At 67.5% G+C, this 55,495-nt stretch carries 54 protein-coding genes and 1 pseudogene; 26 read left to right on the forward strand and 29 right to left on the reverse strand.

What is annotated here, in order from left to right; translation table 11 throughout:
- Positions 1-401: 401 nt before the first annotated feature.
- Genes rpsN through rpmB form a run of 3 tightly spaced genes read right to left on the reverse strand, consistent with a single transcriptional unit; the run spans position 402 to position 1,115 of the window.
- Positions 402-707, reverse strand: a complete 306-nt coding sequence (gene rpsN / locus AC1DEM_RS02280; protein ID WP_026266887.1) for a 30S ribosomal protein S14 — start codon at positions 705-707, stop codon at positions 402-404.
- A 4-nt stretch (positions 708-711) separates the two neighbouring features.
- The gene (rpmG, locus tag AC1DEM_RS02285; protein WP_003798558.1) at positions 712-879 is read right to left on the reverse strand and encodes a 50S ribosomal protein L33; all 168 of its coding nucleotides are present in this window, start codon (positions 877-879) and stop codon (positions 712-714) included.
- On the reverse strand, positions 879-1,115 hold the full coding sequence (rpmB, locus tag AC1DEM_RS02290) for a 50S ribosomal protein L28 (protein ID WP_011693744.1): 237 nt from the start codon (positions 1,113-1,115) through the stop codon (positions 879-881). The genes rpmG and rpmB overlap by 1 nt, the downstream gene beginning before the upstream one ends.
- Before the next feature lie 502 nt (positions 1,116-1,617).
- Between rpmB and AC1DEM_RS02295 the strand changes: the two genes are divergently transcribed.
- The 3 genes from AC1DEM_RS02295 to AC1DEM_RS02305 are packed head-to-tail and all read left to right on the forward strand — an operon-like array spanning position 1,618 to position 4,344.
- Positions 1,618-3,060 carry a ferredoxin reductase family protein gene (locus AC1DEM_RS02295; RefSeq protein ID WP_476882922.1) on the forward strand — a complete coding sequence of 481 codons (1,443 nt, stop codon included), beginning with the start codon at positions 1,618-1,620 and terminating at the stop codon, positions 3,058-3,060.
- Positions 3,057-3,551 carry an FMN-binding protein gene (locus tag AC1DEM_RS02300; protein WP_476882923.1) on the forward strand — a complete coding sequence of 165 codons (495 nt, stop codon included), beginning with the start codon at positions 3,057-3,059 and terminating at the stop codon, positions 3,549-3,551. Before AC1DEM_RS02295 ends, AC1DEM_RS02300 begins: the two co-directional genes overlap by 4 nt.
- A gap of 40 nt (positions 3,552-3,591) precedes the next feature.
- Entirely contained in the window at positions 3,592-4,344 is a 753-nt protein-coding gene (locus AC1DEM_RS02305; protein WP_476883230.1) for an FAD:protein FMN transferase, read from the forward strand.
- Positions 4,345-4,353: 9 nt separating this feature from the next.
- Here the strand turns inward: AC1DEM_RS02305 and AC1DEM_RS02310 are convergent, their stop codons facing one another.
- Both AC1DEM_RS02310 and AC1DEM_RS02315 read right to left on the reverse strand, forming a co-directional pair.
- A complete protein-coding gene (locus AC1DEM_RS02310; RefSeq protein ID WP_476882924.1) occupies positions 4,354-5,115 on the reverse strand; it encodes an SGNH/GDSL hydrolase family protein in 762 nt (253 codons plus the stop codon).
- A gap of 74 nt (positions 5,116-5,189) precedes the next feature.
- Entirely contained in the window at positions 5,190-5,669 is a 480-nt protein-coding gene (locus AC1DEM_RS02315) for a MarR family winged helix-turn-helix transcriptional regulator (RefSeq protein WP_476882925.1), read from the reverse strand.
- A gap of 103 nt (positions 5,670-5,772) precedes the next feature.
- Here AC1DEM_RS02315 and AC1DEM_RS02320 point away from each other — a divergent pair, with 103 nt between their 5' ends.
- Complete coding sequence (locus AC1DEM_RS02320) at positions 5,773-6,060, forward strand: YciI family protein (protein WP_476882926.1); 288 nt, start codon at positions 5,773-5,775, stop codon at positions 6,058-6,060.
- A gap of 11 nt (positions 6,061-6,071) precedes the next feature.
- Here AC1DEM_RS02320 and AC1DEM_RS02325 read toward each other — a convergent pair whose 3' ends face one another.
- The 9 genes from AC1DEM_RS02325 to AC1DEM_RS02365 all read right to left on the reverse strand — a co-directional run bounded on the left by AC1DEM_RS02325 (position 6,072) and on the right by AC1DEM_RS02365 (position 18,349).
- Positions 6,072-6,926 carry an SGNH/GDSL hydrolase family protein gene (locus tag AC1DEM_RS02325; protein ID WP_476882927.1) on the reverse strand — a complete coding sequence of 285 codons (855 nt, stop codon included), beginning with the start codon at positions 6,924-6,926 and terminating at the stop codon, positions 6,072-6,074.
- Between the two features lie 136 nt (positions 6,927-7,062).
- Complete coding sequence (locus tag AC1DEM_RS02330) at positions 7,063-8,106, reverse strand: siderophore-interacting protein (RefSeq protein WP_476882928.1); 1,044 nt, start codon at positions 8,104-8,106, stop codon at positions 7,063-7,065.
- A complete protein-coding gene (locus AC1DEM_RS02335) occupies positions 8,103-8,933 on the reverse strand; it encodes an ABC transporter ATP-binding protein (protein ID WP_476882929.1) in 831 nt (276 codons plus the stop codon). Before AC1DEM_RS02335 ends, AC1DEM_RS02330 begins: the two co-directional genes overlap by 4 nt.
- A gap of 1 nt (position 8,934) precedes the next feature.
- Positions 8,935-9,957, reverse strand: coding sequence for a FecCD family ABC transporter permease (locus tag AC1DEM_RS02340; RefSeq protein ID WP_476883231.1), 1,023 nt, complete (start codon positions 9,955-9,957; stop codon positions 8,935-8,937).
- 83 nt (positions 9,958-10,040) lie between these two features.
- Positions 10,041-11,108 (reverse strand): FecCD family ABC transporter permease, encoded by a 1,068-nt coding sequence (locus tag AC1DEM_RS02345; protein WP_476882930.1) that lies wholly within the window; start codon positions 11,106-11,108, stop codon positions 10,041-10,043.
- Between the two features lie 9 nt (positions 11,109-11,117).
- Complete coding sequence (locus AC1DEM_RS02350) at positions 11,118-12,224, reverse strand: iron-siderophore ABC transporter substrate-binding protein (protein ID WP_476882931.1); 1,107 nt, start codon at positions 12,222-12,224, stop codon at positions 11,118-11,120.
- A 178-nt stretch (positions 12,225-12,402) separates the two neighbouring features.
- Positions 12,403-15,918, reverse strand: a complete 3,516-nt coding sequence (locus AC1DEM_RS02355) for an ATP-binding protein (protein ID WP_476882932.1) — start codon at positions 15,916-15,918, stop codon at positions 12,403-12,405.
- Positions 15,915-16,874: a DUF4194 domain-containing protein gene (locus tag AC1DEM_RS02360; RefSeq protein ID WP_476882933.1), complete on the reverse strand. Its 960-nt coding sequence runs from the start codon at positions 16,872-16,874 to the stop codon at positions 15,915-15,917. Before AC1DEM_RS02360 ends, AC1DEM_RS02355 begins: the two co-directional genes overlap by 4 nt.
- A gap of 2 nt (positions 16,875-16,876) precedes the next feature.
- Positions 16,877-18,349, reverse strand: a complete 1,473-nt coding sequence (locus AC1DEM_RS02365) for a DUF3375 family protein (RefSeq protein WP_476882934.1) — start codon at positions 18,347-18,349, stop codon at positions 16,877-16,879.
- 183 nt (positions 18,350-18,532) lie between these two features.
- Here AC1DEM_RS02365 and AC1DEM_RS02370 point away from each other — a divergent pair, with 183 nt between their 5' ends.
- The 4 genes from AC1DEM_RS02370 (at position 18,533) to AC1DEM_RS02385 (ending at position 22,482) form a co-directional block, all read left to right on the forward strand.
- Positions 18,533-18,916 carry a PepSY domain-containing protein gene (locus AC1DEM_RS02370; RefSeq protein WP_476882935.1) on the forward strand — a complete coding sequence of 128 codons (384 nt, stop codon included), beginning with the start codon at positions 18,533-18,535 and terminating at the stop codon, positions 18,914-18,916.
- A gap of 205 nt (positions 18,917-19,121) precedes the next feature.
- Positions 19,122-19,460: a hypothetical protein gene (locus AC1DEM_RS02375; RefSeq protein WP_476882936.1), complete on the forward strand. Its 339-nt coding sequence runs from the start codon at positions 19,122-19,124 to the stop codon at positions 19,458-19,460.
- A 63-nt stretch (positions 19,461-19,523) separates the two neighbouring features.
- On the forward strand, positions 19,524-21,560 hold the full coding sequence (locus tag AC1DEM_RS02380; protein ID WP_476882937.1) for an acyl-CoA dehydrogenase family protein: 2,037 nt from the start codon (positions 19,524-19,526) through the stop codon (positions 21,558-21,560).
- A gap of 112 nt (positions 21,561-21,672) precedes the next feature.
- The gene (locus AC1DEM_RS02385) at positions 21,673-22,482 is read left to right on the forward strand and encodes a hypothetical protein (protein ID WP_476882938.1); all 810 of its coding nucleotides are present in this window, start codon (positions 21,673-21,675) and stop codon (positions 22,480-22,482) included.
- 25 nt (positions 22,483-22,507) lie between these two features.
- Here the strand turns inward: AC1DEM_RS02385 and AC1DEM_RS02390 are convergent, their stop codons facing one another.
- Entirely contained in the window at positions 22,508-22,870 is a 363-nt protein-coding gene (locus AC1DEM_RS02390; RefSeq protein WP_476883232.1) for a YchJ family protein, read from the reverse strand.
- Positions 22,871-23,192: 322 nt separating this feature from the next.
- On the opposite strand from AC1DEM_RS02390, the gene AC1DEM_RS02395 reads away from it, so the two are divergent.
- The 4 genes from AC1DEM_RS02395 to AC1DEM_RS02410 all read left to right on the forward strand — a co-directional run bounded on the left by AC1DEM_RS02395 (position 23,193) and on the right by AC1DEM_RS02410 (position 27,017).
- The gene (locus tag AC1DEM_RS02395) at positions 23,193-23,828 is read left to right on the forward strand and encodes a hypothetical protein (protein WP_476882939.1); all 636 of its coding nucleotides are present in this window, start codon (positions 23,193-23,195) and stop codon (positions 23,826-23,828) included.
- Positions 23,829-23,868: 40 nt separating this feature from the next.
- Positions 23,869-24,873 (forward strand): aldo/keto reductase family protein, encoded by a 1,005-nt coding sequence (locus tag AC1DEM_RS02400; RefSeq protein ID WP_476882940.1) that lies wholly within the window; start codon positions 23,869-23,871, stop codon positions 24,871-24,873.
- 4 nt (positions 24,874-24,877) lie between these two features.
- Positions 24,878-25,732 (forward strand): SDR family oxidoreductase, encoded by an 855-nt coding sequence (locus AC1DEM_RS02405; protein WP_476882941.1) that lies wholly within the window; start codon positions 24,878-24,880, stop codon positions 25,730-25,732.
- Positions 25,733-25,883: 151 nt separating this feature from the next.
- Positions 25,884-27,017, forward strand: a complete 1,134-nt coding sequence (locus tag AC1DEM_RS02410; protein ID WP_476882942.1) for a sulfite oxidase — start codon at positions 25,884-25,886, stop codon at positions 27,015-27,017.
- Between the two features lie 46 nt (positions 27,018-27,063).
- Here the strand turns inward: AC1DEM_RS02410 and AC1DEM_RS02415 are convergent, their stop codons facing one another.
- Both AC1DEM_RS02415 and AC1DEM_RS02420 read right to left on the reverse strand, forming a co-directional pair.
- Positions 27,064-27,945 (reverse strand): cytochrome c oxidase assembly protein, encoded by an 882-nt coding sequence (locus AC1DEM_RS02415; protein ID WP_476882943.1) that lies wholly within the window; start codon positions 27,943-27,945, stop codon positions 27,064-27,066.
- A gap of 168 nt (positions 27,946-28,113) precedes the next feature.
- The gene (locus tag AC1DEM_RS02420) at positions 28,114-28,893 is read right to left on the reverse strand and encodes an SDR family NAD(P)-dependent oxidoreductase (RefSeq protein WP_476882944.1); all 780 of its coding nucleotides are present in this window, start codon (positions 28,891-28,893) and stop codon (positions 28,114-28,116) included.
- A gap of 338 nt (positions 28,894-29,231) precedes the next feature.
- Here AC1DEM_RS02420 and AC1DEM_RS02425 point away from each other — a divergent pair, with 338 nt between their 5' ends.
- The 3 genes from AC1DEM_RS02425 (at position 29,232) to AC1DEM_RS02435 (ending at position 31,253) form a co-directional block, all read left to right on the forward strand.
- On the forward strand, positions 29,232-29,708 hold the full coding sequence (locus AC1DEM_RS02425; RefSeq protein ID WP_476882945.1) for a hypothetical protein: 477 nt from the start codon (positions 29,232-29,234) through the stop codon (positions 29,706-29,708).
- A 115-nt stretch (positions 29,709-29,823) separates the two neighbouring features.
- Positions 29,824-30,306: a M78 family metallopeptidase domain-containing protein gene (locus AC1DEM_RS02430; RefSeq protein WP_476882946.1), complete on the forward strand. Its 483-nt coding sequence runs from the start codon at positions 29,824-29,826 to the stop codon at positions 30,304-30,306.
- A complete protein-coding gene (locus AC1DEM_RS02435; RefSeq protein ID WP_476882947.1) occupies positions 30,303-31,253 on the forward strand; it encodes a hypothetical protein in 951 nt (316 codons plus the stop codon). The genes AC1DEM_RS02430 and AC1DEM_RS02435 overlap by 4 nt, the downstream gene beginning before the upstream one ends.
- Positions 31,254-31,304: 51 nt before the next feature.
- Here the strand turns inward: AC1DEM_RS02435 and AC1DEM_RS02440 are convergent, their stop codons facing one another.
- From AC1DEM_RS02440 to AC1DEM_RS02455, 4 genes are all read right to left on the reverse strand, one after another.
- Positions 31,305-32,987, reverse strand: a complete 1,683-nt coding sequence (locus AC1DEM_RS02440; protein WP_476882948.1) for a DUF4389 domain-containing protein — start codon at positions 32,985-32,987, stop codon at positions 31,305-31,307.
- 75 nt (positions 32,988-33,062) lie between these two features.
- Positions 33,063-33,257, reverse strand: a complete 195-nt coding sequence (locus AC1DEM_RS02445) for a hypothetical protein (RefSeq protein WP_476882949.1) — start codon at positions 33,255-33,257, stop codon at positions 33,063-33,065.
- The gene (locus AC1DEM_RS02450; RefSeq protein WP_476882950.1) at positions 33,254-34,309 is read right to left on the reverse strand and encodes a zinc-dependent alcohol dehydrogenase family protein; all 1,056 of its coding nucleotides are present in this window, start codon (positions 34,307-34,309) and stop codon (positions 33,254-33,256) included. The genes AC1DEM_RS02445 and AC1DEM_RS02450 overlap by 4 nt, the downstream gene beginning before the upstream one ends.
- The gene (locus AC1DEM_RS02455; RefSeq protein ID WP_476882951.1) at positions 34,306-34,641 is read right to left on the reverse strand and encodes a hypothetical protein; all 336 of its coding nucleotides are present in this window, start codon (positions 34,639-34,641) and stop codon (positions 34,306-34,308) included. The genes AC1DEM_RS02450 and AC1DEM_RS02455 overlap by 4 nt, the downstream gene beginning before the upstream one ends.
- Before the next feature lie 238 nt (positions 34,642-34,879).
- Between AC1DEM_RS02455 and AC1DEM_RS02460 the strand changes: the two genes are divergently transcribed.
- Entirely contained in the window at positions 34,880-36,439 is a 1,560-nt protein-coding gene (locus AC1DEM_RS02460) for an amidohydrolase (protein WP_476882952.1), read from the forward strand.
- 63 nt (positions 36,440-36,502) lie between these two features.
- Here AC1DEM_RS02460 and AC1DEM_RS02465 read toward each other — a convergent pair whose 3' ends face one another.
- The 3 genes from AC1DEM_RS02465 to AC1DEM_RS02475 are packed head-to-tail and all read right to left on the reverse strand — an operon-like array spanning position 36,503 to position 38,782.
- Complete coding sequence (locus AC1DEM_RS02465) at positions 36,503-37,012, reverse strand: hypothetical protein (RefSeq protein ID WP_476882953.1); 510 nt, start codon at positions 37,010-37,012, stop codon at positions 36,503-36,505.
- Positions 37,013-37,068: 56 nt separating this feature from the next.
- Positions 37,069-38,493 (reverse strand): serine hydrolase, encoded by a 1,425-nt coding sequence (locus tag AC1DEM_RS02470; protein WP_476882954.1) that lies wholly within the window; start codon positions 38,491-38,493, stop codon positions 37,069-37,071.
- Positions 38,494-38,548: 55 nt separating this feature from the next.
- Positions 38,549-38,782 carry a hypothetical protein gene (locus AC1DEM_RS02475; protein WP_476882955.1) on the reverse strand — a complete coding sequence of 78 codons (234 nt, stop codon included), beginning with the start codon at positions 38,780-38,782 and terminating at the stop codon, positions 38,549-38,551.
- Positions 38,783-39,494: 712 nt separating this feature from the next.
- Here AC1DEM_RS02475 and AC1DEM_RS02480 point away from each other — a divergent pair.
- Together AC1DEM_RS02480 and AC1DEM_RS02485 are read left to right on the forward strand one after the other, a co-directional pair.
- Entirely contained in the window at positions 39,495-41,192 is a 1,698-nt protein-coding gene (locus tag AC1DEM_RS02480; protein ID WP_476882956.1) for an HNH endonuclease, read from the forward strand.
- A 564-nt stretch (positions 41,193-41,756) separates the two neighbouring features.
- The gene (locus AC1DEM_RS02485; protein ID WP_091564911.1) at positions 41,757-42,374 is read left to right on the forward strand and encodes a uracil-DNA glycosylase family protein; all 618 of its coding nucleotides are present in this window, start codon (positions 41,757-41,759) and stop codon (positions 42,372-42,374) included.
- Positions 42,375-42,453: 79 nt separating this feature from the next.
- Here the strand turns inward: AC1DEM_RS02485 and AC1DEM_RS02490 are convergent, their stop codons facing one another.
- Together AC1DEM_RS02490 and AC1DEM_RS02495 are read right to left on the reverse strand one after the other, a co-directional pair.
- The gene (locus AC1DEM_RS02490; RefSeq protein WP_476882957.1) at positions 42,454-43,722 is read right to left on the reverse strand and encodes a type II toxin-antitoxin system HipA family toxin; all 1,269 of its coding nucleotides are present in this window, start codon (positions 43,720-43,722) and stop codon (positions 42,454-42,456) included.
- Complete coding sequence (locus AC1DEM_RS02495; RefSeq protein ID WP_476882958.1) at positions 43,719-44,039, reverse strand: type II toxin-antitoxin system Y4mF family antitoxin; 321 nt, start codon at positions 44,037-44,039, stop codon at positions 43,719-43,721. Before AC1DEM_RS02495 ends, AC1DEM_RS02490 begins: the two co-directional genes overlap by 4 nt.
- 337 nt (positions 44,040-44,376) lie before the next feature.
- Here AC1DEM_RS02495 and AC1DEM_RS02500 point away from each other — a divergent pair, with 337 nt between their 5' ends.
- The 8 genes from AC1DEM_RS02500 (at position 44,377) to AC1DEM_RS02535 (ending at position 53,055) form a co-directional block, all read left to right on the forward strand.
- A complete protein-coding gene (locus AC1DEM_RS02500; protein ID WP_476882959.1) occupies positions 44,377-44,988 on the forward strand; it encodes a hypothetical protein in 612 nt (203 codons plus the stop codon).
- Between the two features lie 115 nt (positions 44,989-45,103).
- The gene (locus AC1DEM_RS02505; RefSeq protein ID WP_476882960.1) at positions 45,104-45,871 is read left to right on the forward strand and encodes a YcnI family copper-binding membrane protein; all 768 of its coding nucleotides are present in this window, start codon (positions 45,104-45,106) and stop codon (positions 45,869-45,871) included.
- Between the two features lie 125 nt (positions 45,872-45,996).
- Positions 45,997-46,692 (forward strand): FadR/GntR family transcriptional regulator, encoded by a 696-nt coding sequence (locus tag AC1DEM_RS02510; RefSeq protein WP_476882961.1) that lies wholly within the window; start codon positions 45,997-45,999, stop codon positions 46,690-46,692.
- 121 nt (positions 46,693-46,813) lie between these two features.
- Positions 46,814-47,854 (forward strand): asparaginase, encoded by a 1,041-nt coding sequence (locus AC1DEM_RS02515; RefSeq protein ID WP_476882962.1) that lies wholly within the window; start codon positions 46,814-46,816, stop codon positions 47,852-47,854.
- Positions 47,855-47,862: 8 nt separating this feature from the next.
- On the forward strand, positions 47,863-49,278 hold the full coding sequence (locus AC1DEM_RS02520) for an aspartate ammonia-lyase (RefSeq protein ID WP_476882963.1): 1,416 nt from the start codon (positions 47,863-47,865) through the stop codon (positions 49,276-49,278).
- 27 nt (positions 49,279-49,305) lie between these two features.
- A complete protein-coding gene (locus AC1DEM_RS02525; protein ID WP_476882964.1) occupies positions 49,306-50,901 on the forward strand; it encodes an amino acid permease in 1,596 nt (531 codons plus the stop codon).
- Between the two features lie 120 nt (positions 50,902-51,021).
- Complete coding sequence (locus tag AC1DEM_RS02530; RefSeq protein ID WP_476882965.1) at positions 51,022-52,338, forward strand: ATP-binding protein; 1,317 nt, start codon at positions 51,022-51,024, stop codon at positions 52,336-52,338.
- A 96-nt stretch (positions 52,339-52,434) separates the two neighbouring features.
- The gene (locus AC1DEM_RS02535) at positions 52,435-53,055 is read left to right on the forward strand and encodes a transmembrane-type terpene cyclase (RefSeq protein ID WP_476882966.1); all 621 of its coding nucleotides are present in this window, start codon (positions 52,435-52,437) and stop codon (positions 53,053-53,055) included.
- Here the strand turns inward: AC1DEM_RS02535 and AC1DEM_RS02540 are convergent.
- The 3 genes and pseudogenes from AC1DEM_RS02540 to gluQRS all read right to left on the reverse strand — a co-directional run.
- Positions 53,045-53,377 (reverse strand): annotated as a pseudogene (locus tag AC1DEM_RS02540) (zinc-binding dehydrogenase); the annotation flags it as partial. The gene AC1DEM_RS02535 and the pseudogene AC1DEM_RS02540 overlap by 11 nt on opposite strands.
- Before the next feature lie 101 nt (positions 53,378-53,478).
- Positions 53,479-54,174 (reverse strand): HD domain-containing protein, encoded by a 696-nt coding sequence (locus tag AC1DEM_RS02545; RefSeq protein WP_476882967.1) that lies wholly within the window; start codon positions 54,172-54,174, stop codon positions 53,479-53,481.
- 9 nt (positions 54,175-54,183) lie between these two features.
- Positions 54,184-55,122 (reverse strand): tRNA glutamyl-Q(34) synthetase GluQRS, encoded by a 939-nt coding sequence (gene gluQRS / locus AC1DEM_RS02550; RefSeq protein WP_476882968.1) that lies wholly within the window; start codon positions 55,120-55,122, stop codon positions 54,184-54,186.
- Positions 55,123-55,495 lie beyond the last annotated feature (373 nt).

Here is a 55,495-nt window from a genome sequence, read left to right on the forward strand (position 1 = left end):
CTTCTCGCTGGTCTCCCTCTCGGCGACTTAGAAAACAATACACCCACCCACGCCCCACCGCAACTCCACCCCCGGCCACGGCCCCACCACCCCGCAACCCCGGAAATCCGCGGCAGAACACCGCTCCCGACCCCCAAACGGCACCCCGGCACCACAACCACCAACTATGCCGTGCATCACCACAACCAGCACGCAGTCAACCAACACCGCCGGCCCCCACCAACACCGCAGGCACGAAACAAAGGAACAACCCCGCCGCAGCCGGCGACGCAGCACCGCGGCGGACCTCGGACCACCCAGAGCGCCCCAGGCACCCGCAATCGGTGCCTTAAACACAAAAAGGGCCGGCAACCAAACGGTTGCCGGCCCTCCTTCAAGCCACTGGCTTCAGGACTACTGAATTACCAGGAAGACTTCGTGATACCCGGGAGCTCACCGCGGTGAGCCATGTCGCGGAAGCGAACACGGGAGATGCCGAACTTCTGGAAGGTACCGCGGGGACGGCCATCGATGATGTCGCGGTTACGCAGACGTACCGGTGAGGCGTTGCGGGGCAGCTTCTGCAGGCCGAGGCGAGCAGCTTCACGTACTTCGTCGGTTGAGTTGGGATCAACCAGGGCCTTCTTCAGTTCGAGGCGCTTTGCAGCGTAACGCTCGACGATGACTTTACGCTGTTCGTTCTTAGCGATCATTGACTTCTTAGCCATGTGTTTAGCGCTCCTCTCGGAATTCGACGTGCTGGCGGATTTTGGGGTCGTACTTCTTCAGAACCAGTCGGTCCGGGTCGTTACGACGGTTCTTGCGCGTCACGTAGGTGTAACCCGTGCCCGCGGTCGACTTCAGCTTGATGATCGGACGTACGTCCTTATCCTTTGCCATTAGAGCTTCACTCCTCGTGCCAGGATGGCGGCGACGACTACGTCAATGCCGCGTACGTCGATGGTCTTGATGCCACGAGCAGAGACCTGCAGCGTGACGTTGCGGCGCAGGGACGGAACCCAGTAGCGCTTCTTCTGGATATTCGGGTCGAACCGGCGCTTGTTGCGACGGTGCGAGTGCGAAATGCTGTGTCCAAAGCCCGGCTCGGCTCCGGTCACCTGGCAGTGTGCTGCCATGACGACTCTCCTCAAAAATATATGAAACGGCTAACGGAGTTCCCGCTGACCGTGCGTTAGGCGGCGTCCGCATCCGGCTCCCGCCCCCAATCACCGATTCCGCGGGATTGAAGCAGACGGCACAAACCGTCTGGTTCCTCACTGCGGCGAAGATTGTGGGCCACGGGCACCTGACGGTGACGGTCCTTGGACAGCCATTGCGAAGTGCCGGGATGCTGGGCGAATACAGGAATGCGCGCAACTTGAGCCCCTAACTACCGGCCTGCAGGACCGTCGATTTCTCAGACGAGTCCTGCCAACCGGAGCAATTGCGCACGCTCCGCGCCACCTAGCGCCTACCAAGTCTACGAGTTCGGCGATTTAAAGACCAATCCGTCAATGAATGGTGTATGGGGCAGCGGCCGTCAGCCCGTCCGGGCAGACGGGCGGGGTGCGCCGAGGTCATATGCCTGACGAAGCATTTTCACAGCCAAATGATAGGCAGAGAGACGATTCTGGATGCATGAACACACAACTTCTGACGAGCCGTCCCGGGGTTCGCCGCCGCTCCGGTGGCGCTGCGAACCCCTTCAGGGGACAGCACCGGCGGCGGTTGCTGAGAACGGACCTGCTGACGGTCCTTTTCTGGGCGTCCCTGGCGGGCGCCGTCGCTTTGTGGCTGGCCGATGGCGGCATTGCCGGCTTCTCGACGGCGGCCGGCTCCTTCACCGCGTTGGGGATTGTGGCCGGCCTCGCAGGCATGGATCTGGTGCTTCTCATGCTGCTCCTGGCAGCCCGCATTCCGGTCATCGACCACACCGTCGGCCACGACCGCGCGCTTGAGTTTCACCGCAAGCTGGGCAAGCCTGCCCTGTACCTCCTGCTCGCCCACGGGATCCTCATCGCGATCGGCTACGGCATGGCCGAAGGGCTGGACCCTGTCAGTGAGTCGGTTGCGCTGTGGGTCCTGGTACCGGACATGTGGCTGGCCTATATCTCCATGCTCCTGTTCATCGCCGTCGTCGTGACCTCCCTCGTGGCCGTCCGACGTCGGTTCCCTTATGAATTCTGGTACGCCGTCCACCTCCTGACGTACGCGGCGGTCCTGACCGCGATCCCCCACCAGTTCAGTGTGGGCGGTCTCTTTGCCGAGGGCACCTGGCAGCGCTGGTACTGGCTGGCACTGTGCATCGCCACCGGCGCCGCCCTGCTCTACTACCGCGTGGCCCAGCCCCTGGTGGCAACGTTCAGGCACCAGTTGACCGTTAAGCGGGTGGTACGGGTGGCGCCTGGGGTGGTGAGCATCGAGATGTCCGGCCTTGGCCTGGACCAGCTGGCAGGCAGCGGCGGCCGGTTCTTCATCTGGCGGTTCCTGGCTCCCGGCCTGTGGTGGCATCCGCACCCGTTCAGTCTGTCCGCCGAACCCGTGCACTTCGACGCCGCCGGCCAGGGCACGCTGCGGATCACCGTCCGCAACCTGGGCCGGGGTTCGGCTCAGCTGGCCGCGCTGAGGCCGGGCACCAAGGTGGCGCTGGAGGGTCCTTACGGGCTGTTCAGCACGGCCGCGCGGAGCCGAAACCACGTGGTGATAGTCGGTGCCGGGATTGGCATCACCCCGATCCGCGCCCTGCTGGAAAGCACGCCCTTCCAGCCCGGGAACGCCACTGTCATCCTCCGCGGGCACAGCGAATCCGGGCTTTACCTGGGCGAGGAAATCCTCGCCCTCTGCCAGCAGCGCGGAGCCACGCTCTTCCACCTGACCGGCTCCCGCCCGGCCGGTGTCCGGACCTGGCTGCCGGAGGGCTCCGCGCGTGCCGGCCACCGGCTGGCCAGTTTTGACCCGAACGTCGCCGAGGCTGACGTGTACGTCTGCGGCCCCGCCGCCTGGGCGCAAAGCGTGCTTGAGGACGCCCGCGACGCCGGCGTCCGGGAAGACCAACTCCACTACGAAAGGTTCGACTGGTGAGAACCCGCGCCGCGGTTTCAGCAGCCCTGGCCTCCGCCGGCATCCTCATTGCAGGCTGGCAGTCGGGCGTCCACATAGCCGATACCAGCAGCTCCGTCGCGAGCGCGGCCACCGGCGCCAAAGCGTTGGGCACGGGCGGCTCATCAGCTTCGTCCGGCTCGTCTGGCGCGGGCTCCACGGGGGCCTCGGGCGCCACGGGGGCCTCGGCGAAGGCCGTGGGGACGTACGCCGGCTCGGTGGTCCAGACCAGGTTCGGCTCCGTCCAGGTCCAGATCACGGTTCAGGCCGGAAAGATCACTGATGTCACGGCACTGCAGCTGACCGACGCTGAACGCAGGTCGGTGCAGATCAGCAACGAGGCAGCCCCGCTCCTGCGCGACGAGGTGCTCCAAGCGCAGTCCGCGAACGTGCAGACCATCAGCGGTGCCACGGTGACTTCCGACGCGTACTTGAACTCCCTTCAGGCGGCCCTCGATGCAGCCAACCTCTGAGCTGGGCGGCTCCGCTCTGAAGGCCCGGACCTTCGGCTCCATGGGCACCGTCATCAGCCTGACAGTTCCGTCCGGGGCCATCCCGGTAACAGCGGGCGACGGTGGTGCTGAGCTCGACACCGCAGCCACCGCCGTCGAACGGGTGTTTGCCCGCGCGGATGAGACCTTCAGCCTCTACCGTCCCGATTCCGAGGCCAGCCGGCTGGCGCGCGGGGAGCTTTCCCTGCGGGGCGCATCCGCCGGGATGCGGGACCGCTACGCGGATGCACTCAGCTGGCGGCTCATGACGGAGGGCGCGTTCTCCCCGGAGCGGCCCGACGGCGTGCTGGATCTTTCCGGGATCATCAAGGGCTACGCGATCGGGCAGGCCGGTGCCGCGCTGCGGAGCCGGGGGATCACCGACTGGTGCCTGAATGCCGGCGGCGACGTGCTGGTGATGGGCTCGCCCGTGCCGGGCAGCGGAGCCGCGTGGGCGGCCGGGGTGGTTGACCCGCTGGACCGCTCGGCACTGCTTTCCGCCTACGGGCTGGGCGGGCCTGGCACCCGGTGCGCCCTCGCGACGTCGGGCTCGGCGGAGCGGGGGGACCACATCTGGACTGCGGGCTCCCGCGGCGTCGAGTTCGCCCAGGTCTCCGTGGCCGCAGCAGACATTGTCACGGCCGATGTGCTGGCCACGGCGATCGTTGCGGGCGGGACGGCAATGCTGCACCGGGCCACAGACGGCTGGGACATCGATGTGCTCGCCGTGCGCCGCACCGGGGAACTGCTCGCGACGCCGGGATTCCGTGGCTAGGTTGCCGTTCTAGAGGTGGGTCAGCTGGCCGTACTTCGGTTCCAGTCCGTCGCCGGAGGACTTGCCGGTGACGCGCCGGACAACCCACGGCCCGGCGAATTCGCGGACCCATCGGGCATTCGCACGGAGGGCGTCCACTCGGCTCAACTCAGGGACCGGAGTCATGGGCGGGACGTCTATCGAGTGCTCGTGGGCCAGGACCGTAAGGACGCGCTTGGCCATGTTCGCGTGGCCGGCGGCGGACATGTGCATCCGGTCGGTGGCCCACATGCCCCAGTCGTAATACTCGCTGAAACGCCAGTAGTCGACCAGCAGGGCACCGTTGTCTCCGGCGATGCCACGAACCAGTTCGTTGTAGATGGCCGTGCGGCCGCGCATGGTGCCGAAAATCTTGGAGCCCCTCGCGTCGAAGCCGGTGAACATCACCACAGTGGCGCCGGTGGCCGTGAGCTTGCGGATCCCGGCGTCGTAGTCGGCCAGCAGGTCATCGATGTCGACCTTGGGCCGGAGGATGTCGTTGGCGCCGGCGTAGATGCTGACCACGGTGGGTTTGAGTGCGACGGCGGCATCCACCTGTTCGGCCATGATCTGGCGGAGCTTCCTGCCGCGGATGGCAAGGTTCGCGTACCCGAAGTCCGGGTCGGCGGCGCCGAGCCCCTCTGCCACGCGGTCCGCCCAGCCCCGGACGCCATTGGGCCGGGTGGGGTCGTCGTCGCCGACGCCTTCCGTAAAGGAGTCTCCAAGGGCTACGTAGCGGGACGTGAAATCCATGGGTCAAGTCTGCCAGCAGTTGCCGCGAGCAACAAAGACGGGATGCCCGACGGCGGCGCATTCAGCATTGGTGCTTAGATGTCCCGCAGAATCCAGTGGTCGTCGTCGAGGCGGGCCACGATTTTTTCGCCGATCCGGGCCAGGTCCGCGACGTCCTGCGGGCCCAAGGCGTCGAGGAACAGTGACCGGACCGCCTCCACATGGCCCGGGGCAAGCTTCACGATCGTCTCCATGCCAACATCGGTCAGGTGCGCCGTAGTGACGCGGGCGTCGCCGGGGTGCGGCCGCCGCTCAAGCCAGCCGCGGTTCTGCAGCTTGGTGACAACGTGGGAGAGCCGGGACAGGGAGGCGCTGGTGCGCGCGGCGAGCTCACTCATGGGCAGGAAACGCCCCTCGGTCTCCGAAAGCATCGCCAGCACGTTGTAGTCGAACAGGGAAAGCTTGCCCGCGGCATGGAGCTGGGTGTCCAGGGCTGCCGGCAGCATGGTGTTGATGCTGAGCTGGGCAAGCCAGGCCCGGCGTTCGTCGGCGTTGAGCCAGCGGGGTTCGGTCATGGCTACATTCTAGGAGACTGGAAGCTTGACGATTCAACTTCAGGCTGGGGAATTCCAGAAAAGTTCCCGCCTGCCCGCAGCCGGGTACCGGTAGGCTGGCCGCATGTACGTAGTCTCCCTGACATACAAGGTCCCCGACGACATCGTGGAGTTCCATCTTGCGGCGCATGTCACGTGGCTGCAGGCGGCCTTCGACGAGGGCGTCTTCATGGTCGCGGGGCGCAAAATCCCCCGCACCGGTGGCCTGTTGCTCTCCAACGCGGACCGGGCCAGCCTGGATGCCGCCCTGGCCAAGGACCCGTTCTACGTCAATGGTGTGGCTGATTTCGAGGTCATGGAGTTCCATGCCAACAGGGTGGCTCCGGGCTACGAAAACCTGCTGGACAGCTGAGTCCCTGGCGGCTACCCGGCGCTGGCCTGGTTCCCGGCGCGTTGATTCTTTAGTAGCTTCTTCAGGCCGCCCTTGCGGGGGACCCTCACGGGTTCGGGCCAGCGCGGCCGGAGCTGGTCGCCGAGGGTGACGCCGCGCAGTTTGCGTCCGAACAGGGGCAGCACCCAGTCGTGGACCCAGCGGCGCTGCCGGCGTTCCCACTCCCGCAGGCCCGGTTTCACCGGCGGCTCCAACTCCTTGGGCTTGATCTTGTGGGGCACGCCGAGGTGGTCCAGGACCTGTGAGGCGAGGTATTTGTGGCCTGCCTTGGACATATGCAGCCGGTCCGAATCCCACATCCGTGGGTCATGGAATGCGTCGAAGCGCCAGTAGTCCACCAGCACCGCGCCGTAGCGGCCGGCGATCTCGCGGACCCGCCGGTTGTAGAAGGCGTTGCGCTTCTTCAGCGGCTCCAGCAGCGCGGAGACCTTGACGTCGAAGCCGGTGAACAGCACCAGCGTGGCCCCCGTGCCGGCGAGCGCAGCCACGACGGACTCGTAGTCCTCCATGAGGGTGCCGATGTCCGTGCCGAAATCCAGGATGTCGTTGCCGCCCGCGTACAGGGTGACGAGCGTCGGCTCCATGGCCAAAGCAGGACCGAGTTGCTCACCGATGATGTGGCGCAGCCGCTTGCTGCGGATGGCCAGATTGGCGTACTCCCACCCCGGCTGCGCTTTGGCCAGCTTCTCCGCGACCCGGTCCGCCCAGCCCCGCACGCCGTTCGGGAACCGGGGATCGTAGTCCCCCACACCCTCGGTGAAGGAGTCCCCCAAGGCAACAAAGACGCGCCGCCCACCCCGATCCGGAAGCAAAGGAAATGAAGCCACCCCAAAACCCTAACCACCTCAAAAAACGGGCAGGGAAAGAGCAAGTTAACCCAAGGTGACCGCCCCGAGACCCGCATGGCAAAGCAACGGTCCGGGGCGGAAGCCCGGTAGAACAGGCGGACGGCACCGCCGAAAACTACAGCTCGGCTCTCCCCTGCCGCCAGTACCCCATGAACGCCACCTGCTTCCGGTCGATCCCCACGTAGCGCACAAGGTACCGGCGCAGCTCCTTGACGGTGGCCGCTTCGCCGGCGATCCAGGCGTAGAACGGCAGGGCCCCGGCGGGCTTGCCCGGGTTTTTGCTGGCTCCGATCGCCGCGGAGTCCATCCGGGCGGGGGTTTCCCAGAGGATGTCCTGGTCCACGTTGACGTCATCGGGTTCGGGGCCGGCTCCACCGGCCGCGGCCTTGAAGCCCACCCAGCCCGGCTCGGGAACAGCGGCGCGGACCGCCTCCTGCAGCAGTTCGCCGTGCGGACGTGAGCGGCCAATCGAGGCGCCGCGTGCCAGCCAGGTGATTTCGACGTCGGCGTCCGACTCAAGCTCCAGGAAGTCGCCGGCCTCGGGGACTTCAAGGAACGCGTGCCCGCTCATGTAGGACGGGAGGCTTTCCAGGATGGCGCTGATGGCCGGAACAGCGGTCTCGTCGCCGGCAAGGAGTACCCGCTGGGCCATGCCGGGCCGCCATTCGATGCCGGAGTAGGTCTCCGCCGTGACACAGTGCGCGGCCCGGTTGTTGGGTCCGATGATGGTGAGGGCGTCGCCGGGCTTGGCGTTCAGGGCCCAGTTGGCGGCGGGTCCGCCGTTGCCGGCGGCATCGAAGTGCAGCACGAAGTCGACGTCGATCTCCGGGTAGACGGCGTCGAGGCGTCCCTGCCGCACGGTGTAGGTGCGCATGGAGCCGCGGGTCGCCGGATCCATGGCCAGCCATTCCTGGTACCAGCCGGACTGCTCCATCTGGAACACCGGCAGCGGCAGCTGGGTGCCGTCCTCGGCGAGGGACGGGATCATCAGCTTCACGCGCAGGTCCAGGGTTTCGCCGTGGACGCCGAAGTCACGCAGGGAGTACCCGCCGAAGGTGATGCGGCGGAAATTGGGGCTGAGCTGCTGCACCGCGGCCACCGTCACGCCGAGCGCCAAAGTCATCGGTTGGGTGGTTGCGCTGCTGTTAACTGCCCTCATGGGACCAACTCCAGGGTTGCTGATTCGGCTTTTGGGAAATGGGTGTGGTGCCGGCCAAGCGGAATGATCAGCGGCGTGCCGGATATGGGATCGGGCAGCACCCGCGAGTCCAGGCCGAAGACGTCACGGACCAAGTCCTCGGTGACGACGTCGGTGGCGGTGCCCTCTGCCACGATTTTGCCGCCCTTCATGGCAATCACATGGTCCGCGTACCGGGCCGCCAGGTTCAGGTCGTGCAGGACGATAGCCACGGTGGTGCCGCGGTGCCGGTTCAGGTCGGTGATCAGGTCCAGGACCTCCACCTGGTGGGCCAGGTCCAGGTAGGTGGTGGGCTCGTCGAGCAGGAGCACCTCGGTTTCCTGGGCAAGCGCCATCGCGATCCACACGCGCTGGCGCTGCCCGCCCGAGAGTTCGTCGACATTGCGCTCGGCAAGCTCCAGCGTTTCGGTTGCTTCGAGCGCGCGCTGCACGGCTAGATCATCGGCCGCGCTCCAGCTGCGGAAGAAACCTTGGTGTGGGTAGCGGCCGCGGCCCACGAGGTCGCGGACCAGGATGCCGTCGGGGGCGGCGGGGTGCTGCGGGAGCAGGCCGAGGATGCGGGCGAGTTCCTTGGCTGGACGGGAATGGATGTCCTTGCCGTCGAGCGTCACGGTACCGCCGGCCGGCTTCAGCAGCCTGGACAGGCCGCGGAGGAGCGTGGACTTTCCGCAGGCGTTGGCGCCCACGATCATTGTCACCTTGCCCTCGGGGAGCTCCGCCGTGAGGTCTTCCACCACCCGGCGCTGATCGTACTGCAGCGTCAGGTCCTTGGCGTTGAGAACTGCCATGTCAGGCGTCCTTTCGGTTGGCTGTGACCAGGAGCCACAGCAGGAACGGGGCTCCCAGCGCGCCGGTGACCACGCCGACGGGCAGGACGGTGCCGTCCAGCAGCAGGGGGGCGATGTTGGCGGCGAAGTAATCCGCTGCGAGGACAATTAGGGCCCCGACGAACGCGGCGGCCGGGAGGCTGGACGTGCCGGTGAAGCGGCGCGCGATGGGGCCGGCCAGGAAGGCCACGAACGCCACAGGCCCGGCGGCGGCCGTGGCGACGGCGGCCAGGGCGACGGCGGCGGCCACCACGCCCAGCCGGGTGATGCCTACCCGGATGCCGAGTCCGGCGGCGGCGTCGTCTCCCAGTTCCAGGATCCGGAGCGGTCCGGCGAGGACGGCGACGGCGGGCACGAGGACCAGCAGCGCCAGTGCCAGCACGCCGGCGCGGTCCCAGCTGGCGGAGTTCAGGGACCCGTTCAGCCAGATCAGGGCCTCGGACGCGGTGCGGATGTCCGCCCGTGTCATGAGGAAGTTGACCACGGCGTTCAGTGCCGCGGCGATGCCGATGCCGGCCAGGATGAGCCGGCTCCCGGCCGCGTTGCCACGGTTGCCGCCGCCTGATCCGAGGGAACCGCTCCGGGAGATCGTGTAGATCAAGACCGCTACGGCCATGGCCCCGCACAGCGCCGCGCCGGAAACGGCCGCTCCGGAGGCCCCGAAAACGACGATGGCGGTGACGGCGGCCGCGCTTGCCCCGTAGCTGATGCCGATGACGTCGGGACTGGCCAGCGGGTTGCGCAGCATGGTCTGGAACAGGATGCCCGAGAGCCCGAAGGCAATCCCGATCATGGTGCCGATGACTGCCCGCGGGAGCTTGTTCTCCATCACGATGAAGCTGGCGCCGGGGATTTTCTCGCCGCCGGTGAGGTGGGCCGTGAGGATCCTGAAGAAGTCCGGGATGGTGACGGTGTAGCTGCCCAGCAGGATGTTGACAGCGAGGAGCACCACGACGGCGAAGGCCAGGAGGGCCGTCCGGCTCATGAACCGGGCATTGCCGGCCGGTTGGTGCTCTGCGGGGGCGCTGCCACCGAGCTCGTGCCTGACGTTGGCGAGGTCTGCCTGGCTCACAGCCCTGCCCCTTTCCCGCGGCGGACCAGCCACACGAAGACGGGCGCACCCACCAGGGCCGTCATGATGCCCGCGGGGACTTCGCCGGGGAGCAGGATGACACGGCCCACCACGTCCGAGAGCAGGAGCAGCACGGGTGCCAGGACCAGCGAGAAGGGCAGGATCCAGCGGTAGTCCGGGCCGGTCAGGAAGCGGACGGCGTGCGGAACCACCAGGCCGACGAATCCGATTGGCCCGGCCAGTGCCGTGGCGGAGCCGCAGAGCAGCACAATGCCCAGCGCGGTGACGCCGCGGGCCAGGCCGACGCGCTGGCCCAGGCCTCGGGCGATGTCGTCCCCGAGGGCGAGGCTGTTCAGGATCCGCCCGGTGAACAGGACGATCAGTGCCCCGGCAGCCAGGAACGGCAGCCCGGGCAGCACCACCGACCAGTCCCGGCCGGCGATCCCGCCGACCTGCCAGAAACGGAACCGGTCCAGGGTGTCCTGGCTGGAGACCAGGACGACGTTCATCAGCGAATACAGCCCTGCGCTCAGGGCCGCGCCGGCGAGTGCCAGTTTGACCGGCGTCGCCCCGTCACGTCCCATGGAGGCGATCAGATAGACGGCGACGGCGGCTGCTGCGGAGCCGATGAACGCGAACCAGATGTAGCCGGTCAGGGTCGAAACGCCGAAGACGTAGATCCCGGTGACGACGGCGAGGGCGGCGCCGGCGTTGACGCCGATGATGCCGGGGTCGGCGAGGGGGTTGCGGGCCACCCCCTGCATGGCCGCGCCCGCCAGCCCGAGGGCGCCGCCGGCCAGCAGGCCCAGCACGGTGCGCGGGATGCGGGCGTGGATGACGGCGTGGTTGCCGTCGGTGGGGTCGAACTGCGTCAGCGCCTGCCAGACGGTGCCGAGGGGAACCCCGCGGGCGCCGACGGTCAGGGACGCTGCACAGACCAGAACAAGTACGACGACGGCGGCCAGCAGCCAGGCGGCCTGCGTTGCGGGGGCTTTCCTCCCGGTGGGGGCCTGGGGTGCGCCGGCCGCGCTGGCGGCGGGCGCCGTCGTCGTACTGTTCGTCATGGGAGGGTGTTACTTCGCTGCGGTGACTTTGTCCGCTGCGGTGGCCAGCTGCGGCAGGAACGTGTCCAGTGACCAGGGCAGGCTCAGCGGTGAGGAAGCGGAGATGGACAGCGTCAGCGTGTTGTTCGAATCGGCAACCAGGGCGCCGCTCTTGATGGCGGGGATCTGGCCCAGGAGCGGGTCGGCCTTGATGGAGCCGGTGGTGGCCGCATCCGGCACCCAGGTCACGAAGATGTCCGAGGTGAGCTCGTTGGCCTTTTCGGCGGACCAGGGGATGAAGAATTCCTTGGAGCCCTTGGAGTTCTCCTCCACGACGGATGCGAGCTTCATGCCGATCTCGCTGAGGAAGCGCGGACGGTTGTCGTTGGCCGTGTAGACGTTGACGCCGTCGCTCTTGTCCGGCTCCAGGTTGCCGTAGATGAAGGTTTTTCCGGTGATCTGCGGGTACTTGGAGACCTTGTCCTTGATGGTGGCCTCGGTGTCAGAGACCAGTTTGTCGGCTTCGGCTTCCTTGCCGAGGGCCTTGCCGATGATGGTGGCGGAGTCCTGCCAGGACGTGCCGTAGGCGATCTCCGGCTGGGCCACGACGGGTGCGATTTCGCTGAGCTTCTTGTAGTCCTCCGCCGTCAGGCCGGAGTAGGCGCCAAGGATGACGTCCGGATTGAGCTTGGCGATCTCGGTGAAGTTGATGCCGTCGGCCTCGGAGAACTGGACGGGGGCCTTCGCCGAGCCGAAGCCCGCGCCGAGCTTCTCCAGCGCGGCGTCCTTCCACGGTGTGGAGCCCTTGTCATTACCGCCCCATTCGTTCTTGGGGACGCCCACGGGAACCACTCCGAGGGCAATGGCGACATCGTCGTTGACCCAGGAAACGGTCACAATGCGCTTGGGTTGTTCCTTGATGGTGGTCTCGCCGAAGAGGTGCTTGATGGTGACCGGGAAAGCGATGCTGACCGGCTGGCTGGGGGCGTCCGTCGCCGTCGAGGTTGCCGGGCCGGTGGAGCAAGCGGTCAGGGTAAGCGCGACGGCGGCCAGAAGAGCTGCGGGCCGCCCTGCGGTCTTGCGGAGGCTGCGGCCGGCTGGGCGGCCGGCGGAACGGGGGAAGACGGCGGAAGCCACGGAACTCCTTAGGTAAGTGATCCAAACCTAAGTAAGGCTAGCCTATCCTTTGAATAATTAAGAAAGGTTTGAGTAACGTAATTGTCTCAATGCAAACAACGCGGGGTCACTTATAGCCCATAACGGTGGCGTTTATGGGCTATAAGTGACCCCGCGTTGCCTTGGAGTGGAGTGGTGGTCAGCGCAGGACGATGTCCACAGGGTTCGCCTCGGACCGCCAGATGCCCTCGGTCCCCGCACGCGGGGCAATCACCGGCGCCGTCAGGACGCCGGAGCGGTTAGTGCGTTTGTCCCGCAGGATCTCCGTCACCGATCCCAGGTGCCGGGAGAGGTCGATCACGTTCTCCGGCGCGGCCAGCAGCAGCTGAAAGCCGAACTCGTGCAGGGCCTTGATGCCCGCCCCGGCGAACTCCTCCGAGGCGAGCACGAAGGCCTCGTCCATCATGACGGTGCCGTAGGTGGTGAACCCCTGCTCGGCGATGCCCAGCTGGTAGCTCAGCGCCGCCGCCATGATGAACGCGGTGAAGCGCTGCCGCTCGCCGCCGGACATGGAGCCGGTGTCCGCGTGCATGTAGACCTCGGTTTTCTTCTGGCCCTTCCCCGCCCCCTTGGGGCCGGCACTGTGGGCACCGGTACTCTGCACTTCGCGGTGCTCCTTGCACTGGATGAACAGGTGGCCGCGGACGTCCAGCACCTCGGCGCGCCAGCGCCGGTCCTCCGGAGTCTGCGAACCGAGCCGCTTCACGAGCGTTTCGAGCGACTTGTAGCGCGTGGTGAGCTCGGCGTCGTCGTCCGTCGCCGCCCCGGACGCCGCAGTGACCGTCTTGCCCGGCCGGGTATGCCGGACCTTGAGCGCGTTCTGGATGGCGTCCTTGAACTGCTTAGCCGTCGCGGGCAGCGTCTGTTTGATATCGAGTTCCAGGAAGCTGCCCTCGTGGAAGTTGACCTCGGACAAGATTCCGTTCAGCGGCAGGATGCGGCTGGTGATGGCGCGGCGCTCCTCGTCCAGCAGGTGCAACAGGGTGCTGAAGGATTCGTGGGTCCGCTGGTTGAAGAACTGCCGGAATTCAGCCTCCTGGGCGGGCAGCCCGTCGCTGACAATCGCGTGGTAACGGGATTCGAACTCCCCCGCGGCGCCGATCGAGGTGCCGTGGTCCGCGGAAATCGCCGTGCCCCATTCACGGACGAAGCCCTCGAAAATGCGGGTGAGACGCTCTGAAGTGGCCTGCCCGCGGGATTCGGCCCCATGCAGTTCCGCAAGGAGCCGCGTGCGGACCTGGTTGGCCAGATTGTCGAGTTCGTGCATCTCCAGGACGTCGCCGAAGCCGGCGAAGTACGGTTCCAGCGCGGCAACGCCGGCGTCCGACGGCGGCGCCTGGGCCAGCCGGCTGCGGGCGGCGTCGAGCAGCGAATCAGCGGCGGTCATGCGCGCATCGAGGGCTTTGTACTCGCTCTGCAGCACGGCCGCGGCCTCGGTGCTGGACTGGTGCCTGTGCCGCGCGGCTTCGATGCTGGCACGCAGCGGTTCGAGGTCCGCCTGCGCGGCAAGGGCGTCCTTGAGGCGCTGCTCGATCCGGGCGAGCTCCTCCGCGGCCACCGCGGCCGAGACCTGCTCCCAGGTCCGGTGGTCATCGGCCACGCGGCGCAGGGCATCGAGCTGGCGGGTCATGCCTTGGTGTGACTCTTCCCTGGTTTGCGCCAGTTCGGCGGCCTTGGCCAGCGCCTGTTGCAGGTCCTCAACCTGGGCCGCCACAAGTTCGAGCTTGGCGGCGTTGTCGAACCCGAGGACGTAGTCCTGCCGGGACGTGAAGCGATCGTCCTTTTCCACCGTGTGGCGGTTGCGCTTGACCACGCCGCCCAGGCTCAGGCCCTTGTCCAGGCCGGCGAGCTGGTCCGGGTCTTCCACGCACGGGTAGGCGAAGTCGAGGGCAATCCGTTCGCGCAGCCACGCGCTGGCCTGCCCAAGGGCATCGGCGTGAGCGCCTGCGGCCAGGCCGGCGTCGGTGAGGAAACGGAGCTTGGTCAGCAGATCGCCGTCGGCCACGTCCTCGACAGCCAGCGCGCCGCCGGCCAGGGGCCGGGAGACGTCTACGGCGCGCAGCGCCCCGCGCACGGAGTGATCGTTGAGGTACCGGGTGACTGCCGCGAAGTGCTCGCCCGGGACCAGCAGCGTGGTGGCCAGGCTCCGCAGCGCGCGCTCGGCGGCCGGGCGCCACTGTTCCTGGCCCTCGGCGAGGTCGATCAGCTCGCCGCCGAAGGGCATCTGTTCCTCGGGCACGCCCGTGGCGGCCGCAATGGCGCTGCGGTTTTCAATGCTCGACGGCGGCAGCAGCGACTTTCGCGTCTTCAGCGAGACGAGCTCCTGCTGGGCCGCGGCGAGTTCGCGCTTCCGGGTGGCGTGGCCGTCAAAGGCCTCGAAGCGCAGTTCCTTGAGTGCCTCGGAATCGTCCTGGAGCTCGGCCGAGCGTGCCGCGGCGTGCTCGTGGGCCCGTTCCCAGCCGGCGGCCGACCACTGGAGTTCCAGCCCGGCGTCGGTCAGCGCCTTGCGGGTCGATTCCTCCACCTCCTGCCGGAGCTTGAGCCCCACCCGGGCGTTCTCCAGGGACTGCTCTATCGCGGAAATCGCGTTGCCGCCCTGGTTGTTGTACTCCCCCTCCAGCTGGCGCAGCTCCTTGGCGAAGCCGTCGCGGACAGCGCGTTCGGCGGCGAGGTCACTGGCCTTGGCCTGGGCGAGCTCCTTCAACCGGGCCAGGGTCTTCTCATGGACCGTGACAGCGAGCTGCTGCTTGTAGGCCTCGAATTCCTCACCTGTTAGGTCCCGCAGCCGGTTCGCGTCCAGCAGCGCCTGCGCGTATTCCTTGTTCAGCCCGGGGACGGGCGCCAGCTGGTCGCGCTGCTGCCGGACGTCCTCGAGGCGCTGCCGGATGGACATGAGGTTGCTGAATTCCTCGACGACGTCGTCCGCCGCCGCAAGTGTGGCGGGGGCATCGAGGACCTGGTCGCGGAAGAAGGTGTTGACGCTGCCGCCGAGTCCCTTGCCGGCCTGGATGACGCGCAGCAGCGGGAGGGCCTGATCCGAGTTGATGCCGAGGAGGCGGCGGAAGCGTTCGGCGAAGGCCTTGTGAACGTCGAAGATCTGGGCGTCCGGGAAGATCGCGTCCAGCGCGGACTTGGTGAAGCGCTTCTCCGCGATGCCCTCGATCGCCGCGAGGTCCAGGGGCTTGTTGTCGATCATGTAGTACCGGCCGACGCTGGATTCCGTGCCGTTCTTGGGCAGGTCGAACAGCGCCGATACCGTCACCCGGGTGCCGGCGGCGTTGTCAAAGGTGAGCGCGACGGCGGACCAGGTGGCGCCGGGGCGCTGGAACGCACTCGCGGAGCCCTCGCCCACCGCCTTGTCGCCCACCTTGCCGCGCATGTACGTGAACGTGGTGCGCTTGTCCTCTACAGCGCCGCCGGCCCGCTGCGCGGCGGCTTCGTTGGAGCGGGGACGGGCGTCGAAGACCCGAAGCATGGCATCGAACAGCGTGGACTTGCCGACGCCCGAGTTGCCGGTCAGCAGGGTGCCGTTGCGGTCCACGTGCATGGTGTGGGCGCCATGGAACGTGCCCCAGTTGACCACCTGGACGAGGGCCAGGCGCATCTGGCCGGGGTTGGTGAGCTCGCCCATGGGCAGCATGGTTGCGAGGCTCACTGGGCTGCCTCGTTCGTTTCCGTGGTTGCGTCAGGCGTGGCCGGTGATGCCGCTTTGGGGGACGACGACGGTGATGCCGCCCCCGGGGCGGCATCACCGTCGTCGTCCGGGTCGTCATCCGTGCTTGCCGGTGTATCTGCATCGAGCTCCAGGAGTGGCTCGGTGCCTGACTGGTCTGTGCTGGCCGCGATGAGGGCTTCGATTTGGGCCGGGATGTCGCCGATGTTTTCGAACGGGAGGGCCAGGGGGAGGGCGTTGGAGATGGTGTAGACCTCGTCCAGGCCCGTGGCGAGGAGGAGCTGGCGGGCCAGGAGCTTGGTAATGGCGCGATTGACGACGTCGGCATCGCGCAGGGCATCCTGCTGGCCGGTGGGCTGGTAGTGGGCCACGAGTTCGGCGATTTCCTCGCGCGTGATCGTGGGGTCTGTCTGGGCGGTGACGTGGCGGTCCAGGAGCAGGCGCAGGCGGAGCAGGACGATGGTTTCGACCCGGCTCAGGGCACGTTGCTGGCGCAGGATGCTGGAACGGGTGCTGCCGCCGATCGCCTCGGGGTCCACGGGGCGCAGGACGGCCACCTTGCGTTCGTGGTCCAGCTGCAGCGTGAGGAAAAGTTCGGAGAGGCGGCTGCGGAGGATCAGCTGGTTGTCCAGGAGCGTGGTCCACAGTTTTTCGTCGCGCCCGCCGTCGATGTATGGGCCCTTGAGCAGCTTCACGAGCGCCTGCCGGACTTTCATCGGGAGCACGCCGGTATCGCCCGGGAAGAGGGCGGCGCCGTCGACGAACGTGTCCCGGGGAGTGACGGTAAAGGGGTCGCTCCGGACGTGGCCGCCGTCGTTGTCGGCGGGCACAGGGGGCAGATCGGCTGTCGCAGTCTCTGTCGCAGTCGAAGTCGCAGTCGCAGTCTCAGTCTCAGTCTCAGTCTCAGTCTCAGTCTCAGTCTCAGTCTCTTCAGTCATGGTCAATCCTTTGCGAGCGTGACGACGGGCAGGTAGGCGGTGCGGGTGGTGCCGTCGATTTGTTCGAATTCGATGGGGCCCCAGGCGCCGCGGTCGAAGCCGGCGCCGTCGTGGAGGGTCTGCGACAGCAGGGCCCGGATGGAGTTGATGTGGCGTTCCCCGGCTGGCAGTTGCGCCCAGGCCTCGGTCAGGGTGGTGGCCCCCACGAGCGCGGCGCGGATGGCTTCCGGCTTGGCCTTGGCGGACCGGGGCGAGCGCGCCCGGTCCGAGTCGGAGAACGCGATGGGGTCAGCCAGTTTGGGCGGGGCGGCGAATTCGTCCGGGTCGAAGAGCTTGACCATGGCCAGGGATTCGAAGCCGGCGCTGAACAACACCGGCCCGCGGACCAGGCCGGGCCGTTCGCGCTCGTAGGGGAGGGAGCGGATCGCCTGCTCGGCCTCCCGCAGGACCCTGCGGAGCCGGACCGACTGCCGGAAGTCGTCACTTTGGACGTAGGTGTTGAGGCTCTCGCTGAGCTTGCCGTAGATCCTCTGGATCTGGCTGTGCTGGCTGCGGAGTTCGGCCACGAGGTTCTTGAGGGTCTCGCGTTCGTCCTGGCTGAGCTCATCCGCGAATTGCCGGCTCAGCACTTCCCCGATCGCCGATCGGAACCTCAGCTGCTGTTGCGGGTCCTCCAGGAACGCGGTGAAGGACCGGAACGTCCGGCCTTCGGGGCTCTGCCGCAGCCGCTTGTCGGCCTCGAGTACCTGCGCCATGGTGGCGCCCTTGCTGAGGGATTCCTCGATGATCTGGTTGCGCAGCTCCCCCACGAGCTCTTCAATCCGGTCACGCATCTTCTTGTAGTCCGCGGGCAGGCTGGCGGCGAGATCGAGGATGTTGCCGGCAGCCTCCACGGCCTCGTCGTCATCGAGCAGTCCGTCGAAGTCCCCGGAGCTGATGTCCTCCATCAGCTGGCGGCGCTCGTCGATCTCCTCTTCAAGGGATTCAATCCGTGCAGTCTGGTCGGGGTTGGTCTCGTTGGCGAGCTTTTCCACATCGCCGAGGAGTGTGCCGAGCCGGGAGCCGTTCAGCGTGGACCGCTCGCTGGACAGGCTGTCCAGAAAGGCCAGGACGCGGGCAGCAGGCTCGGTGACTTCGTAGACGATCTGGCCAGACTGGTTCCGGCGCGTCAGGAAGTTCTTGCGGGTCCATTCGTCCGCATATTTTTTTCCTGAGAGCGCGCCGCCGGCCGAACCGCCCTGCTGCTCTCCGGTGCCGGGCTCCTGCCGGCGGAGCTGCTCGAGGAAGGCGTCGACGTCGGCGTGGAACTGTTCCAGCGGCAGCTGGGCGCGGGTGCGGGTGAAGGAGGCCTGGAGCACGGCGATCACCCACGGCGCCGAGCGCGTCAGCGCCCAGGCAGGTCCTTTGGTGAGGAGCTCGAGGTCCCGGAGCCGGGCGCTGATGGCGTCGGCTGATGACACGGCGGAGCGGGACACGCACTCTCCTTCGGCTGCCAGGGGATGGTTGGGGGTGGTGCTGCGGGGCGGCGGAATCGAAAAACTGCCAGCTACAAGGTTAACGCAGGGCCCCGGCCGTTAACGCAGGCCCGGGCAGCATTCTTCGTTGTGCGCTCCCCCGCGTCGGAGCAAACTGGAATGACCAGCTGAAGGGAGACGATCATGCGGAAGAGAACGATGTGGATCGCGGGGGCGGCCTCTGCAGCAGTGATGCTGGGGGGAGCTTCGATTGCGGCCGGGGCAATCCGACAAGACCGGGATCTTCCCTCCCTGAGCCCGGACGACCTGACAGCCAGCATCGGAAAGCTTGCCCTGGATGGCGATTCCGACGGACCGGCGCTCACCGACGCCGACCGCGCCAGGGCAACCAGCGCCGCCCTGGCGAAAGTTGGCCAGGGCAGCGTCACCGAAGTGGAGCGCGACGACGACTCCGGCGCGGCCTATGAGGTCGAGGTACGCCTCAACGACGGAACCCAGGTGGACGTGGCCCTCGGAGCGGACTTCCAAGTGGTGAGCCAGAGCGCCCCCGGACCCGACGAGGACTGACGCAGGGAAGCATTCATGGCATTGACGTCCGGTGTGTCACCTGTGATTGGTGAGGCTGCCGCAACCGTGCCGTGACCTACGCCTCGGTAGCATTTCGATCCCGTATCAAGAGGCCGCGATCGTCCATGGGGCCCTAGTTCAGCACGTCTCCTGCACCCTACGCTCGGGCTACTGATTCAACCGAAGCGATGGTGCAGGGGGAAGAATGCAGTTCGACCTAAGCGCAGTGGAAACGGGCACGATGGTGGTGATTGGAACCCTCGTGTTCGCCTTGGTGATCGGCGCCTTCATGATGGTGTCCGCGTTCGCGGCCATGGTTCTGGTCGGCGTGGGCCGGCTCGCCTGGTACCTCGTAGCCGGCGCGGTGGTTGGCCTGGTTCACGGCATCAACTACGGTTGGGACCGGCTGGTCCACCACGCCTCAACCGTGGAATTGCCCGCCGATTTCCAGGTCGACTTCGGCGCGGACTTCCGGCCCGACCATCCGGGTCAGGCTTCCCCTAGCACAGGCACTTACCCGCGAGTAGTATTGCGGGACAGCTGAAGGGTCCTCCACCCGCGGCGGATCCAGGGCTCGAGCCGGCCACCCGGTTAGAGGAGATGCCCAATGAGCTCCGCCATCGAAGACCCCGCCACCGCACCCGACTCTCCAACACCCGACTCTCTGACACCAGGCACCGCGACGCCGGAGACCGCCGGGGCGCCGGACCACATCGGCCCCGACGCGTCGGCCGCCGACGCCCGGGCCATCGCCGAGGCCGCCCGCGAGACCAGCTGGACACAGCCCAGCTTCGCGAAGGGCCTCTACCTTGGCAGCTTCGACTTGAGCCTGATCCACCCGTGGCCCGAGGCCCCCGCCGACGACGTCGAACGCGGCGAGGCCTTCATGGCCCGGTTGACCGACTATTGCCGGACGATGTCGGGGCGCGCCATCGAACGGGACGACCGGATCCCGGACGACTATCTCAAGGGGCTCGCCGAGCTCGGCGCCTTCGGCATGAAGATTCCCCGCGAATACGGCGGACTGGGCCTGACCCTCGTGTACTACGGCCGCGCGCTGGCCGTGCTTGGCTCGGTGCACCCGAGCCTTGGCGCGCTGCTGTCCGCGCACCAGTCAATCGGCGTCCCGGAACCGGTCAAAGAATTCGGCACTGCTGCCCAGAAGCGGGAATACCTGCCCCGCTGCGCCGCCGGAGCCATCACTGCCTTCCTGCTGACCGAGCCCGACGTCGGCAGCGATCCCGCCCGGATGGGCAGCACGGCCGTCCTCTCCGACGACGGTGAGTCCTATGTCTTGGACGGCGTCAAATTGTGGACCACGAACGGCGTCATCGCCGAGCTGGTTGTGGTGATGGCCCTCGTCCCGCCGCACACCGATGCCGACGGGACCGCCCACAAAGGCGGCATCAGCGCGTTCGTGGTGGAAATGGACTCCCCCGGTATCACTGTGGAAAACCGCAACACCTTTATGGGGCTCCGCGGGATCGAAAACGGCGTCACCCGTTTCCACCAGGTCCGGGTCCCCGCCACCAACCGGCTGGGCCGGGAAGGCCAGGGCCTGAAGATCGCGCTCACCACACTGAACACGGGCCGGCTCTCGATCCCCGCACTGTGCGTCGCCACGGGCCGGTGGAGCCTGAAGATCGCCCGCGAATGGTCCAACGCCCGCACCCAGTGGGGTCGGCCGATCGGCCAGCATGAGGCCGTGGGCAAGAAGATCGCGTTCATCGCGGCCAGCACCTTCGCCTTGGACGCCGTGTTTGAACTCTCCGCGGAAATGGCGGACGCCGGCCAGAAGGACATCCGGATCGAGGCGGCCCTGGCCAAGCTGTGGTCCACGGAGATCAGCTGCCTCATCGCGGACGAGCTCGTGCAAATCCGCGGAGGCCGGGGCTTTGAAACGGCGGACTCGCTCGAGGCCCGCGGCGAGCGCGCCGTCGCCGCGGAACAGCAGCTCCGCGACATGAGGATCAACCGGATCTTCGAGGGGTCCTCGGAAATCATGAAATTGCTGATCGCCCGCGAAGCCGTGGACGCGCACCTGGCGGCCGCGGGAGACCTCGCCTCGGAGGACGCCCGGCTGTCGGACAAGGCGAGGGCCGCCGTAGGCGCCTCCGGCTTCTACGCGAAGTGGCTGCCCAAGCTCGTGGCGGGCGCGGGCATGGATCCGCGGTCCTACAGCGACTTCGGCAGGCTCGCCAAACAGCTCCGCTACGTGGAGCGCTCCTCCCGGCGCCTCGCACGGCAGACCTTCTACGGAATGGGCCGCTGGCAGGCGAAGCTTGAGCACAAGCAGGCGTTCCTGGGCCGGATCGTAGACATCGGCGCGGAGCTATTTGCCATGGCGGCCTGCTGCTCCCGGGCCGAGATGCTGCTGCGGACGCAGCCCGAAAGAGGCGCCTCCGCCTACGAACTCGCCGAGGCGTACTGCGAACAGTCCCGTGTTCGGGTCGACGAATATTTCGACCGTCTGTGGCGGAACACCGACGACGCCGACCACGCCCTGTCCCGCAAGACCCTGGCCGGCGACTACGCCTGGTTGGAGGCCGGGGTCCTTGACCAGTCAGAAGGGACCGGGCCGTGGATCGCGGCCGCCGGACCGCGCGCCTCGGTCCGGGAAGACCTGCACCGCAAGTACCGCTGACGGCGCCGCACGAATGGTAAGCATCCTTGCTAACCGGATACCGCCGTGGTTAGGTGGACGCCAGACTGTCACCCCTACGGTGCCTGTCATTCAGCGAAAGTGAACAACCCTCATGAGCAGCACAGCAGGCCCCGACGACAAGACGACACGCCTCACGACGCAGGAAGGGGACACGACCGGGCCGGTTACGGCAGTCCGCCACGACGAGTCCGTCCGTGATGCGCCCCGTCACGACGCACCCCGCCGCGAGGCTGTTGCCGAGACTGTCGTGGAAGGGATCCCCACGCGCCAAACGGTGGTGGCCCGCGAGAAGGAGCAGTTCGGCGGCATCCAAGTCGGCTCGGCATTCTTCGGCTGGCTGGCGGCCACGGGTACGGCCGTGCTGCTCACCGCACTGGTTGCGGCAGGCGGCACCGCCGTCGGGCTGGCCACCAACACCGATGTGAACGACGCCGTCGACCAGGCCTCCAACAACCAGACGGTCGGGCTGGCCGGCATCATCGTGCTGCTGGTGATCCTTCTGATTTCCTACTACTGCGGCGGGTATGTGGCCGGGCGGATGGCCCGCTTCAACGGCGTCAGGCAGGGCTTCATGGTCTGGATCTGGGCCCTGATCGCGGCGATCGTGGTTGCCGTGCTGGGTCTGGTTGCCGGGCAGCGCTTCAACATCCTGGCCAACCTGAACAGCTTCCCGCGCATCCCGATCAACGAGGGCCAGCTGAACACCCTGAGCATCATCGCGGCGATTGTCGTGGCCCTGGTGGCCTTGGTGGGCGCGGTGCTGGGCGGCCTCGCGGGGATGCATTTCCACCGCAAGGTGGATCGGGCCGGCTTCAGCCCGGCAGCAGTCGAGGAGACCCCCGTCGGGGACTCCTCAGCCGGGGACACCTCATTCGGGGACACCGCACCCTCACGCCGCTAGCCCGGGCACCGCTGGCTCGGAGGCGTCAGCCGGACACGACGCCGGACAAGTAGTACCAGCGCCGGTCCACCCGGACAAAGCGGCTCGTTTCGCGCTGGACACCGCGTTCGCCCTCGTGCCGGTAGTGCGCGGCGAATTCCACCACGCCGTCACTGTCCAGCGGGCCGCCCCGGCTGGTGGAAAGAATGTCCAGGCGACGCCACTGCATGCCGGCATCGAACTCCAGCTCCGCGGGCCGCGTGTCCGGGTGCCAGGTCCGGAGCAAGTAGTCCGCGTCCCGGACCACGAACGCGCTGTACCGGGAGCGCATGAGCTGCTCCGCCGTCGGCGCCTCGGCATCTCCGCGGTGGAACCGCCCGCAGCAGTGGACATACGCCTCGCCGGACAGGCACGGGCAGTTCCCCTCATACGGTACGGCCGAGCTGCTCGGGGACCAGTCCGCGCCGGCGGGCTCGGAATCGGCTGCTGCGGCGTGCGTCACAAGGTGTCCTTCCGGCGGGCCGGACGACGCCGGCGGGGCTGACTTTGACTATAGACGCCGGGGCGGAGGGGCCGGGCCCCGCTCGCGGATAACGGCTTCGACACATCTTCGCCGCGACCGCCCGGGGCGGCACGCGGCCAAGGAAAAGTACGTATTGTTAAGGGGGCTCCTGCCCGCCACGTGCTTGCGGCAGGGATCACGCTGCAGCAGTCTGACCAGGAGAGGTGACATGGAAGATCCAACAACCATTGCGCTGAACCTTACGTTTTTCGGGACCCTCGGCGTGGCGTTCTTCATGTTCCTCGGTCTCTTTATGGTCTTCGCCGCCACTCTCGTGCTCGCAGGGATCGGCCGGCTGGCGGCAGTCGTTGTCCTGGCCGCCGCCGGACTCCTCCGCGAGGGTCCCGGCATGCGGGAAGATCGGGCCCGGGAAGATTGGCCCCTGATCGAGCCGGTCAAGGCCGCAAAGCCCGCGCGCCCGGCCGTGACCAAGAAGCCTCGCCCCCCTGCCCGGAATGCAGGCAAGAAGGAGCCGGCGTTGTCGCCGGAGTGGGCGGCCGCCGTGGCCCGGGCAGATGCCCGCGCTGCCGCAAGGGCCAGGGCCGAAGCCGGCCGGGCCGTCCGGGTCACCGTCCGGGACCTGCCCAACCCCATGGCACCGGCACATGACATCAAGGAAGTCTCAGCCCTCGTGCAGTCGGCAACGGACACCAACGGAACACTCGGCGTCGTCCCGCGGGCGTTCCAAAAGCCGCCCATGCCCGCGGCAAAATCCCTGCTGGACACCGGCTCCCTCGTGTCACTGCGCGGCAGCCTGCCGGCCGGGAAGGCCAAACAGCCGGCCCAGGAGCGCAAGGCCGGCTGAGCCCTTACCCCGGGCCGGCAAGTCCGCTACGTTGGAACCCATGGAATTCAGATACCTCGGGAACAGCGGCTTCAAGATTTCAGAAATCACGTTTGGCAACTGGCTGACCCATGGCTCCCAGGTGGAGAACGACGTCGCCACCCAGTGCGTCCGGGCGGCGCTCGACGCCGGTATCAGCACCTTCGACACGGCGGACGTCTACGCCAACACCGCGGCGGAGACGGTCCTCGGCGCAGCCTTGAAGGACGAACGCCGGGAGTCGCTGGAAGTCTTCACCAAGGTCTTCGGCCCCACCGGGCCCAAGGGCCACAACGATCTTGGCCTGTCCCGCAAGCACATCATGGAATCCATCAACGGCTCCCTCAGGCGGCTGCAGACGGACTACGTGGACCTCTACCAGGCCCACCGCTACGATTACGAGACGCCGCTGGAAGAGACCATGCAGGCCTTCGCGGACGTCGTGCGGCAGGGCAAGGCCCTGTATATCGGGGTCAGCGAATGGACGGCCAACCAGATCCGCGATGGCCATGCCCTCGCCAGGGAACTGGGCTTCCAGCTGATCTCCAACCAGCCGCAGTACTCCATGCTGTGGCGGGTGATCGAGGCTGAGGTGATTCCGGCGTCTGAAGAGCTGGGCCTGTCCCAGATCGTCTGGTCTCCGATCGCGCAGGGCGTGCTGAGCGGCAAATACCACCCCGGCAAGCCGGCCCCCGAGGGCAGCCGGGCCACAGATTCCAAGGGTGGTTCGCGGATGATCGAGCGCTGGATGTCCAACGAGGTCCTCACCGGCGTCCAGCAGCTCAAGCCGATCGCGGAGGAGGCCGGGCTGACCATGGCGCAGCTCAGCATCGCCTGGGTGCTGCAGAACAAGAACGTGGCCTCGGCGATCATGGGTGCGTCCCGGCCGGAGCAGATTGAGAAGAACGTGGCGGCCGCCGGCGTGAAGCTGGACGCGGTGATCATGGACAAAATCGACGCCGCCATCGGCTCGCTGGCCGAACGCGACCCCGCGCAGACCAAATCACCCGCCTCCCGCGAGGCCTAGGCCCATGCCCATCGCGCCCGAGCTCGCCGTCACCGGATCCACCGGCCACCTGGGCGGCCTGGTGGCCAGGCTGCTGGCAGCGGCCGGAAGCGAGCAACGGCTCCTGGTGCGGGACGCCGCCCGGGCACCTGAGCTCGAAGGTGCCGTCTCCTTCGTGACCACCTACGCCGATCAGGACCGGACAAAGGCGGCGCTGGTCGGCGCGAAAACGGTGTTCATGGTCTCCGCCGCCGAGGCGGAGGACCGTCTGCAGCAGCACTACGCCTTCGTCGACGCGGCGGCCGCGGCGGGCGTCCAGCACATCGTCTACACCTCGTTCTTCGGCGCGGCGCCGGACTCCACGTTCACCCTGGGCCGGGACCACTTCGCGACGGAGGAGCGCATCAAGGCCTCCGGCATGGACTACACGTTCCTGCGCGACAACTTCTACCTGGACTTCCTGCCGCTGCTGGCCGGGGAAGACGGCTTTATCCGCGGCCCGGCCGGGAACGGCGTGATGGCGGCCGTGGCGCGGGCGGACATCGCCCGCTCGGCCGTCACCGTGCTGCGGGACCCGGCCCTGCACGTGGGACGGACCTATGACCTGACAGGCCCGGAGGACATCTCACTGGCCCGCGGCGCGGAACTCCTGACCGCAGGAACCGGCCGGGCCATCACCTTCCACAACGAGACCCTGGAGGAGGCCTACGCGTCCCGCGCCTCCTACGGCGCGCCGCCGTGGCAGGTGGACGCCTGGGTGAGCACCTACACGGCCATCGCGGCCGGCGAACTGGCCGGTCCGACGTCGGCGGTGCATGAGCTGACGGGCCGCGAACCGCTGAGCCTGAAGCAGTTCCTGGCGGAGGCGCACACGCTGTAGCCCGCGCGCCGGCGCCCCCGCGGGACCTGACGGGCCGGCCTGATCCGGTGTTGACGGTTTCCGGGCTGCGGCGTAGACCTGATTTCAGGTGACACCGGCCAGCAACGGGCTGGCGAACAGAAGAATCGGTGCGGAGAAGAATCGCAACGCCATGCCAAAGCAAATGTCCAGACACTCCGGCATCCTGAAAAGTCCGCGGCGGCAGGACCGGAGACTCGCGCCGCATTCCGGGGAGCCGAGCCACGGCCCGCTGACGGCGGACGAGCTCCAGCTCGCCGTGCGGAATCATTCCATGCCGCTCGAGGCCTTGCAGATCGATACCACTCCGCCCGGGCTGCACTACGTGCTCACCCACTTCGACATCCCCTTCATCGACATCGAGCACTGGCATTTGCAGATCGGCGGCGCGGTGCAGCGGGCCGTGGAGTTGAGCATGCGGGCCCTGCGCCGGGCACCGAGCATCACCCTCCCGGTCACCCTGGAATGCGCCGGCAACGGCCGGTCCCTGTTGCGTCCCCGTCCGTTGAGCCAGCCGTGGGTCCTGGAGGGAGTCGGCACCGCGGTGTGGACCGGCGTCCCGCTGGCCTACCTGCTGACCCAGGCCGGGGTGGAGGACGACGCCGTCGAGGTGCTGTTCACCGGGGCGGACTCCGGCGTCCAGGGCGGCGTCGCCCAGCAGTTCGCCCGGAGCCTCCCGATCGGCGAGGCCCTGCGGCCCGACGTCGTGCTCGCCTACCGGATGAACGGCGCAGACCTGCCGCCGCAGCACGGCTATCCGCTCCGGCTGGTGGTGCCCGGCTGGTACGGCATGGCGAGCGTGAAGTGGCTGTCCTCGATCAGGGTCCTGACCAAGCCCTATGACGGGTTCCAGCAGGCCGTGGCGTACCGCTACCAGCAGGATGCCGGCGATCCCGGCACCCCGATCACGTGGATCAAGGTCCGCTCGCTCATGGTTCCTCCGGGCGTCCCGGACTTCTTCACCCGGAGCCGGATCCTGCCCCGCGGACCGGTGATGCTAACCGGCCGGGCGTGGTCCGGGCAGGGCGCCGTGCAGCGCGTCGACGTCGGGATCGACGGAAAGTGGGCGCCGGCCCATCTGGAGCACCCGGCCGCGCCGTTCGCGTGGTCCGCGTGGTCGCTGCCCTGGGTGGCCGATCCCGGCGAACACGAGCTCTCCTGCCGCGCCGCCGATGCCAGCGGCGCGGTGCAGCCGCTGGAACCGGTTTGGAACTACCAGGGCATGGGCAACAACGTGGTGCAGCGAATCAGGGTCAGTGTGGAGTAGTGCCCCGTAGGGGGATTTGTCGTACGGGGACTTGACGGGCAGGTGGTCAGCGGCCGTGCCGCAGGTGCTCCGCATTCAGTTCGTCCAGTTCCTCGTCCGTGAGGTCATCGAAGCCGCGGGCCTCGTGCTTGTCGCTGCGCGAGAAGCGGATGAACATCAAGATGATCAGGGGCAAGTCGACAATTTCGCAGATGAACCACAGGACGTCCCCCGCCAGTTGCTGGTCGCGCAGGGCATCGGGGAACCAGCCCAGCGCGGACGGTGTGGTTGTGACGTGATCGAGGACCTGGCCGTTGAGGCGCAGCAGGATTCCGGGCACTGCATCGACCAGCAGCTCAATGAACACAAACACGAATTCCAGGATGAAGAAGGCGCTGGAACGGCGGAAGTCTGCCTCCTCGATGATCGGCAGTGCCATCATCATGCCCAGTAGCGGGACCCCGATGGTCAGGAGTGCCTCCGCCAACGGGGCTGCGCGGAGGGTGTAGAACGCCGGCGTGAGGAAGGTGGAGAAGAGCGCGAGGCCAAGGAGCGGGGCGGCCATTGAGTTGCCGGCGAGCCGCACAGCGCGGTGTGCGAGCGCCTTGTTCAGCCGGTCGACGCCACGTGGCGGGAGGGCCGCCCTGGCCAGGGAGATCGGCTTCCCCAGCCCGATCAGCAGAGGCACCACGAAGAGCAGCAGGGAAATCTTGAGTGTGAAGGCCCACCGGAGCTGTGCGCTGTAGACGCCGGGGAAGCCGCACGTCAGCACGGTCAGGGACCCCAGGCCCAGGATGTAGAACGCCAGCGTCCGCCAGACGGGGTGGCGGTGACCGCGCGCCGCCGCGGCCTTCAGGCCCAGCGCATACAGCACCGCCGATCCGCTGATCAGGGCAGCGGCGGTCCAGTCAATCTGCCAGGCGGTGAGGACTACATCAAGGGGCGGCACGGGTTCATGCTAGTTGCCTTACCTTGGAGGAGCCCGAGTTCAACTTGCAGGGACCCGTCCCTCCGCGCCTACAATGAGCCGGATCCCAGCTCCGGGCTCACGGGCGTGCCCCCGCCGGCGCCCCACAGCACGCCGGAGGTGCCTGGGAGCCTGGTGGCCTAACCGGCGTCAGTAGTCCACGATCGCGCCGGCGGAGATATTGACGGTAGCGTCAGTGATGGCCGCCGCCTTGTCCGAGACGATGAAGGATGCCACGTTTCCGACGTCCGCCAGCGTGGCCGTGCGGTTCAAGTGCGCGGCCCTGGCAATCTCCACCACGATCTCCTCGCGGCCCTCCGCCTGCCAGGGGATGGTTTCGATAATGCCGCCGGTGACCATGGTAACCACCCTGATGCCGTGTTTGCCCAGCTCGAGGGCCCACTGCCGGCGCAGCCCTTCCATCGCGTCCAGCGCCACCTTGAACCCGCCCAGGCCCGTGATGGTTTGCGGACCGGAGCCGCCGAACATGAGCACGACGCCGGAGCGCTGCTTGACCATGTAAGAGGCTGCCGCGCGGGTAGTCAGGAAATGCGTGCGCGCGGCCAGGGCGATGGGCCGGGTGAAGTCATCCACGTCGATCTCCATGAGTGGCTCCTGCACGTCGCCAAACGAGATCACGTTGAAGGAAATATCGATCCTCTTGCTCTTCTTCGCCACCCGGCTCACGAAGGCATCCACCTGCTCTTCGTCCAGCGCGTCGACGACGGCGGTCTCGGCGGTGCCGCCGGCCTCACGAATGTCATGGGCTACTTTTTCCAGCCGCGATTCGGTCCTCCCGGCGATGTGGACCGTGGCGCCGTCGGCCGCGAAGGCCCTCGCCACCGCCCCGCCAACCGCTCCTCCGCCGCCGTAGATCAGGGCGGTCTTGCCGTAAAGCAAGCCGTTTTCCGGAATCCCGATATTCAGCATCTTTGCCTGCCTAGTGCCGCGGAGTTCGTGAATTCCCTCAACTATGTTCTTGCGGAGGGCCGGTGGCAAGAGGACCGGCAGCCGCACGGACCGGCGCTGCCCGCGGCGTGGCGGGGACGATTGTCACGCCGGGACCCGGCCAGGCGTCCCCCCAAAGCACACTCCTGACCGAACCACGACGTGCCGGGCGGGCTATATCCGCCCCAGCACACGAGAAATTGGACACGTCCAATTTCTCGTGCTGAGCCTACCCGGAAAATATTGGACATGTCCAATCTGCTAGACTCGCAGGCGACCTGATGATTTGTGACAAGCCCGCGCCTGATGAATATTGTCCGATGAAAGAAGCCACTGTGAGCGACGACCAGCCGACCCCCGCACCGGGTCCAGCCCTGGCCCGCAAGCTGAACATCCTGCTGGACACCGCCGAAGCCGAGGGCCGAAAAGTCACCTTCACCGATGTCCGGGACGCCATGTCCGCCGCCGGGACGCCGCTCTCCCGGGCCCGGTGGCATTACATGCGATCGGGCACGGGACCGGCCGTCAAGAAGGTCGAACTCCTTCAGAATTTGGCCAAGTTCTTCGGCGTAAGCGAGAACTACCTGATCGACGTCGACGAAGAGCTTCCGCCCCGGGTGGAGGCGCAGCTTGAATTGCTCGCGTCGATGCGGGTCAACAAGGTGCGCAACTTCGCAGCCCGCCAGCTGGACGGGCTCTCCCCGGAGACCCTGCTCCAGATCCGCGACCTGATCGACGAGCAGCTCTCCCGCCGGGATTCCGACGAGACCGCCCGCGGGGATTCCGGCCAACCCTGACGCCCAGCGCCCCTCACCACGCGCTGACCTGCACTGATATGATTCTGGCGAGGTTTGGCCGTCAGGAAGTGGCGTGTCCACGCTGACGCTCTATCAACAGCCAAGGACTCGGTACATGGATTACGACGCCGCCCGGGCGCGGGCCCGGGAAGCAGAAGCAAGCCTCTCCCTCAGCGAGCCGGTCTCCCCGGCATCAATCCAGGCGCACCTTGAACGGCAGCGGAACCGCAAGATCGTCATCAAGCCCATCGAAGGGGCAACGGACAAGGTCTGCGGACTGTGGTTCGGACTGGACCACATGGACCTGATCCTGCACGCCCGGGCTGCCTCCGAAGTCCACCGGCAGCAGATTGTTCTCCATGAGTTCGCCCATATGATCCTGCATCACGAACAGGACATCGTGTCCGCCGAATATGCGGGCACGTTCTTCCCGGACCTTGATCCGGAGCGCGTCGTCAGGGCACTCAAGCGGACCGATTTCCTCAATGAGTTCGAGGTCGCCGCGGAGCTCCTGGCTGACCGTCTCGCCGCACGCATCCGACGTTCCCAGGACCGCTCGGGAGGCCAGCCGGGGAACTTTGGATCGGTTTTCGGATGATCCAGCTCGTCGCAGCCGCGGTCCTTTTCGTTCTCGCCGCGGCCCGGATCCCGGCCATGATGCGGAACCGCCGCGATACCGTGTTCCTTTCGGCTTTGTTCGCCGGTGCCGGTTCGGTGTTGATGTCGCCGGCCGTGTACGCCGCGGTCGATGCCCACATCGGCGGATTCAATCTGGCCAAGCTTGCCTTGCATGCCTCGATGATCTTCAGCCTCTGGTACCTCCGGCGTTCAGTCCTCGCGGCGATCGTCCCGGCCGGCACGCGCCTGGCACTCGTGGTCTCCCTGCCGCTGACGCTCACGCTGGCGCTGGAATTGTTGTTCTTCGTCCTGACCGGCCCCACCACGACGACCGACAGCTGGGGGCTCTACCATGAGCGTCTGCCAGCCGCCCTGTTTTCCGCCGTGCTGATCGCCTACATCGGGTGGGTGTGCTTCGGGGTCGCCGTAGCGTGCTTCCGCTATATCCCGAGGATGCGCCAGTCCTTCAAGGTCGGGTTCACCATGGTCGGCGCCGCTAGCGTTCTGGCCCTGTTCGTGACGATCAAGTTCACGATCGGTCTGCTCTCCGTCCCGATCCCGGCGCTCCTGGCCGTCCCTGTGCCCCCCGACACCGCCATCCGGGTCGTGGAGATGCTCACCCTCATCCTGGGCGGTGCGGGCTTGACGGTGCCCGCCGTGGCCGGGCATGTCCGACTCAAGCGGCAGGCCCGCTGGGCGGCCGACGCCCTCGCCGGCGTCGAACCCATCAGGGACCGGGTCCTCCAGCATGCAGGCGGCGAACGCCTCCTCGAAAGCGACCCCTCCGCGCCAACCGGGGAACGGCTGCACCGGATGATCGTTGAAGTGTGGGATGCCGAGCTTGCGTCCGGCGGGACCTTGACTGCTCAGGAGCGCACTTTCCTCTTGGCCGCCGAAGAGCAGCTCGATCTGAACCGGCTTCCCTGACAGCTCCGCTCCGGTCATCGGGCCCGGGGCCGGCGTCAACGAGGCACGGCACTAGCTTTTGGGCGGCCCTTCAGAGCCTTCACCGCGGGGGCCTTCACCGACTGAGCCCGAGGGCTTAGGACCGGGCACCCCGCCCGCCGGTCCGACTGCGGGTGCGACTGCGGGTCCCGCGTACGCCGGCACCGGCAGCTCGCCCGGATCGATGGGACCCATATCGAGGTGGAACGGCGGATACTCGTCCCGCATGAGTGCAACATAGGCGATCACGCGGTAGATCCAGCGGTTCAGGCCGAGCACGAGGTCGAAGATCCCCCGATAGTATTTTGCCGTGAACAACAGGATCACCCCGGCAATGAGGACCAACAGCCCGAGGAGGGAGATGCCCACACTTTGCTGTTCCCACTCGCCGCCCTGGAATACCCACGTCGTCGCCGTCCCCGTCAGCACGCCGATGATCAGCAGATGCGGAATGGCCAGCAGCCACGATTTCACCAGCACCAAGCCGCGGGATAGCCGTTCGGGATAGTCGACGTCGAAGTCCGCCGGGTAATCGGTGCGAGCCAGCGTGAAGGGCGGATAGGCGTCCGTGCCGATCGCACTGAAGGCATAGAAGGCCACGCGCCAGTTCCAGCGGATCACGCCGGCATTGAAATTGAACAGAGAGCGCGGGTAGCGCGCCGTGAACAGGATCGCGAACCATGCCACGACCGTGACCACGCCGAAGACGAACCAGAGGAAGAACAGGATGATGCAGTGCGGGATGGCCAGGAACCACTTCACGAGCCACATCCACCGTGAGAGATTCGGATCGAGGTAGCCGTGGAGGCGTGCGGGGTAAACGTACGGTGTAGTCGCTCCCGGCGTTACCGGATAGGGAGTCACCGGATACTGAGTTCCCGGCGCGGCGGCGTAAGCCGCTACAGCACCCGGCGGCGCAGACGTGTTCTGCTGGCCGGGGCCGGACCCGGGCGGGTATGAACCCGCCAGATATGGCTGGCCGGGCTGGGCTGGCAGGTAGCCAGGAGGGACGCCGCTGCCCGTTCCGCCTTGGCCCGGCCCGTCACGGCCGAGTCCGGCGGCGCCCAGCACGATCAGCGGCACCCCGATCAGCAGCATCACCAGGCCGCCGATCAGCAGTCCGATGAATACCGGCAAGAGCAGGTCCGTGCGTGCGCCGGCCTGCAGATTCACGCTCACCGGGGAACTCGCGTCGGCGTTCATGACCACGGCGGCCCAGGCCCCGGAGCGAAGGTTCCAGGTTAGTTCCTGCTCCCCCGGGCCCGTGGCAGTCGCGGTCCAGAAGTTCTGCTGCGCCGGATCGGCCGGGATTTTGGCACCGTTGACGTCGCGGTACAGCGCACGGAAGGGGCGGAATCTGACGTCGACGATTTCGGTGCGCTGGACACCGGCCAAGTACGCCGCAACATCGGCCCGCGGGGCAATTCCGATGAAGATTTGCTTGCCGGGATCGGTGGTGGAACCGCGGAGCAGCACGCTGCCCGCAAAGTCCACGGGGACGCCGTCGTTGACGCCGCCTCCGGTCGTGAGGTCCAGCCGGGGGGTTGTCAGTGCGTAGGAATTGCCTGAGAACTGCTCCGACGGCGTGATGAAGTACCTGCCGTCCCGCTGCTGGTAGTTGACCCAGCCCGTGACCCCGGCGCCCGCCAGCAGTCCCAGACCGACCAGCGCGCACAGCGAGCCGATCACCAGCATGACAATTCGGCCTGCTTTCATGGCCGCCGTCCTTTCAGATGGTCCGTTTGCCACGCCCGGCGGGGCGGGACTTCCGGAAACTGGCGGCCCGGGCCGCTACCGCCCGCGCCAGGTCAGGAACGGATTGGCTTCGGCGATGATGTCTGCACCGCCGGCACGGAGGACGCGCGCAATCTTCGTGACGGCGTCGCCGTGGCTGAAGGTGCTCAGGCGGGTATTGCAGGCGGCCGGCTTGGCTGCCGTTGCCTGGCGCTGCCCGATGCCAGGGGTGTGGACAAGGAACGCTTTCACGCAGTGATCACCACTTTGAGGGCCTTCGTCTCCGCGGCGTGGGCGAAAGTGTCGTACGCCTCCATGAACTCGTCAAAGATGAAGTGGTGGGTGGCGAAACTGTCTGCAGGGATTTTCTGTTGAGCGACCAGCTTGAGCAGCATGGGGGTGGTGTTGGTGTTCACCAGGCCCATGCTGATGTTGATGTTCCGGATCCAGAGGTCTTCGACATGCAGTTCCACGGCCTTCCCGTGGACGCCCACATTGGCCACGTTGCCGCCGGGCCGCACGATCTCGGTACACATCGTGAACGTCGCCGGGACGCCCACGGCCTCGATCGCGACGTCCACACCCTGCCCGTCTGTCAGGACCATCACCTGTTCCCTCCAGTCGGGAGCGCTGGAGAGGACCACATCCGTGGCGCCGAATTCGCGGGATTTTTCGAGCCGGTTCGGGTCGCGGTCGACGGCGATGATCGTCGCGGCGCCGTAAAGTCCGGCGGTACAGATCGCGGCGAGTCCGACCGGGCCAGCGCCGATCACGGCGACCGTGTCGCCGGGCTTGACACGGCCGTACTGCACACCGATCTCAAAGCCGGTGGGAAGGATGTCGGAGAGCATGACGGCTTGTTGGTCGCTGACTCCCTCAGGCAGGAGGTGCAGGGAGTTCTCGGCGTACGGGACGCGGACGAACTCGGCTTGGGTGCCGTCGATCAGGTGCCCGAATACCCAGCCAATGCCGGACGTGCCTTCCTCCCCCAGGCAGTGGGAATACAGGCCTGTCTTGCAGTTGGCGCAGTGCCCGCAGGACTTGATGCAGGAAATGATCACGCGGTCGCCCACCTTGAGGCTGGTGACGGACGCCCCGATCTCCGTGATGGTGCCAACCCCCTCGTGGCCCAGGATGCGGCCCTTGGCCACGGTGGGGACGTCGCCTTTGAGGATGTGCAGATCGGTGCCGCAAATGGTGGTGGTTTCCACCTTGACGATCACATCGCTGGGGCTTTGGATGGTGGGATCGGGGACGTCGGTCCACGACTTCTCCCCGGGCCCACCGTAGACAAGGGCTTTCATACGTGTTCCTTGGTCTTGAGAATGACCAGCGGATCCACGAGGCGCAGACGGCACGGCGTCTCCGTACTGTCGATCCCCGACGACATCAGCGAGGCGCGGGCGCGCTCACGGAGTTCTTCGATAGCGGCGGCCGACACCCGGGCATGGGCGAGGTCGAGCACAAGCTCAAAGCTGGGGAGCTTGCTAGTGACGCGGCGGCAAACCACATAAAGTGCCCGCACGTTGGCTGCGGTCACCACGCCATGCACCTCGATCCGCGCTGATTCGGCGTCGGCGTTCAGGCGTATGAGAACTTTCAGTTTGGGGTCCCCGGAATGGTGGTGCATCGTCATGTGGCCGTGGCCTCCTGCCTTTTCCTGCTGAAGCCGGGGTTCCCCCCTCAACTACGACGCCCAACTGGCCGTGCAGGAACCTCCCCACATTTAGCTTGGTGGGCTTGCACGGCAGGGGTAAGGGGCGAAAGTCCCGTGTGTGTGTTTGGGTCCTGCGGGTTCAGATGCTCGATTTATGGGTTCCCGACTTTGGGTTCTCGACTTTGGGTTCAGGGGCGTGCACGCCTAGCCTGTTTCTATGTCTGCTCCGCTCGTTCCCTGCCCCGCGCCGGACCTCGTGCTGGCCTCGGTGCGGCAACCCGGGGACGGAACATGCTTCGACGTTCATCTTTGCGGCGGCGCCGTCTCTGCGATCATCCCGTCGCGCCAGGACGCCCCTGCGGTCCCCGCTGCCACCCGCGTGGTTGACCTGGACGGCCGCTACGTCATTCCGGGGCTGTGGGATGAGCATGTCCATATGACGCAGTGGGCGCTGGCCTCTAACCGGCTTGACCTCTCCGCCGCCGGCTCGGCGCGCGAGGCGGCCGCCGTCGTCGGGTCCCATCTCGCCGGGACCGCTGCCGCAGAGTCCCTCGTCGCCGGCGCCGTGACTGGGGTCGGCGGCGGCATTGGGGTTCCGGGTCCTGTCCAGACGCTGGTGGGCGTCGGTTTCCGCGATGCCGTCTGGCCGGACCTGCCCAGCTTGGCGCTCCTCGATGGCGTGACGCGCGGCCGGCCGGCGGCGCTGATCAGCCACGACCTCCACTCTGTCTGGCTCAACTCTGCGGCGGCCCAGCGGTACGGGGTGCCTGTGGACTCGGACGGGCTGCTCCGGGAAGATCCGGCGTTCGCCTTAACCGGCCAGCTTGGCCAGCTTCCGGATACGGTGGTGGATCCGTGGGTGCGGCAGGCGGGGCGGGCTGCTGCGGCGCGGGGCGTGGTCGGGATCGTGGACTTCGAGATGACCTGGAACCGCGACGCCTGGCTGCGGCGGATCTCCGGCGGCTTCGCTGCCCTGCGGGTTGAGGCGGGGGTCTACCCACGGGACCTGGACCGGGCCGTGGCCGAGGGGCTCCGGACAGGTTTGGCTGTGGCCGGCAGTGGCGGGCTCCTGACAGTGGGCCCATTGAAGGTGCTGATCGACGGCTCGCTCAATACCCGCACAGCGTACTGCGTTGACCCGTATCCAAACGGCGGTCACGGCCTGCTGACGGTGAACGAGGCGGAGTTGCTTGCCCTGCTGGTCCGGGCGCGGCAGGCGGGCTTTGTTCCGGCGGTGCACGCCATTGGCGACGCCGCCAACCGTGTGGCGCTGGATGCGTTTGAGGCGGCGGGCATTCCAGGGCGGGTGGAACATGCCCAATTTGTCCGGAGCGAGGATTTCACCCGGTTCGGCCGGTTGGGTGTGACCGCGAGCGTCCAGCCTGCGCATGCCCTCGACGATCGGGACACCGCCGAGGCGAACTGGCCGGGGCGGACGGACCGGTCCTTCCCGCTCCGTTCGTTGGTAGCCGCCGGTGCGACGCTGGCCCTTGGCTCGGACGCACCGGTGGCCCCACTGGACCCGTGGACCGCCATGTCCGCCGCCACGGCGCGGGCCCGGCAGGATGGCCGCGGGCCATGGCATGCCGAGCAGGCACTCACGCGGCAGGAGGCCGTCACGGCCTCGACCCGCGGTCGCGGCCGGCTCCGGGTGGGGGACCCCGCCGATATTGCAGTGCTCGACGGCGACCCGCTGACGGTGTCCGACGCGGACTTTGCCGCGATGCCGGTGGCCGCCACGTTGGTGGCGGGACGGTTCACCCACGGCGGCCAGTAGCTGCCCGCCAAGTGCCTCTGACTTATTGCGTTGCCTTGTTTGCCGTCGACTGTTTGCCTTTGACTATTTGCCTTTGACCCTGGCCTGGACGAGGTTGGCGAACGGCAGCCGGCCGTAGTCGTCGCGGAACCGGGCGTGGTATACGGCCTCCGCTTCGTTGACTGCCTCCGCGGGCAGCTCCTTCCAGGCAACCAGGAGTGAGCCGGGATCGGCGAGTTGCCAGATGAGCCTGCCGTCCCAGTGGCCCGGCGGCTTGCCCTTGCCGAAATCGATGAACTCCTGGATTTGCCGGCGAAGGCCGCGGTTGCCCTTGCTGCCGGCGCCCGCTTTCCCGAGATACACGACGTCGGCGCCGTCCACCCACTCGGCGGTCAGCGCTGGCTCCGGGACCGAAGGGTCCTTCTTCTTGAAGACTCCTGCCGTGCTCCTGGGCAGAAACCGCGGCTCATAGCCTGCAGGCTGCAGCACGGCGAAGATCCCGGTGCGTTGCGGGATCCGGTTGATATCCAGCGCCGCGAGAGTCCTAAACCCCGTAAACCCGTCTTCCTTGAGTGACTGTCTGTTGATCGGCATGGGTTCCTTGGCTCGGGGGTGTTCGCCTTAGAAGCTTACGGCGCACGAAAGTAGGCTCAGCCGCGGGTGAAGGTGCCCAGACCGGTTTGATCGTAGAAATCGAGCCTGACGCTCGACGCCGTTCCGCTGGCGCCTGGGGCGGCGCCGGGCGCGCCGGGGGCGAAGATCGCTCCGGCAAGGCCGTTGGCGTTCTCGCCGATGGATTCAAAGCTGAAGGTGTCGCCGTCGAAGTGTTTGAGTGGGAACTTGGTGGTCCTGCCGGCCGGACCCAGCTCTAGGGTCAGCACGCCGCTCTCCACGGCGACGTTGAGCTGGCCGTAGTAGGAGTTCGCATACTTGCCAACGTAGAAATCGTTGACGCGCGCCGGTTGGACCCGCTGCGGCGCCTGGGAGTAGTCGACTTTTGGCTTCTCCGCCTCATCGATCTTCTGGAAGACGCCCGCGGTGAATCCGAACCAGTCCACTGTCGGGGCGCCGTTCTGGGCCGTGTCCAGGAATGACGCGCAGATGGCTTCGGGGATGCCCTGCGGCCGGCCGTTGGTCAGGGCCACAATGCCCAACTGCTCGCCGGGGAGCAGCGAGACGGCGGTCGCGGCACCAAGCTCGAAGGCTCCCGAGTGCCCGAGCGAGAGCCGGGCGTGGTCGTCGTAGGAGACATTCCAGCCCAGGCCGTAGAAGCGGGTGCGGGCCGCCGGCGTCGCGGGTGGGCCCGATACCGCGTGCGGGACATGCGTGACACTCAGAGCGCCCGGGGCGATAACCTCCTTGCCCTCAAAGCGGCCGTTGGCGAGCTGCAGGCGGATCCAGCGGGCCAGGTCATGCACAGTGGAACTGGCCCCGCCGGCGGGCGCTTCGGCGTCGGCGTCCCGACTGTATTTGGCCACCCAGGTCTTGTTACCGGTGGGCACGTGGATCAGTGCCCTGTTCGATTCCTTTTGGTAGTCCGCGTGGCGATAACTTGTGGATGTCATGCCGAGGGGCTTGAACAAGACTTCCTCAGCGAGGTCTGCCCAGGGCAGTTTCATGGCGTCGGCAGCAGCGAGCGCGCCTGCCGTGTAGCCGAAGTTGCTGTAGTTGTAGCTCGCCCGGAAGGAGTCCAGCGGTTGCTGATTGAGGTGGCTGAGGATGTAGGTCTGGTCGAATCCGAGATCCTCCAGCAGGTCGCCCGCCCCCGTATGTAGGCCGCCTTGGTGCGACAAAAGGTCGGCGACAGTGGCGTTTCGCGTCACGTAGGGGTCCTTCAGGGCGAAGCCCGGGCTGTGGTTGATCACGGGGTCCGTCCAGGAGATCGCCTTTCTGCTCACGGCCACGGCCGCAACCGTGGAGGCCAAGGGTTTGGACACTGAGGCCACTTGAAAGACGGTGTCCGCGTCCACCGTCTCGGGCTTGCCCGACTCCCGCACGCCGAAGCCTTTGGCGTACACCATCTGGTCCCGGTAGACCACGGCCACCGCGACTCCGGGAACACCAGTGCTCTCCATCGCCCCCTGGACTATCCCGTCCAGCTTGGCCAGAGCGACGTTGACCTTCTGTTGGTCAAGGAGCGGTCCAACCTGCGGTTCCGGCGCCGGAAGCAACGACGCCGACGGCGTGCCGGAGGGGCCAGTGCCGCTGCGTCCGGCGCCGGCGGGGGCATTTTGGGCCGTGCAGGCGGCCAGCAGCGGCAGCCCCGGCTATGCCCGCGGCACCGACGCCGACCGCCTTCAGCAGCGAGCGGCGGTCCGAGGGCAGCGAACCGATCCTCATCGCAATAGATTCCCTTTGGTTCATGGACACCACCCCGCCCGACAACAACCTGCCCGATACCGCCTGGGGCGCCGAGCAGACGCCCTCTTTTATGATGGACCCGCGCCGGGGTTTTGAGACAGGGCGGCCGGGCCTGCGGGCGATTGGGGTGAGCGAGAGCCTTGAGGGGAGTGGGTTGGACTTCGGTCCCTCAACACGACCGGCGGGGCGCGGGCGCTTGAAGGCGCTGGGCACGGGCGACGGATCCGCGGGCCTGACACCCCCGCCGTGAACTCCGATTTGTCGCCCTCGCCAAGTCTGGACCTGGCTCATCCTGGTGGCCCCACGAATTCCGCCCCATTAGTCTCCGTGTGGACACCTCCACACCCGCCAACGAAGCCCACGAACGCACGAACCTCGTGACCTCCCTCCGGTTGCGCCTTTTAATGTCAGACCCCCGGAGTTAAGTGGAACTATGGACGACAATCAGGGGCCCGAAGTGGTTCCGGCAGGAGACGGCGACAGGGTGATCAGTCCTGCTGGGCGCGTTAGGCCTGCGGACCCCGCCCGCTCTGGCTGTCCGTTAAATGTCGGACCCCCGCAGGAGACTTGATTCATGGACGGCAAACAAGGGCCCGAAGTGGTTCGGGCAGGAGACGGCGACAGTCTGATCAGTCCTGCTGGGCGCGTTAGGGCCGCGGACCCCGCCCGCTCTGGCTGTCCGTTAAATGTCGGACCTCCACGGGAGACTTGATTCATGGACGGCGATCAGGGGCCCGAAGTGGTTCCGGCAGGAGACGGCGAGGCTAGGCCCCGCCGCGCCGGGCGCGGTGCGGCTCAAGTGCCGACCGCGGACCACCGCGGCGGGTCAGTCGTTGCAGCCGGCCGGCTGGCCACCCTCCCACTGGCCGCGGCCAGTGCCGCGATCATCGACCGGATCCGGGAACTGGAAAACGAGAAGTGCGCCGCGTCCGCGGAGCAGGCTCGGCTGGCTGTGGCTTTTGATCTGCTCCAGCGCCGCGCGCAGGCCGCCGCCGGGATCCCCGCCGAGCAGCTCGGCGCCGGGATCGGCGCGCAGATCGCCCTGGCCCGGCACGAATCCCCCGCCAAGGGCGGCCGGCTCCTGGGCCTCGCGAAAGCCCTCGTGGCCGAGATGCCGCACACCCTCGCCGCGCTCGAGTCCGGGCAGCTGAACGAATGGCGCGCCACCTTGCTCGTGCGCGAAACCGCGTGCCTGACCGCCGCGGACCGGGCCGCCGTCGACGAACGCCTCGCACCCGACACCGGGACCCTCGCCGGGGCCGGGGACCGGCGGCTGGTCGCCACCGCCCGGGCCGCCGCGTACCGGCTGGACCCGCGCACCGTCACCGACCGCGCCGCACACGCCGTGTCCGAGCGGCATGTCAGCCTCCGCCCGGCCCCGGACACCATGTGCTACCTCACCGCCCTGCTCCCGGTCACCGCCGGCGTCGGCCTCTACACCGCGCTGAGCCGGCACGCCGACACCCTGCGGGCCGCCGGGGACCCGAGGGGCCGCGGCCAGGCCATGGCCGACACTTTGGTCCAGCGCTGCACGGGCACGCCGGGCGGGATCACCGGGGTGGAGATCCAGGTCGTCATGACCGACCGCACACTCTTCCAGGCCGACAGTGAACCGGCTCGGATCCCCGGCTACGGCACTGTCCCCGCCGGCTGGGCCCGCGCCCTCATCAACGGCACCGAGGCCAATGACGGCAACCATCCGCCCGGACCCGGCAGCCCGCCACCACCCGGCGGCGGTGCGGGGACATCAGACGACACGGGACAGGGCACCGGAGGCAGCGCCAGCGGATCCGCCGGACCCGGCAGGCCCATCAGACCCGGTGAAGCGTCCGGTGCCGGTGCCGACGCCCCTGCCGACGCCAACGCTTTCACCGTCTTTCTCCGCCGGCTCTACACCCGCCCGCGCACCGGCGAGCTCATCGCGATGGACTCCCGGGGCCGGATCTTCCCGCACCGGCTCCGCCGCCTCATCCAAACCCGGGACGACACCTGCCGCACGCCCTACTGCGACGCCCCGATCCGGCACCTGGACCACATCATCCCCTGGCACAAAGGCGGACCCACCACCCAGACCAACGGCGCCGGCCTCTGCGAAGCCTGCAACCACACCAAAGAAACCCCCGGCTGGCGAGCCCGCCCCGTAAACCCCGCACACCCACAGCTCGCGGACTCTGGACCCGGACCAGCACCCGGTCCAGCAGCCGGGCCCGGGAGCAGCAGAACCAGGCACACCATCGAACTCACCACCCCCACCGGCCACACCTACCACTCCACCGCACCACCCCTCCCGGGGACACCGCTCCGTCCATCAGCCGCAGACCAGCCGGTATCCCGCCACCGGCGCCAACGCCAACTCCGGTACCAAGCCAAAAAGATGAAGAGCGGCAGGCTCCATGTGGTTGCCGCGGCCTAGGGACCAGTCAGCCGGCAGCCACAGGGGCACGCGGCACGGGGGGCACGCGGAACGGGCTAACGTTGGGCCGCCACGCTTCGCCGCATCCAGCAGGCACGGGTCGGCGAAGAAGGACCGAATGGCAATGCACCTTGCTGGGACGGGGAGCTGCCCGCGACGGAGGCTCCCACGGTCGGTTAGAAAACGACCGGTGCCAGCCGCTGACCGCGCTGACTAATCTGCCGCGGCGGCGGCGACAAAGAAAGCCGCCCTCCAACTCGAAAGGCGGCCTGACGCTCGGGCCTGCAGGTACCTTCGCGATCTCGCTAAGAGAAGGCTCGGACACTTCAATGTCCCGAACAACCCGACGTCATCAGATGGTTACCTGCAGGCGCTTTAAGCCTACGCCCGCCTCATCGCCATCACCAGAGGCCGCAAGCCACTGGGCCCACAACGAAGCCCATCATGAGGACCCGCAACCAGGGAGACCGGCCATAAAGGCCCCGGCCGAAACACCCCCTGCCGCGAAAGCGTAGAGTGGAGGAAGCCGCCTGATTCTGGACGCCAAGTGCTGAGGGAGAAATCGTGACGATTGACTGGGACGAAAAGAAGACCCTGCTGCAGGAGCCAAACATTGCCGCCGTGACGCAGCTGTGCGACGAACTCATGGAAAAGAAGCCTGGATCGGTGGTCCCGTACATCGACCCCATCCATGACGAGGACGAATGCCGGATCGTCAGCCTGCATATCAGCCCCGGCAAGGGCACAGAATCGGGCTTTGTTTCGCACTTCAACGACGATGAGGCCGCCCGCCGCGCCACCTCCATTTACGAGGCCGCAGAACTGGACCCCCGCTATGTGATGCCGTGGAACGCCTATCCGTGGATCCGCGATCCTGACGCTTCCTCGGCGCTGAACGTCCAGGAAAAGACGGATGGCCTGCGGCCGTTCCGCCAGTTCCTGAAGATCAACAAGCGCGTCTCGGCTGTGATTGCCCACGGCGCGGACGCCCACTCTTTCCTGACCCTCTTCGAGAAGACCTACCATTCCTCATTGAAGAACCATGGCGTCAAGATCTACAAGGCCACCGCCCTCGGCGGCCGCGCCTTCGCAGTCTCCCCGGCCAAGCAGGAAGAGCTCCTCGCCAAGAACGTTGAAGTCTACAAAGACGCCATGCAGCGGGCCGGCATCCAGCACCTTTAAGGATTCACGCAGCATCATCCGACGCCGGCAGAAGCCAAAGCCCGCGGCATAACCCGCCAACAGCCGACGCCGGTGAGCCTCACCCCGCCAGCAGCCTGCGCCGGTGCTTCAGTTCCTTGATCCAATCGCGGGTGACCATCGCCGAAAACGGCGAGGCGCCGTCGTCGGTCACGGAACGGAACGCTGTGCCCGCCTGAAGGTCCGCCAGCAGCGGCTCCGAAGCCCTCAGCGCCAGCTCCAGCACCTGGACGGCCGCACGCTCCGTCAAACCCATCCCCGCGGCCCAGCCCAGGAAGTGCTTCCGGGAAACCCCCGTCCGCTTGCCGTCCAGGGTCAGGGCCAGTGTCTTGTCCCCGTAGACAACAGTGGACGGAATGTCGTAGACGGGCGCAATGGACCACTCCCCGGCGGGGTGCTGCACCATGGAAACGTTCTTCGCGTGCAGGTCACCGTTGCCCGTCAGCCATGCGAATGCCGCCTGGAGGGCCAAATTCCGCAGCGCGGGCAGCGGCGCCGCGCAATACGCCGCCAGCGCGTGGCACACCTGCCCGTATCCCACGTTGTACTTGTCCGCAGGGTAGAGCCCCAGCACCTGTGCCCCGTCCTCGACGGCGAGCCGCTGCACCGCCCCCGGCGACCCGGCCGCCGCTTTGGGCCCCGGGGCCCTGGCGACACGTTCCCCGGAGACAGGCACCCGGTCGAAGCGCTCAACGAGCAACCCCGGCCGGCCGGCGACGTCGCGGATCAGCTGGACCCGGCTCAACGGGATCCGAAGCCGGGCCGCGTACCGGAACATTACGTATTCGTTTTCGACGACGTGCGGAAACTCGGGGGCGTTGAGTTTGAGGATGTACCGCCTGTCGGCGCTGGCCACAGGCATGGAGATCATGCCCGCGGACAGTTTGTCCTGCACGCCGGCCAGCGCCACGGGATCGATCAGCCCGGAGTCTCCCAGCAGGGCATCAAAATCCACGGGTGTGCGGGGGTCAAGCTCGACGGCGTGCTCGTCCGGGTCCAGCTTCTCGCCATGGCCAACGATTTGGACGTCACCCACGGGGTTGGCACCGGCCGCGATGAGCAGGGAGAGCTCATCGTCAACACTGGTCTTGATGGAGCGTCGCAGTGCATTCAGCCGCCGTCCCTCCGGCAGGAGCCCGGTGAAATACGGCGGGGCAGCCCCCGCCGCGGACAACACGGGCTCCGGAGTCAGCGGCAGGGAACTCGCGACGGCGGGGCCCCCGGACGCCAGGTATGCCGGCAAGTAGCTGAACCTGGTGCCGCCGTCGTGGCGTTCCAGCCGCGCCGCCAGCGCCCCGGCCTTGTAGATATCCGCGATGCGGTGCCTCATGGCCGGACTTCCGGGCCGTCCCGCAGTTCACTGTTGACCTGCGGTTCATTGTTGGCCCGCGCTTCACTGCCTGCCCGCGGGCCGGCGAGGGCCCGGGCAGCGGCGCTGGTCCGGGTCTGGACCCGGAGCTCCAGCCCCAGCGTGTCCAGGAGCGCCAGCAGGGAATCCAACTGGACCGTGCGTTTGCCCTGTTCGACGAACCGGACGAAGCGCTCTGAGACCCCGGCCAGTTCGGCTAGTTCGCGTTGGCTCAGCCGGAGGGAACCGCGCCGGGCCCGCGCCTCGGCAGCGAGTTCGTCCGGAAGTGAGTTCCCCATGGTCGCCTCCCGTTGATCAAGATAGGTCAAATTTGCCTAGGTCTATAGGTACGAACGTGCCGTTTTGCGCGTAATTCCAGTATAGAACCGGCACACGCGACTGCAAAGCGTCATTTCGGCACGTTCGTACCGGCGGGCGGTGCGGAGCCGGTGTAGCGGAGCCGATGAGGCCGGTGCCGCGCAGCCGGCCGGCGCAGCTGACTCGGGATCGCTGGCGCCCACCGTCACATATTGGGCGGTCCTGCCGCGTGGCGCGTGGCGGTGCAAAATGGCCCGTAGAATTTAAGGGACTTAAGAAAACCAGCCCGCCCAAGGAACCCGGAGAGGACTGCTCACGATGACGCGCGCTTCCTTCCGGCTTTTCCGCACCGGGCTGATCGGATCCCTCATCGTGGCCCTGGCGGCCGGCGGACACCTGGCCGGCGGCGGACGGCTGCCCGAACCGGCGATCGTGATGGCCCTGTGCGCCGTGGCGATGATCCCGGTGGCGGTCCTGACCCGCTTCCGCCTGAACTTCCCAGTCCTGACCGGCCTCCTCGGCGCGGGTCAACTGTGGCTGCACTGGTCATTCGGCGCACTGTCCGCCGCCGCGCCCCTGAAGATTCCTGAGCCGGGGGTATACAACCATCCCGGCCATGCGGCGGCTGTGATTCCTCCGGAGATGCTCCACCCCTCCATGGCCGTTTCCGCGACCGTCATGGATGGGGCCATGTTCGCCGCCCACGTGGCGGCGACCCTCGGCACGGCCCTGCTGCTGGCCCGCGGCGAGCGGGCCCTGTCCGTGCTGGGCTCCTGGCTTCGCCCGCTCGTGCGGCTGACGGAACCTGTCGCCCTGGTGCCGCTGCGCGTCCCAGGCCCCTGCACCGTCAACCTGGCCCCGCTCAGGGTCCGGGTGGGCCACCTCCTGCCGACCCGGCGTGGCCCGCCGCAGCCGGCGCCCGCCGCCTGACACCATCCCCTTTCACGCACGGACGGGGACGGCAGGCGGCCACCCGTCACCGCCGGACGAACACCGCACCGGCCGGCCCCCACCGTTTCTTCCTTAGTGAAAGGCACCCTTTGCCATGAAATCCTCCCTCCGCCGTACCCTCAAGACCGCCGCGGCCGCCACGATGACCGCCGCGCTGCTCGCCGCCGGCGCAGCGGCCGCGTCCGCCCACGTCCACGTCGACTCCGATGACCCAGCCGCGGGCGGCTACAGCCACCTGACGTTCAATGTCCCCAACGAGTCCGCCACCGCCAAGACCAGCAAGCTCGAAGTCACGCTGCCCACCGACACCCCGTTCACCTCGGTGGCGGTGAAGCCCGTCGAGGGCTGGAAGGCCGTGGTCACCACCAGCGACCTGCCGAAACCGCTCACCATCGCCGGCGCCACCGTCACGAAGGCCCCCAGCTCCGTAGTCTGGACCGCCGACGCCGCCCACCAGATCGACCCGAACGAATACCAGGCGTTCTCCATCTCCGTGGGGGTCCTGCCGGACGCCGGCACCACCGTGACCCTGCCGACCGCCCAGACCTACACCGACGGGACCATCGTGAAGTGGGACGAGAAGGCGGCCGAAGGCCAGGCCGAACCCGAACACCCGGCCCCCTCGTTCGTGACCACGGCCAAAGACGCCGAACCCGCGGCCCACGCCGCATCCACGGAAACAACAACGGCGGCGTCGGCCGCCCCGGCCGCGGCAGCAAGCACCTCAAGTGATGCCGGCTCGGTGGCCGGCTGGATCGGGATGGCAGCAGGACTGATCGGGCTCGCCGTGGGCCTGACGGCACTGGCCCGCACCCGCCCGTCCCAGGCCAAGCAAACAGAGGCCAAGCAAACGGCCAAATAGCCGACAAGTAACACGGTCAGATAGCCTGCCGCCTGACCTCCGGCGGCAGGCGCGACGGCGGCTCCGGACACCCGGGGCCGCCGTCACAATTGACACCCCGGTGTGATCCCTGCCATATTTTAAGGGTGAACCTGTCAGACAGCCGGACAGCAGGACAGCCCTTGGCCCGCCTCAGCGCCGCCGAAGCCGTCTTCAACGTCCTCCGCTCCGAAATCGAATCCGGCAAGCTCGGTGTCGGCGCCAAGTTGAGCTCCGAGGCCAGCCTTGCCCAGCAGTACGGCGTAAGCCGCTCTGTGGTTCGCGAGGCCTTGCGGTCCTGCACCGCCCTGGGCCTGACGGTCACCAGGACCGGGCGGGGCACGTTCGTCGTCGCCAACCACGTGGCCAAGGACCTGGTTCTGGGCCAATACTCCGCACGCGACCTTACGGAGGCCCGTCCCCATATCGAGGTTCCTGCCGCCGGACTGGCTGCCGAACGCCGTTCGCCCGAGGAACTGGACACAATGCGGGACATCGTTGCGGCCATGAGCGGCGAGGACGACCCCGAAGTCTGGGTGGGCCTGGACTCCAGCTTCCACGCGATGATCGCGCGGGCCAGCCGAAACAAAGTGTTCGAAAACGTCGTCGCGGACATCCGGGACGCCCTCGCCCACCAGTCCGAGACCCTGAACATGGTGGCGGACCGCAAGCACGCTTCCGACGAGGAGCACCGGCGCATCCTGGCCGCGATCGACGCCGGTGACCCGGCGACGGCGCGCATCGCCATGAGCCAGCACCTCCACGCCGTTGGCGTCGCCCTCGACTCGATCCTCAACGCCTGACGGCAGGCGCCTGACCCTTGTCAGGAACAGCAGAGTCGGGAACCACAGCCAGCAACAGAGTGGCCAACACAACTGCACCTGCCGCCACATTCACACCGACCGCTACCGCCAAAAGGACGCAATGATTTCTCCCGCTCTCGCGCACACCCCGACCCCGCTGGACCCGGAGCGGCTGCCGCAGCACACCCCACTCGCGGTCCAGACCCGGGACGGCATCGTCGAAAGCGTCCACTACGGCTCGGTCATCGCTACCGCAGCGGACGGCCGAACCCTCCTGGCGGCCGGCGATCCCCTCGCCCCCTTCTACCCGCGGTCCGCCCTGAAGCCCCTGCAGGCCGTCGCTATGGTTCGCGCCGGCCTGGATCTCCCGGACGATCTCCTCGCCCTCGCGGCCGCCAGCCATTCCGGTGCCGCCGCCCACCGTGACGGTGCGCGGCGCATCCTGGACCTGCATGGCCTGACACCGGGCGACCTCAATAACAGCACGGACCTCCCCTACGGGGCCCGCGAGCGCGAGGACTGGCTCGGCGACGGCGGCCAGGCCACCCAGCTGGCACAGAACTGTTCCGGAAAGCATGCCGCGATGGCTGCCACCTGCGTCATCAACGGCTGGCCGGTCCAGGGATACCTTGACCCCGCGCACCCGCTGCAGCAACTCGTGGCCCGGACCGTGGTGGATCTGACCGGCGAGGACCCGCAGGCCACCACCACTGACGGCTGCGGGACCCCGCTGTTTGCACTCACGTTGCGCGGCATGGCCCGGGCCTTCGGCCGCCTGGCCGCGGCTGCCGGATCCGGCAGCGCGGAAGCCGCCGTCGCACACGCCATGCGCCGCCACCCCGAGATGGTTGCGGGCGAGGACCGGGATGTCACCGCGCTAATGCGCCTCGTTCCCGGCCTGTTGGCCAAAGACGGCTTCGAGGGCGTCCAGCTGGTGGGCCTCCCCGACGGCCGCGCCGTCGCGGTGAAGGTCTCCGATGGCGGAGACCGCGCCCGGATGCCCGTCACCGTGCGGGTCCTGGCCGCGCTCGACGTCGACACCTCACCCCTGGCGCGCCTCGCCGCCACCCCTGTGCTGGGCGGCGGCCGGCCCGTCGGGCTGCTGCAGGCCACCGATTTCCTCGCTGCCCCCAAGACCTCCGACGCCCCCGAAGCCCCGTAAGGACCGCCATGACCTCGCCCGACGCACGCGCAGAATTCCGCTCCGAACACGACCTCCTGGGCGACCGGGATGTTCCCGCCGACGCCTACTGGGGCGTCCACACCCTCCGGGCGGTGGAGAATTTCCCCATCACTGGCCAGCCGCTCTCCTCCAACATGTACCTGGTCCGCGGGCTGGCCGCCGTGAAACTGGCCGCGGCACGCACCAACCACGAGCTCGGGCTGCTCGACGCCGGGCGTGCCGCGGCCATCGGGCAAGCCTGCGCCGACGTCATGAGCGGCAAGCTCAGTGAGCAGTTCGTGGTGGACGTCATCCAGGGCGGTGCCGGGACGTCGTCGAACATGAACGCCAATGAGGTCATCGCCAACAGGGCCCTGGAAATCCTCGGGCACCCGAAGGGCGACTACGCCCGGCTGCACCCCAACGACCACGTCAACCTCAGCCAGTCCACCAACGACGTCTACCCCACCGCGGTCAAGCTCGGCACGATCTTCGCGGTCCGGGAACTGTTGGAAGCCCTCGCCGAACTCGAGGACGCGTTCGCCGCCAAAGCCCTAGAGTTCCGCACGGTGGTCAAGATGGGCCGCACCCAGCTCCAGGACGCCGTCCCCATGACCCTCGGCCAGGAATTCGGCACCTATGCCGTCACGATCGGCGAGGACCGGCTCCGCCTGGCCGAAGCCGACCTGCTCATCCACGAAATCAACCTCGGCGCCACGGCGATCGGCACCGGCCTGAACGCACCGGCCGGGTACGCCGAGGCCGCCTGCCGGCACCTCGCCGAGATCACCGGCCTGCCGCTGGTCACCGCAGTGGACCTGATCGAGGCCACCCAGGACGTCGGCGCCTTCGTGCACCTCTCCGGGGTGCTCAAGCGCGTCGCCGTGAAACTCTCCAAGATCTGCAATGACCTCCGGCTGCTCTCCTCCGGCCCGCGCGCCGGATTCGGCGAGATCAACCTCCCCGCGGTGCAGTCCGGGTCCTCGATCATGCCCGGCAAGATCAACCCGGTCATCCCGGAAGTGGTCAGCCAGGTGGCCTACGAGGTGATCGGCAACGACGTGACCATCACCATGGCCGCAGAAGCCGGCCAGCTCCAGCTCAACGCCTTCGAACCGATCATCGTCCACAGCCTCCACAAGAGCATCTCCCACCTGGAAGCCGCCTGCCGCACCCTCACGGCCCGCTGCGTCCGGGGCATCACCGCGAACACCGAACACCTGCGCCTCACCGTGGAACAGTCGATCGGCCTCGTCACCGCCCTCAACCCGCAACTGGGCTACGCCACGGCCACGGCCATCGCTCAGGAAGCCCTCGCCACCGGCAAGGGGGTTGCGGAACTCGTGCTCGAACACGGGCTGCTCACCGCCGAGCAGCTCACCGAACTCCTCAGCCCGCAGCGCCTGGCCAACCTGAGCAAGTAGCGCACCCTCGAACCCCGAAGGACCCCCATGACGCATCCCGAAACTGCCCGCGCCTCAAAACAACCAACCCAAGAACTGCCAGCCCAGGAACAGGCCCTCTCCCACCACACGATTCCGGCGCATGCCCATGCGTCCGGGGCCACGCTCCACGCCGAGGACCAGGGGTACCACAAGGGCCTGAAACCCCGGCAGGTCCAGATGATCGCGATCGGCGGCGCCATCGGCACCGGCCTGTTCATGGGCGCCGGCGGCCGTCTCGCCACCGCCGGACCGGCCCTGATCATCAGCTATGCCGTCTGCGGGTTCTTCGCCTTCATGATCCTGCGCGCGCTCGGCGAACTCGTGATGCACCGGCCCTCGTCCGGCTCCTTCGTCTCCTACGCACGTGAATTCTTCGGCGAGAAAGCCGCGTTTGTCACCGGCTGGCTCTACTGGCTGAACTGGGCCATGACGGCGATCGTGGACATCACCGCCGTCGCGCTGTACATGAACTTCTTCAAGAAGTACTGGGCGCCCATCGCGGACGTGCCGCAGTGGACCTGGGCCTTGGCGGCACTGATCCTGGTCCTGGGCCTGAACCTCATCAGCGTCAAGGTGTTCGGCGAGCTTGAATTCTGGTTCGCGCTCATCAAAGTGGTGGCGCTCGTGTCCTTCCTGCTCGTGGGCATCTACTTCGTCATCTTCGGCACGCCCGTGGCTGGCCAGGAGGTCGGCTTCAGCCTGATCGCGGACAACGGCGGCATGTTCCCCAACGGCCTGCTGCCGGCGATCGTGGTGATGCAGGGCGTCGTGTTCGCCTACGCCTCGATCGAACTGATCGGCACCGCCGCAGGGGAGACCGAAAACCCGGAAAAGATCATGCCGCGCGCCATCAACACGGTGATCGTGCGCATCGCGGTGTTCTACGTCGGCTCGCTCGTGCTGCTCTCCCTGCTCCTGCCCTACAGCTCGTACAAGGCCGGCGAAAGCCCTTTCGTGACGTTCTTCGGCTCTATCGGGGTGGACGGTGTGGACGCCATCATGAACCTCGTGGTCCTTACCGCGGCGCTGTCCTCGCTCAACGCTGGCCTGTACTCCACCGGCCGGATCATGCGGTCGATGTCCGTTTCGGGTTCTGCGCCGAAGTTCGCCGGCCGGATGAACAAGTCCGGCGTCCCCTACGGCGGCATTGCCCTCACTGCCGGCGTGGCCGGCCTGGGCGTGATCCTGAACGCCGTAGTCCCTGCAGAGGCCTTCGAGATCGTCCTGAACGTCGCATCGCTGGGCATCATCAGCACCTGGGCCATGATCGTGCTGTGCCAGATGCAGCTTGCCCGGCTCGCAGCCCGCGGGGAGCTGATCCGGCCCGCGTTCCGCATGCCCGGCGCCCCTGTCACGGGCTGGATCACCCTGGCCTTCCTTCTGGCGGTGCTAGTCCTCATGGCATTCGACTCGCCCGTGGGAACGTGGACCATCGCCTCCCTCGTGGTCATCGTCCCGCTCCTGATGCTCGGCTGGCGCCTCTGCCGGCACCGGATCCTGGAAATCGCCGCGGTCCGCGACGGGTTCACCGGTCCGTTTCCGCTCGTCGCCAACCGCCCGGTACGCGGCACTGACGGCAGCGCCGGCGGGGATTCGGAGTGACACCCCGGAAGTCCGCGTCCGCGTAACGCAACGTCCCCGCAACCTCTCGCACACCCGGTTCGCATATGCTCAGCGGAAGACTCAACATGGCTCAGCGACGAACCACCCGGGAGATAGCTCATGACCAATTGGCGGATTAGGGATTTCCATTCGGCCGATCTTGACGGCATCCTGCACCTCTGGGAATCCCTCAAAGAATCAAACGTGGAGCCCGTCTACGCGCTCTCGGAGGTCCTGGCCTCCTGCGAAAAGGACCACGCCGTCGTCGCGGTGCAGGGCGATCAGGTGGTGGGCGCCGCTGTCGGACGTGCCGCCCACGACCAGGGCTGGATCGTCTTCCTGGCCACATTGCCCGATTACCGGGGACGCGGTATCGGCACTTCGTTGCTGGCCGCGGTCGAGAACCGGATGGCCCCGCACGGGCTCAACAAGCTCTCGGCCCTGATGCCCGAATCCGAGACCCGGGTGGAGGCGTTCCTGGGCCGCGGCTTCGCGCTGAAGAAGAACCTGCGCTATTTCGAGCGGAAAATCCCGGTCCAGCGCCAGGAGCTGGAACCGCTCAGCCTGCTGGGCGGCCGGATCCTGGCCCGTGACCTGTGGGAGAACGTGGCCGGCATGCGCAACGAAAAGGAACTCCTGGAACGCCGGCTGGTCCTTCCCCTCGCCGAGGCCGACCTCGCCGACGAATACGGCGTGGTGCCACCGCGTGCAGTGGTCCTCTTCGGCCCTCCCGGCACTGGCAAGACGACCTTCGCGAAGGCCATTGCCTCCCGGCTGGAGTGGCCATTCGTGGAGGTTTTCCCCTCGCGGCTGGCCTCCGACCCCAAGGGCCTGGCCGGGGCGCTGCGCGAGACCTTCCTGGAGATCGCCGAACTCGAGCACGCCGTCGTGTTCATCGATGAGGTGGAGGAGATCGCCTCCCAGCGTTCCGGCGAACCGCCGTCGCCCCTGCAGGGCGTCACCAACGAGCTCCTCAAGATCATCCCGGCGTTCCGCGAACAGCCCGGCCGCCTTCTGGTCTGCGCCACCAACTTCATCCGCGCCCTGGACTCCGCATTCCTGCGGCACGGCCGGTTCGACTACGTCATCCCGATCGGCCTCCCGGACCGCCAGGCCCGCGAGGCCATGTGGCAGCGCTTCATCCCCGTTGCCGTGGTGGACGACGTCGACGTGGAGCTCCTGGTGGAACGCACCGAGGGATTCTCCCCCGCAGACATTGAGTACGCGGCCCGCAGCGCCTCCCAGCGGGCGCTGGAAAAGGCGGTGTACGACGACGGCGGCTTGGCGTCCGGCGGCAGCGCCTCAGTCCGCGAGGCGGTCCGGAAGGGCCCTGCCACCCAGGACTACGTCGACGCGATCGCCGACACCCGGACCACGGTCAGCGCCGAAGTGCACCAACAGTTCCTCGAGGACATCGACGACTTGGGGCGCGTCTAGGCGAAGCAACGCGGGGTCAGCTACGGCCCATGTCGGGGCTCTGGATGGGCGCCAAGTGACCCCGCGTTGCAGTCAATGCCGAGTGAAGGGGGAAGGGTGATCCTGTTTCTCACGATTGTGAGCGGCCTGGCCTGGACCGCGGTCTACGTCGATGCCATCCGGATCGGCTTCAGGGACAGGACCTACGCGATCCCGGCCGCCGCACTCGGGCTCAACTTCGCCTGGGAGGCCATCTACGCCGCCCGCTCCATCGCGACCGGCATTGACGCGCAGGGGGTCTTCAACATTGCATGGGGACTCGCCGACGTCGTGATTGTGTATACCTTCCTGAAGTTTGGCCGTTCCGAGCTGCCGGGCTGGGTGACGCGGCGGCTGTTCATCGGCTGGGCGGTCCTGCTGGGCGTCATGTCCTTCGCCGTGCAGCTGCTGTTCGTCGCCGAGTTCGGCTGGGAGGACGCGTCGCGCTATGCGGCGTTCCTGCAGAACCTGCTGATGTCCGGGCTGTTCATCGCCATGTTCGCCGCCCGCGGCGGGCCCCGGGGCCAGACCCTGCTGATTGCCGTGGCCAAGTGGATCGGCACCCTTGCGCCCACCATTGTGTTCGGCTGGTACGGCAACTCGCCGCTGATCCTGGGCGTGGGGATTCTCTGCAGCATCTTCGATCTGGTGTACATCGGGCTGCTATGGCGCTCCCGGCGGATGAGCCTTATAGGGTGACGACGATCTTGCCCTTGGCGTGGCCCTGTTCGAGCGCAGCGAAGGCCTCCGCAATTTCCGCGAACCGGTAGGTGCTGTCGATGACTGGCTGCACGTGGCCGCCGTCGACGAGCGCCGCCAGGGTGCGCAAGTCATCCCCGCTGGGGTGCGTGAACAGGTAGCGGTAGCTGGCTTTCGCCTTGCGGGCGCGGCGGCGGAGGCCCATGCTCATCAGCCAGAACGCGGCGGTGATCGGCGGCGGCGCGCTCAGGTCTTTCGTCGCGGTGAGGGGCTCCGGAACGCCCGCAATGGATACCACCAGGCCGCCGGACTTCAGAATACGGAAGGAGTCCCCGGGCGGGGCTGGGGAGCCGGAACATCCCGGAGCTCCATCGCGTCCGGGCCGCCGTAGCGCGAAAGGACGTAGGCACGCATGCTTAGTCCCTAGTCCCGGGCGGACTCGGTTTCGCCGCCAACCTCGTCCGGCGTGGCTGCTGCCGCCGTGGCTCCCGCCGTCACGTCGACCGGGTCTCCTGCCGGGTCGTCGGCAGGGTCGTCGTAGGAGAGGTTCTCGTAGTCGGTGTCGTCCGCCTCGTCGAGCATGTCGTCGAGTTCCCTCAGCAGCCACGGATTGACCCGGGCCAGGATTTTCCGGGTATCCTCGACGGGGACGGCCGCGTAGAGCACGGGGCGGGCGTCGTCGTAGCGGGTGACCGGGGGCTTGTCCGGCCACTTTTCGGCCAGCGCCTTGACCCGCTCGGGCAACGAATTGTGGGCGTTGTCGGCAATTTTCACGAGCGTGGCGTCGTGGTCCTCGGCGATGTACCGGATGCCGGCCTGGTAGTCGTCCGGGTTCTCATGCAGGCGCTTCGTGACCCGTTCGATGATGTCCACGGCATGCTCGGAGACGCCCATGTCCAACAGCGCCTGCCGCGTCATCGGGGTGTCCTCCGCGATGTCGTGGAGGTACCCGGCGATCCGGATGTCGTCGTCGAAGTCTGCCAGAGCATCCCCGACGGCGAGCACATGCTCCCGGTAGGGCCGCTTGAGCTTGTCCTTCTGCCGGTTGTGGGCCACCTCAGCCAGGACCTTGGCTGTCTCGACAGTGAAGCGGGGCTGGGGGCGTGCGGGCTCGGTCATGAATCCAGCCTACGCGCCGCGGCCGTCCGTCCGGGCCCGGATGCCGGTTCCCGGACGCGCCGCCCCCGGCATGCCGGGCCACACCCAGGGCTCGCGCGGCAGCGCGGCGGGGTCGAAGACTGCCAGTGCGTCTTCCAGGCGGCCGGGCGGGAGGCCGACAGACGCCAGCAGCTCGTCCCGGACCTGGTCCGCGGTCACGCCGGCCAGCGCCAGGTCGGCGAGCGTGACGGCGCCGTCCCGCTTGGCCAGACGGGCGCCGTCCGCATTCAGTACCAGCGGCACATGCGCATATTCCGGAACAGGCATATTCAGGAGGGAGGCCAAATGCGCCTGCCGCGGCGTGGACGGCAGCAGGTCATCGCCACGGACCACCTGGTCGATGCCCTGGGCGGCATCGTCCACCACCACGGCCAGGTTGTAGGCGGTCACGCCGTCGTTGCGCCGGAGCACGAAGTCGTCCACCACCCCGGTGTAGTTGCCGTGAAGCACGTCCCGCACCGTCACCTCCGCCACGGCGGAACGCAGCCGGACGGCAGGTGGCCGGGCTGCCCGTTTGGCCTCGCGCTCGGCGCCGGTGAGGTTTCGGCACGTCCCCGGGTAGGCGCCCAGCGGAGCATGCGGCGCGGAAGGGGCCTCCTGGATTTCCCGGCGGGTACAAAAGCACGCGTAGGTCAGGCCGGCCGCCGTCAGCCGCGCTATCGCCTCGGCGTACAGGTGCTCACGGTCCGTCTGGCGCACCACGCCGCCGTCCCAGCTCACCCCGATCGCCGCAAGGTCGCGGAGCTGCTCAGCCTCGGCGCCGGCCCGGGCACGGTCCAGGTCCTCCACCCGCATCAGGAACAGCCGCCCCGTGGACCGGGCGAAGAGCCACGCCAGGATGGCCGTCCGGAGGTTGCCCACGTGCAGTTCGCCGGAAGGACTGGGGGCGAAGCGGCCAGCTGAGGTCATGGGACAAGCCTATGCGGAGCAGCAGTCAGCCCCACAAACCACAACTCGGGGTCACTTAGCGCCCATCATGCCGTCCCCGATGGGCTCGATCTGACCCCGCGTTGCTTTGGCGGGAGCAGCACAAGAGCCCCTCAGCTACCGATGACTTCGGGAAATCCGACGTCGGTGGCTCAGGGGCTCTTGCCGCGTGGTGGTGCGTTGTGCGGAATGACGATGCGTGAACAAGAGTCAATCAGCGGCGGGTTCCTTGCGGGAGCCTCATCCGGGGCCCGGGTGGTGTGCCGGGGTGTCCGTAGCCTTCGGGATGGTGGCGGTGGCCGCATTCCCTTTGTTGTCACCATTTGAGCAGAAGCCCTACACTTGGTGCAACGGG

Source organism: Arthrobacter sp. 05T420 (assembly GCF_056396305.1).

Coding starts and splice junctions, on each gene's coding strand:
- AC1DEM_RS02545 (WP_476882967.1), bottom strand. CDS start 54,174: ATGACCGAGCCCGCACGCCCCCAGCCCCGCTTCACTGTCGAGACAGCC.
- AC1DEM_RS02315 (WP_476882925.1), bottom strand. CDS start 5,669: ATGACCGAACCCCGCTGGCTCAACGCCGACGAACGCCGGGCCTGGCTT.
- rpmB (WP_011693744.1), bottom strand. CDS start 1,115: ATGGCAGCACACTGCCAGGTGACCGGAGCCGAGCCGGGCTTTGGACAC.
- AC1DEM_RS02455 (WP_476882951.1), bottom strand. CDS start 34,641: ATGACGATGCACCACCATTCCGGGGACCCCAAACTGAAAGTTCTCATA.
- AC1DEM_RS02360 (WP_476882933.1), bottom strand. CDS start 16,874: ATGACTGAAGAGACTGAGACTGAGACTGAGACTGAGACTGAGACTGAG.
- AC1DEM_RS02405 (WP_476882941.1), top strand. CDS start 24,878: ATGCCCATCGCGCCCGAGCTCGCCGTCACCGGATCCACCGGCCACCTG.
- AC1DEM_RS02435 (WP_476882947.1), top strand. CDS start 30,303: ATGATCCAGCTCGTCGCAGCCGCGGTCCTTTTCGTTCTCGCCGCGGCC.
- AC1DEM_RS02295 (WP_476882922.1), top strand. CDS start 1,618: ATGAACACACAACTTCTGACGAGCCGTCCCGGGGTTCGCCGCCGCTCC.
- AC1DEM_RS02385 (WP_476882938.1), top strand. CDS start 21,673: ATGAGCAGCACAGCAGGCCCCGACGACAAGACGACACGCCTCACGACG.
- AC1DEM_RS02420 (WP_476882944.1), bottom strand. CDS start 28,893: ATGCTGAATATCGGGATTCCGGAAAACGGCTTGCTTTACGGCAAGACC.
- AC1DEM_RS02410 (WP_476882942.1), top strand. CDS start 25,884: ATGCCAAAGCAAATGTCCAGACACTCCGGCATCCTGAAAAGTCCGCGG.
- AC1DEM_RS02475 (WP_476882955.1), bottom strand. CDS start 38,782: ATGAACCAAAGGGAATCTATTGCGATGAGGATCGGTTCGCTGCCCTCG.
- AC1DEM_RS02305 (WP_476883230.1), top strand. CDS start 3,592: ATGGGCACCGTCATCAGCCTGACAGTTCCGTCCGGGGCCATCCCGGTA.
- AC1DEM_RS02380 (WP_476882937.1), top strand. CDS start 19,524: ATGAGCTCCGCCATCGAAGACCCCGCCACCGCACCCGACTCTCCAACA.
- AC1DEM_RS02335 (WP_476882929.1), bottom strand. CDS start 8,933: ATGGCAGTTCTCAACGCCAAGGACCTGACGCTGCAGTACGATCAGCGC.
- AC1DEM_RS02500 (WP_476882959.1), top strand. CDS start 44,377: ATGACGCGCGCTTCCTTCCGGCTTTTCCGCACCGGGCTGATCGGATCC.
- AC1DEM_RS02465 (WP_476882953.1), bottom strand. CDS start 37,012: ATGCCGATCAACAGACAGTCACTCAAGGAAGACGGGTTTACGGGGTTT.
- AC1DEM_RS02400 (WP_476882940.1), top strand. CDS start 23,869: ATGGAATTCAGATACCTCGGGAACAGCGGCTTCAAGATTTCAGAAATC.
- AC1DEM_RS02330 (WP_476882928.1), bottom strand. CDS start 8,106: ATGAGGGCAGTTAACAGCAGCGCAACCACCCAACCGATGACTTTGGCG.
- AC1DEM_RS02345 (WP_476882930.1), bottom strand. CDS start 11,108: ATGACGAACAGTACGACGACGGCGCCCGCCGCCAGCGCGGCCGGCGCA.
- gluQRS (WP_476882968.1), bottom strand. CDS start 55,122: ATGACCTCAGCTGGCCGCTTCGCCCCCAGTCCTTCCGGCGAACTGCAC.
- AC1DEM_RS02490 (WP_476882957.1), bottom strand. CDS start 43,722: ATGAGGCACCGCATCGCGGATATCTACAAGGCCGGGGCGCTGGCGGCG.
- AC1DEM_RS02530 (WP_476882965.1), top strand. CDS start 51,022: ATGACCAATTGGCGGATTAGGGATTTCCATTCGGCCGATCTTGACGGC.
- AC1DEM_RS02495 (WP_476882958.1), bottom strand. CDS start 44,039: ATGGGGAACTCACTTCCGGACGAACTCGCTGCCGAGGCGCGGGCCCGG.
- AC1DEM_RS02505 (WP_476882960.1), top strand. CDS start 45,104: ATGAAATCCTCCCTCCGCCGTACCCTCAAGACCGCCGCGGCCGCCACG.
- rpmG (WP_003798558.1), bottom strand. CDS start 879: ATGGCAAAGGATAAGGACGTACGTCCGATCATCAAGCTGAAGTCGACC.
- AC1DEM_RS02310 (WP_476882924.1), bottom strand. CDS start 5,115: ATGGATTTCACGTCCCGCTACGTAGCCCTTGGAGACTCCTTTACGGAA.
- AC1DEM_RS02370 (WP_476882935.1), top strand. CDS start 18,533: ATGCGGAAGAGAACGATGTGGATCGCGGGGGCGGCCTCTGCAGCAGTG.
- AC1DEM_RS02340 (WP_476883231.1), bottom strand. CDS start 9,957: ATGAGCCGGACGGCCCTCCTGGCCTTCGCCGTCGTGGTGCTCCTCGCT.
- AC1DEM_RS02520 (WP_476882963.1), top strand. CDS start 47,863: ATGACCTCGCCCGACGCACGCGCAGAATTCCGCTCCGAACACGACCTC.
- AC1DEM_RS02430 (WP_476882946.1), top strand. CDS start 29,824: ATGGATTACGACGCCGCCCGGGCGCGGGCCCGGGAAGCAGAAGCAAGC.
- AC1DEM_RS02470 (WP_476882954.1), bottom strand. CDS start 38,493: ATGGAGAGCACTGGTGTTCCCGGAGTCGCGGTGGCCGTGGTCTACCGG.
- AC1DEM_RS02440 (WP_476882948.1), bottom strand. CDS start 32,987: ATGAAAGCAGGCCGAATTGTCATGCTGGTGATCGGCTCGCTGTGCGCG.
- AC1DEM_RS02480 (WP_476882956.1), top strand. CDS start 39,495: ATGGACGGCGATCAGGGGCCCGAAGTGGTTCCGGCAGGAGACGGCGAG.
- rpsN (WP_026266887.1), bottom strand. CDS start 707: ATGGCTAAGAAGTCAATGATCGCTAAGAACGAACAGCGTAAAGTCATC.
- AC1DEM_RS02320 (WP_476882926.1), top strand. CDS start 5,773: ATGTACGTAGTCTCCCTGACATACAAGGTCCCCGACGACATCGTGGAG.
- AC1DEM_RS02395 (WP_476882939.1), top strand. CDS start 23,193: ATGGAAGATCCAACAACCATTGCGCTGAACCTTACGTTTTTCGGGACC.
- AC1DEM_RS02375 (WP_476882936.1), top strand. CDS start 19,122: ATGCAGTTCGACCTAAGCGCAGTGGAAACGGGCACGATGGTGGTGATT.
- AC1DEM_RS02450 (WP_476882950.1), bottom strand. CDS start 34,309: ATGAAAGCCCTTGTCTACGGTGGGCCCGGGGAGAAGTCGTGGACCGAC.
- AC1DEM_RS02525 (WP_476882964.1), top strand. CDS start 49,306: ATGACGCATCCCGAAACTGCCCGCGCCTCAAAACAACCAACCCAAGAA.
- AC1DEM_RS02460 (WP_476882952.1), top strand. CDS start 34,880: ATGTCTGCTCCGCTCGTTCCCTGCCCCGCGCCGGACCTCGTGCTGGCC.
- AC1DEM_RS02425 (WP_476882945.1), top strand. CDS start 29,232: ATGAAAGAAGCCACTGTGAGCGACGACCAGCCGACCCCCGCACCGGGT.
- AC1DEM_RS02515 (WP_476882962.1), top strand. CDS start 46,814: ATGATTTCTCCCGCTCTCGCGCACACCCCGACCCCGCTGGACCCGGAG.